The organism is Vibrio sp. OPT18, assembly GCF_015163615.1.
Taxonomy (GTDB): domain Bacteria; phylum Pseudomonadota; class Gammaproteobacteria; order Enterobacterales; family Vibrionaceae; genus Vibrio; species Vibrio coralliirubri.
Genome location: NZ_JADDYK010000021.1, coordinates 361901 through 412309, shown reverse-complemented (window position 1 = coordinate 412309; position 50409 = coordinate 361901). Strand labels below are relative to the sequence as shown.

The window sequence follows — 50409 nt, the reverse complement described above, 5'->3', positions numbered from 1 at the left end:
GCCCTGGTGGTGGAATTGGTAGACACAAGGGATTTAAAATCCCTCGACGTTCGCGTTGTGCCGGTTCAAGTCCGGCCCGGGGCACCATCTATTTGATTGTTACCTCACTTGGTATTAATCAAAAGAGTTGTTCTCTTAAAACACTATTGAAGGCGCCTTGGCAGAGTGGCTATGCAGCGGATTGCAAATCCGTGGACCTCGGTTCGACTCCGGGAGGCGCCTCCACTATTCAAAGTTGAAAGGCCAGCAGAAATGCTGGCCTTTTTGCTATCTGAAATTCTCTACCCTCATGCTATGTCCAAACTCCCACGTATGCTCTAATCCATAGCACCTCGAGGGAACAAGCCCTTATTTGATCACTTTCTTTGCAGTTTTTTTCCTTGTGTAAATCTATCATTTGCTAAACAACCAACAGTATCTGTTAACTCGTTGTGCCGTTTGTGAATGGAATTCGTGGGGAATGGAAGAGGGAGACTGTCTTTTGCGTCATTAAGTTCTTCATATTTATACATAGTTGCTCATGATCCTGTAACGCTTTCATGAGTTATTACACTTATTATGGCCATAAATGAAAATGATTGTCATTTAACTACGTTGCTGCTAACCTATTGTGAAAATTTACAACATCTTATCTACTGCACGAAAGTGTATATAAAACCCCGCTAAACCTTATTAAACCTGCGGTTATTCGTTTGCTTCGTATGATAAATCAGCAGATCTACCTCTTTTGTTCTACCCCTTTAGGGTAGTTCGATTTCGTAATTGATTTACATCATATTTTCATTTTCTTTCATAATTCATTATTCGCTCAGTTAAGAAATATATAACCTTCAGGAATTCTTATGAGCAAGATGAAGCTAGTCGTAATCGGTAACGGGATGGTCGGCCATCGCTATATCGAAGATTTAGTCGAGAAGACAGATGTTGCAAACATGGACATCACGGTGTTCTGTGAAGAACCACGTGTAGCCTATGACCGTGTACACCTTTCTTCTTACTTTTCACACCACACTGCAGACGAACTTTCTTTAGTTAAAGAAGGCTTCTACGAGAAACACGGCATCAATATGCTGATCGGCGAACGTGCTATTAACGTTAACCGTGAAAAGAAAATAGTTTACTCAAGCACTGGTCGTGAAATTCAATACGACAAACTTATCCTTGCTACCGGTTCTTTCCCATTCGTACCGCCAATTAAAGGCAACGAAGGTAAAGACTGTTTCGTTTACCGCACAATCGAAGATCTGAAAGCTATCGAAGCAACGGCTAAGAACTCAAAGTCTGGTGTGGTTGTTGGTGGCGGTCTACTTGGTCTTGAAGCGGCAGGCGCACTAAAAGCACTTGGCGTGACAACACACGTTGTTGAGTTTGCTCCTAAGCTAATGGCTGAGCAACTTGACCAAGCGGGTGGTAACCAACTTCGTCAAAAAATCGAACGTATGGGCGTAAACGTACATACAAGTAAGAACACGCTTGAGATTGCTCCTGAAGGCACTGCAGCTCGTAACGTAATGCGTTTTGCAGACGGTACAGAGCTAGAAACTGATTTCATCGTATTCTCTGCTGGTATTCGCCCACAAGACAAACTTGCTCGTCAAATGGGTCTAGGTATTGCACCTCGTGGCGGTATCGAGATTAACGATCACTGTCAAACGACTGATAAAGATATTTACGCTATCGGTGAATGTGCGTCTTGGAACCAAACGTTCTACGGCCTTGTTGCTCCTGGCTACAAAATGGCGACAGTTGCTGTTGACCATGTTGTTGGTAACGAAAGCACATTTGAAGGTGCGGACATGTCTGCGAAGCTTAAGCTTCTAGGCGTGAAAGTAGGTTCTATCGGTGATGCAAACGGCCGCACTCCTGGCTGTAAGAGCTACGTTTACCAAAACGAAGAGCAAGAAGTTTATAAGCGTATCATCGTTTCTGAAGACAATAAGAAGCTTATTGGCGCAGTGATGGTAGGTGATACGTCTGATTATGGTGATCTTCTTCAGTTAATGCTGAACGAAATCGACCTACCAGAACACCCAGATGCATTGATTCTTCCTGCTCACGCTGGTGCTGAAAAGCCAACACTTGGCGCTGATTCTCTTCCTGAGTCTGCTGTTATCTGTTCTTGTTTCGATGTAACGAAAGGCAAGATTGCTCAAGCGGTTGCTGAAGGTCACCACACCATTGGTGATATCAAAGCAGTAACAGGCGCAGGTACGGGTTGTGGTGGTTGTATTCCACTTGTGACTTCAGTATTAAACGCTGAACTTGCTAAAGCTGGTGTAGAAGTGAAGAACGACGTGTGTGAGCACTTTGCTTACTCTCGCCAAGAGCTTTTCCACCTGATTCGTATTGAAGAAATCAAAACGTTCGATGAGCTACTAGAGAAATACGGTAAAGGCTACGGCTGTGAAGTATGTAAGCCTCTAGCGGGTTCTATCCTTGCTTCTTGCTGGGGTGAGCACATCCTTAAGCCTGAGCTAGTGAAGCTGCACGATACCAACGATAACTTCCTAGGTAACATGCAAAAAGACGGTACTTACTCTGTTATCCCTCGTATGGCGGGTGGTGAAGTAACACCACAAGCGCTAAGCGTTCTTGCGGATGTTGCTGCTGAATACAACCTGTACACCAAGATCACGGGCGCACAACGTATTGGTCTGTTCGGTGCTCAAAAAGATGACTTACCAGCAATCTGGAAGAAGTTAATCGCTGCAGGCTACGAAACTGGTCAAGCTTACGCAAAAGCACTTCGTATGGCGAAAACATGTGTAGGTTCTACTTGGTGTCGTTACGGCGTTCAAGATTCAGTTGGCCTAGGCGTGATGATCGAGAACCGTTACAAAGGCATCCGTACTCCTCATAAGATGAAGTTTGGTGTGTCTGGTTGTACTCGTGAGTGTGCTGAAGCTCAAGGTAAAGACTTAGGTATTATCGCGACTGACGCAGGTTGGAACATGTATGTATGTGGTAACGGTGGTATGAAACCTCGTCACGCAGACTTACTGGCAAGCGACCTAGACCAAGAAACGCTAATCAAGTACATCGACCGTTTCATGATGTTCTACATCCGTACGGCTGCGCCACTACAACGTACTTCGGTATGGATGGACAACCTAGAAGGTGGTGTTGATTACCTACGTGAAGTGATTGTAGACAACAAGCTTGGTATCAATGACCAACTTGAAACTGACATTTCTGGCCTAGTTGATAACTTCGCTTGTGAATGGACAGATACAATCAACGACGAGGCTCAACTTAAGCGCTTCGCACACTTCATCAATGCTGATGACCGTGATGATAACGTTGTGTTTGTTGAAGATGGCCGTGAACAACACCGTCCAGCAACATTCACTGAGAAACACCCTGAAGCGAAGGGCGATATCCTTCACGTTGAACTGGTTTAATTGGGAGACGACATCATGGCATTTACCAAAGTTTGTAAGATCGAAGACATTATCCCAGGTACAGGTGTTTGTGCATTGGTTGGTGGTGAGCAAGTAGCTATCTTCCGCCCAACGAAGGCTGAAGAAGTATTCGCGATTAGCAACACAGACCCATACTTCCAATCTAACGTGTTATCACGCGGTTTGATTGTTGAGCACAACGAAGAGCTTTGGGTGGCAAGCCCACTTAAGAAGCAACGCTTTAACCTAGCAACAGGTGTGTGCATGGAAGACGAGAACTTCAACGTGAAAGCGTATAAAGCTCGTGTTGCCAAAGGCGCTGTAGAAATATCTGCTTAATCTTCGGATGAGTAAGATTTGATAGTTCAAGGGTTCTAGTTCTCGATATTGCCTTAACTCGGCAACTAGAGCCTTTTCCTATCCAATTTTAACTTTTAATTTAAACTTTTTAAGGACAACCTTATGTCTCCTGATTACAAACCAGCTGAATTCGTTCAAACGATGATTGATGTGGGTGAAGCGAAAACGAAAACAAGTACTCGCGACCTTCTGATTCGAAGCACTATGGCTGGTATCATCCTTTCTCTAGCGGTTGTTGTTGCTATTACAGCAATGGTACAAACCGGTATTGGCCTTGTTGGCGCACTTGTGTTCCCAGTTGGCTTCGTCATTCTAAGTGTAATGGGTTATGACCTAGTAACTGGCGTATTCGGCCTCGCACCTTTAGCGAAATTCGACAACCGCCCAGGTATCACTTGGGGTCGTATCCTACGTTGTTGGGGTATTGTTGGTCTTGGTAACCTTATCGGTTCTTTGATTGTTGCTTTCCTTGTTGCAGTATCACTAACAGGTAACTTCTCTCTAGAGCCAAACGCTGTTGCTCAAAAGTTCATTGCTGTTTCTACAGGTCGTAGCCTAGGTTTTGAAAACATGGGTATGGACGGATGGATCACGTGTTTCGTACGCGGTATCTTCTGTAACCTTATGGTATGTCTAGGTGTGATTGGCAACATGACTGCACGCACAGTATCTGGCCGTGTAGCAATGATGTGGTTCCCAATCTTCATCTTCTTCGCTCTAGTATTTGAGCACACAGTAGTAAACATGTTCCTATTCCCACTGGGTATGATTCTTGGCGCTGATTTCGGTATCGCGACATGGTTGAACTTCAACCTTATCCCAACAATCCTAGGTAACATCGTTGGTGGTCTACTAATGACGTGTGTTCCTCTATACTTAACTCACGCTAAAACGGCTCCTTCTCTAGGCGCTAAGTAATTAGATAGCTCTAGGTTAATGAGCAACTAATAATGTGTGTTAAGCCCCAAGCTGTTGATTTGGGGCTTTTTTGATCTTAACACTCTCTACTTTTGATAACGGTGCACCTAAGGCGAGCAATGTGTGCTTGATGATGGTGCAAATGTCAGGGTTTTCCAACGTAATAGATTGTTTTGTTATATAAACTTCTATCTTGATTAGAATTAATCGTGAAGTTTTATGGCAACAACTGATAGTCTAAGAAGTAGGGATATTGGTGATTCATACAACGATGAATCGTCATACAGAATTAAGCTTGAAATATAACAAGCTAACTTTCGGAGCAAAGCATGTCAGAAGTATCGCCATCGAATGTTAAAACAGGAAACACAGGATTTGTTTCATTAGTAGGTGCCGGTCCGGGCGACCCAGACTTACTTACGTTAAAAGCGGCACGAGTGATTCAACAAGCAGACGTTTTGGTTTATGACCGCTTGGTATCAAAGGATATCTTGGCGATGGCTAACCCAAAAGCGGAAATGCTGTATGTGGGTAAAAAGCTTGATCATCACTGTGTACCGCAAGACCAGATCAACCAATTGTTGGTCACTAAAGCGCAAGAGAACAAGCACGTAGTACGCCTAAAAGGTGGTGACTCGTTTATCTTTGGCCGTGGTGGTGAAGAGTGTGAAACGTTAGCTGAGAATGACGTGAGATTTGAAGTGATTCCGGGCATCACAGCAGCTGCAGGCGCAACGGCTTATGCGGGCATTCCGTTGACGCACCGTGATCATGCACAAAGCGTGCAGTTTATTACAGGTCACTTGAAGAAAGATGGCGAAGATATTGACTGGCAATCTCTTGCTCAGCACAACCATACGATCGTGTTTTACATGGGCTTGAAAGAGAGTCCGAACATTCAGAAGAACTTACTCGATAACGGTATGCGAGCTGACATGCCAGTTGCGATCATCGAAAATGGTACGCGCCAAGAACAGAAGGTGTTTAGAGGTGGTTTACGTGATTTGGCTGATCTTGCTAGCGTCGCAAAGAGCCCAGCGCTGATTGTTGTAGGCAGCGTGGCTCAGCTCCATGAAAAACTTGCTTGGTTTAACAAGCAAGCTTAATCGTTTGACCTTCTAGTTAGCTCTCTAAGCAACTACTGAGCTCAGCAAGAATCAAATACTGCAGCGGCTGCCTTGTCGCTGCATTTCTTGTTGGCGCATCGGCATTTCGTCAATAATATTGGTGATCTGTTTCCAATCTGTTTTGCCACTCCACCGGTGCTTCTCTTTTCCGTCTTTACCAATCAAAACCGCGGTGTGTGATCCTTTCGGGATCTCGTAAATACTGGTGACGGCCTCTAAGTTAAACTCTTCTTCTAGCCAAGTAGGGACTGTGTAACCACTCTCAGCAATAACCATAATGACGACATCTCGTTCGTCCAATTGACAGTTATTGAGCAACACTTCATTCAGAAACTCTTTAACGACTGAATCTTCCTTTGGAGCGAAATAAATAACACTGCGGTGCGGCAAAGGCTTTGAGTGAGAATAGGCGGGGTAGGCGAGTACAGAATTGATGGTTAAGCTCATGATTAATACCGTGCTGATGGTCAGCAGTTTAAGCAAACTAAACCAGATACCAGAGTTTGATGGTTGATTTAAAGTTTGCACCGTTTTGGTTGTGTCGATGCTTACGTTCGAATTGTGTGTTTGTCGGTGCAGCATTGCCAACCTCCCTTTAAAAGCTCTAAGGCTGAGTACGATTTGAATGCTACGTAAAGAAGAAGGTGAAGATCAGAACCACCTAAGAAACGTTCAAAACAAACCCACTTACAATAAGCATAGTTAGGATTACGTTAAAGACACTTAGCTTTACGCTAAAGATATTAGGTTTACGTTAACGATAGCTGGCAGGTTCATTTTTATTGAGTAAAGCGACTCGCATTTTACAATTGAATAGAATAGGGTATACGGAAAATCTAAAGGTATGAATTTATGGAAAACATAGCAATTTTGGTCGACGTTCAGAACGTTTACTACACGACGCGCGACAAATACCGTTCTAACTTCGACTATAACCAGTTTTGGTATGTTGCCACGGAAGGGCGTAACGTTGTTGCAGCTAATGCTTACGCAATCTCAAGCCAAGATCCAAAGCAGCGTCAATTTCACCATATCCTTCGTGGTGTGGGTTTTAATGTGAAATTAAAGCCGTTTATTCAGCGTCGAGATGGCAGTGCAAAAGGCGATTGGGATGTGGGTATTGCGTTAGACGCGATAGAACTTGCTGAGACGGTTGATACGATTGTTTTGGTATCAGGAGACGGTGATTTCGAAATTCTTGTAGAGCGAATCAAAGAGCGCTTTGGCAAGCCTGTTGAAGTGTATGGTGTTCCGGGGTTAACTGCTCAAAATCTTATCGATTCTGCCTCAAAATTTGTACCGATTGAAAAAGATTTTCTTCTATAGAGGAAATCGGGCACTTTATAATTGAAATCAATAATAACGATAATTAGAATGCAAACAGTTCTTATTTATCGGTGTGTGTAATGTCTCGCGTTTTAGTTGTTGATGATGATATTCAGTTGTGTGAATTACTGGGTGAAGTGTTAGAAAATGAGGGGTATCACGTTGATACTGTTCATTGCGGTGAATCCGCGCTTGAGTTTATTCAATCTCACCCTGTCGATTTGGTTCTACTCGATGTAATGCTTCCGAACCTAAGCGGCATTCAAGTAGCAAGACGTATTTGTCAGCGTTTTGCTACTCCCATTCTTATGCTAACCGCACTTAACGACGATGCCTCAATGCTCGATGGCTACCAAGCTGGGGCCGACCAGTACATCGCCAAACCTTTCAATGTCCCTGAACTCTTAACCCGCATTAAGGTGATCTTGCGCCGAGTGGGTTTTGAACGCCAAAGACAATCTTTAGCTTCTTCTAATCACGGCTTGTGCGAACAACTCTCTCGTTTGCCATTAACCGGTACTGAAAAAGACTTGCTTGATTATTTGGTCAAAAATGACGGTATTGTTGTGTCCAAATCTGATTTGCAAATCCATGTACTCAAGAAAGAACTGTGTCCCTTCGATCGTAATTTAGATATGCATATCAGCAACATACGTAGAAAGCTCGTTCAGGCGGGGTTGTCTAAACAACATATTAAAACCGTTCGCGGTAAAGGTTACAGTTACCTAGAGTCGGTTGGAGCATGAGTAAAAAACTGCTGCGTTGCCCAGATTTTATTGCTAAGCGTAAAGACGGGCTCACTTTTCAACTGTTCAGTTATCTGACCGTCATTTTAGTGAGTATTTTGATTCTGCAAGGTGTCGCTGAAAGAGCCTTGATGAAAGCGCTGCTTAAAGTGCCAGAATCGGTAAAAGCGGAGATGCTCGACCTTGCTTACCAAGCTAATGTGTTGATCGAAGAAGGGGACATGGATGAACTCGCGGACTGGGGTAATGCTCAGCAGTATTATCTGTTCGTCATCGATAAAGACAATCGTCCGATCACACATCGTCACATGCACCCACATTTTGAATTTAAGCTCAAATACTTAAGAACGTTAGATCACCAACTTAGTGATCGTGTGAGTAAGCCGATTTTCGGTCTACCACTGGATAACGGTAAAACACTGGTTATCCAACTACCGCACCAGTTTCACCCTGCAAAATCTTTTGCGCCATATTCTTATATGCTTAAAGCATTGATTGCATTGGTCGTTTTGTCTCTGTTCTCAATTATTATGGCCAAAAGTTTGCAGCAACCGTTGGATCGATTGAGGGAAGCGAGCCGCAGACTGGCTCAAGGTGACTTCACTGTTAGTGTGGTGTCGGAGTTAAATTCCACCACGCGAGAATTCAACGAGCTTGCACACGATTTTGATCATATGACCTTTGAAATTAAATCTCTGGCTGAAAAGCAACGTCGTTTGATTCGCGATGTGTCACACGAGTTAAGAACACCATTAGCAAGGCAAAACCTCGCACTACACCTGCTGCGCAGCAAGGTTGATGATAAAAGCATTGGTTTGCTAGAGCGAATGGAAAATGAAACAGAAGAGATGAACAAGCTGGTGGGTGAGATACTTGAATTTAGCCGCTTAGAAACCTCTCGCTATGACTCTAAGTTAAGTTTAATGCACCTTGAGCACTATTGTTCAATGTTGATCGCGCAGATGCAAAACGATTTAAAACCGAATCAAACTTTGATTGGTTCCTTAGAGACGCCGACATCAATGGTGAACGTTGATGAGCGGCTACTGCTTCGAGTGATTGGTAACTTGGTCGGGAATGCCATTAAATACGCGGGTGAGAACGCTCATGTCGTCGTGACTACATACGAACAGGTCACAGATAAACGTTACAGTGTCATATCTGTAGAAGATGACGGTGATGGCATTCCTGATAACAAGATTGCAGGTATATTCGACCCGTTTACACGAATAGAATCAGCCCGAGACAAACAGTCTGGCGGTTACGGTCTAGGCCTTGCGATTGTTAAAGAAGCGATGGGTGTGATGAATGGACATGTAACTGCTGAGAACAGAGAAGGTGGGGGACTGAGAGTAAACTTGATGTTCCCAATCGGTGATTAACTTTCTCTATTGATAATTACCTTAAATTGATAACTGTCCCAACTCAGTTGTACGGACTTAAGCGATACCTAATAAAAACGCCACTGCATCTGCAGTGGCGTTTTTCTTTATGCGCTTTGATATGAGCTAGGCGTAGCCATTAATTACGCCAGAACTCAAAGACAAGAGCATCAGATAAGCGAGATTATGCCTGTTGGCGAGCTAGCTTAACTTCTTCTTCCTTCTCACCTGCTGCAGGGTCGTTGAAGCGAGACTCATCAAGAGCGCCTTCAGACTTAGCAACGATGATAGATACGGCACTATCACCTGTGATGTTTACAGCGGTACGAATCATATCAAGAAGGCGGTCAACACCCATGATTAGAGCAATACCTTCAAGCGGTAGACCCACTTGGTTCAATACCATCGCTAGCATAACAAGACCAACACCAGGGACACCTGCAGTACCAACAGACGCCAGTGTCGCCGTTAGGATAACCATTAGGTAATCACCCATTGAAAGGTCGATGTTGTACGCTTGCGCGATAAACGCCGTCGCAACACCTTGCATGATTGCAGTGCCGTCCATGTTCACAGTTGCACCTAGTGGTACAGTAAAAGAAGCGACTTTGTTGTCTACGCCCATGCGGTTCTTAGCTGTTTCCATTGTTACTGGAATTGTTGCGTTCGAAGATGCCGTTGAGAATGCAAACATGATTGCATCTTCCATCTTACGTAGGAACGTAATCGGACTAAGACCTGTGAATCCTTTAAGCATCGCACTGTAAGTCACCAAGCCATGCAACAGCAAGGTACCTGCAAGTACTAAGAAGTATTCTGCTAGGTTCCAAATTGCACCTAAGCCAAGGCCAGAGAACAGTTTCGCCATTAAGAAGAATACGCCGTAAGGAGCAAGGTTCATTAGTAGCGCAACTAGCTTCATGATCACTTCGTTTAGATCGGAGAAAACTGCAGCGATACGCTCACCGGGTTTGCCCGCCGCACTGATTGCGATACCAAACAACACTGCAAATACGATAACTTGTAACGTTTTGCCCTCAGCCATCGCCTGAATAGGGTTGGTTGGGAACATATCGATGATTACTTGGCCCAGAGAAGGGGCATCCGCTGATTTGAAAGAGCTCGCAGCAGTAAGATCCGCACCAGCTCCAGGTTGGAACAGGTTACCGATAGTTAATGCTAGAGTGATGGCAACGGCAGTAGTACCGATATAAAGTGCAAGCGTTTTGCCACCCATACGGCCAAGAGTTGATAAGTCTTTAAGAGAACTTGTACCGCACACTAGTGAAACGAAGACTAGAGGTACAACAAGCATTTTTAAACTGGCGACAAAGATTTGCCCGCCTACTTCAAAGAGTCCGTTAACGATGTAGTTGTTAACAAATCCGCTGTCTGCAAAAAGGGATTGAATGGCGAATCCCGTTAATATACCTACGACCATACCGAGGATTACTCGACCAGTCAGAGACATAGGTTTCTTGGTATTCATTTAGAACACTCCTTATTATTTATAACTTTGATACCTTTTCAAAGTGAGCAGGAGATTAGCAGTCGGTTGTTCAAATCAAAAAACAAAAAATGAGTTTGGAATTATAGATGTGATCAAAATCACTGATAATTCCGTCAATTAAACAAAATTAAACAAAACAATTCACCACAAATTTACATTTATCGAGAGTTTTATACATGAGGCTGCCGTTTCAAAGGTAGTAAATAAGAAGAGATAATTTTCTTATCAATCTGGCCACCTTGATTAGGCCGAGCTAATAACGCTGTTTCAAAAGATTTGACGTCGATAACCACTTTTTAGCGTAAATGTTCTCTAACCATCTGTATTGAATTGGTTTTGTTTAACTTTATAAAAACGCCTCCCCGACACGCCTTTACAAAACTTTACGAATGCAAAGAATGTAAATTTAATGCAAATGGTAATAGTTATCACTTATATTCTCTCTCGGAATAATTCAGTGGTACCGGAAACGGTTCAGCGAGCACATCGAATAAATAACAAAGTGCTCGTCTAAAAGAATAAAAACGGAGTAAAGGACATGTTTTCAAAGAGCCCATTGGCTTTAGTGATCGGCGCAGTATTAGCTTCACCAGCAGTATTGGCAGAAACAGTAAAAACAGACGAGCATATGGTTGTTGAAGGTCGTGACTACGGTTACAAAGCCGACACGAACACAACAGCAATGCGCATGGAGGCGACTCAATTAGAGACTCCGGGACAAGTTTCAGTAATCGATGAGCAAATCATCGATGAACAGCGTGCAACAACGCTTGGTGACGTGCTTAAAAATGACGCGAGTGTAAGTGCTGGCGGTACAAGCCGTAACCGTGAACGTTTCTCTCTACGTGGTTTCTCGGTAGAAAGCTCTTCAGGCTTCCTTAAAAATGGCCAGCAACATTGGTCTCACTACCGCCAACCAATCGAACTGCTAGAGCGTGTTGAAGTACTTAAAGGGCCTTCTGGTCTTCTTTACGGTATTTCTGCACCAGGTGGTTTGATCAATATGGTAAGCAAGAAGCCAACTTATGATACGCAAGTAAGTGTTAGCCAAGATATTGGTTCTAATGACCATTCTCGTACAACGGTAGACGTAAGTGGCGCTTTGAACGACGCTGAAACTCTACGCGGTCGCGCGATTCTATCTAAAGAAAGCTACGGCTCTTGGAGAACTTATGGTGACGGAACTGAACCACAAACAGAACGTTTTGTTGGTGGTGTATTCGTCGATTACGATGTAACTGAAGACGTGACAGTTTCTGTTCATTACGACAAAACTAACGACGAAGGTAGCGTAGATTCTGGCGCTTTATACACGCTAGACGGCAACCGAGTAGGTAGCGACAAGCACATCTGGGATGCACAGTGGTCACAGATCGAGAATGATGTTGAGAATGTTGGTTTTGATATTGCTGCTAACCTGACTGACACATGGTCTTTAAAGACAGGTTTCAACTACCAAGATTTCGAACGTATCGATATGGAAAGCTACCCAAGCTTTAAAAATATGAACCCTGATGGTACGGGCACCGTGACTCAAGGCGGTAACTACCGTCATGATAAATGGCGTTTCAGAACGGCTTACGTTGATCTAACAACAACCGCTGATCTTGCGGGCACAGAGCATCAACTATTATTCGGTGCTAACTGGTTAGGCTACAGCTATTACCGTGGTATGGATCGCTTCAGCAGCGCTGAATACGCACCAGATGCAACAGTACCAGCGCCGTCAGTGGGTCCAACATCGCTAGGTAAGATGAGTACTTACGATACTTGGGGCTTCTACATCCAAGATTTGATTACTATTAATGATGAATGGCAAGTTCTTGCGGGCGCTCGTTTCGACCGTAAAGTAAGTGATGGCGTTGCAGAAGAAAACGTTGCACCTAAGCTTGGCCTGATTTACCACCCAGCATCAAACGGTAGTATCTACGCTTCTTACTCTGAAAGTTTCGAACCACAAGGCGTTGTTTCAAGCGGAAGCCGCAACTACACCAACGATGGTGAACTTCTTGACGCAGCAACGGGTGTTTCTTACGAAGTCGGTACTAAGTGGGAACTGATGGACGAACGTCTATTCGTTTCTGGTGCGGTATTCGATATTACCCAAGAAAACATCTCAATGGATGTAGAAGACACTTCATCAGGCGATTGGACGAAGACACAAGGTGGCGAACAAGTTCACCGTGGTGCTGAGCTAGCCGCACAAGGCTTTATTTCAGAGCGCTTCTCAATGTCTGGTTCTGCAATGTACTTAGATGCTGAAATCACGAACCATGAAACATATGAAGGTAACCGTCCAGTAGACGTACCTGAGTTTGCAGCAAGCGTTTGGTCTACTTATGCAGCGACAAACGAAGTGGATGTGAACCTAGGTCTTATCTACGAAGGTTCTCGTTACGGTGACAGTGCGAACACGTTCAAGAAAGACGGTTACGCTCGTGTAGATATGGGTGCTGCATACACGCTTAAGTACGACGATTCTCTTGATTTCGTAGCGCGTCTAACAGTAGAGAACGTATTTGATAAAGAATACCTAGCAGGCGGCGGTTCAACATCTTCAAACCACCAATTTGCTGAAGACGTAGTAATCGGCGAAGGCCGCAACTACATGGCGACTTTACAGGTAAAATACTAATTTGTTAGTAGGGTGCTATAGTTAGCCTAAATACTAAGGGGAAAGTTTCGGCTTTCCCCTTTCGTGATTCTGCTATTCAGTAAAAATATCCCTAGTAATGCGAGTGACTTTTAATGATAATGAGAGTGCTTATCAATAAAATTCATTTGACCTTCTTCTATAGTAAATGACTACAATTATGAATCTTTTAAAAACTAGCCTAGCGCTTGCCATCAGTTTGGTTGCAACGTCTTCTATGGCAAACAGCTTGGATCAAGCTCAATCAATTCAAAACAAGACCAATAACGCGTCGGCTTCGAGCCAAAAGGTTATTGATAAAAGCTCACAAGCGACTTTAATGCTGCAAGCTGAGATTGAGCGTCTGCAAGAAGAAGTGAAAAATCTAGAAATCTATCACGATCACCTTGCTGCATTGGTTGAAAGCCAGAATCAAGAAGCTCAGAGTATTGAAGGGCAGATCGACGAAATCAAATATACACGTCAAGGTGTCGTGCCTTTGATGTATCAGATGATTGATGGCCTTCAACAATTAGTTGAGCAAGATGTGCCAATCAGGAAAGAGCAGCGTCTAGAAAGAGTTGAAAAGCTGCAAGCAATGATGACTCGTGCTGATGTGAGTGATGCTGAGAAGTATCGTCGTATCCTAGAAGCTTACCAAATCGAGATGGACTACGGCATCAAGCTCGGTGCTTACCAAGGTCGTGTTGCATTGAGCAGCGACAGAACGATTGAAGCTGACGTGTTGCACTTAGGTCGTATCTCTTTGGTGGCTCGTAACCTAAATGGCAGCCAATACTGGTCTTGGAATCAAACACAAAATCAGTGGCAGGAGCTAGATTCTTCAATGAAATCTGAGCTAGATAAAGCTTACGACATTGCAAGCCAACAAGCGGCGCCAAGCCTAATTACTTTACCTGTTTCTCTAACTGTTGCGGAGGTTAAGTAATGAACTTAAAACCATTAGCAGCATTGCTTTGCATTACGTCTATTTCATTTTCTGCTTTCTCTGCATCAGACACGACGGCTCAGCTAGTTAATAAAGCAAAATCAGAGAGCCGAACTCAAGCTTCTCACAACGTAGTGCGTGAAGCTGATTTCAAAAAGACAGAACAAGAACTGAAAGCGATCAAAGCTCAGCTTGAAGCGAAACGTACCTCTATCCAAGGTGCGACAGATGTTCTGACTCAAACCTTCAGTGATAACGAAAACAAGCTTGCTCGCTTAGAAGAGAAGCTGCGTTTAGAAACCGGTAGCTTAGGCGAACTGTTCGGTGTCGTTCGTCAAAACGCAAAAGAACTCGGCGCAGAGTTTAGCTCAACCGTGAATAGTGTTGATCGTGCTGAACACACTGCAACTGTTGATCAAATCATTGATGCTAAATCACTGCCTTCAATGCCACAGCTGACCGGTTTGTGGATGAGCATGGTTGAGCAGATTCAAGCGAGTTCTGAGCTTAGCAAATCTCAAATTGCATTTATCAATGGTGAAGGCAACACACAAACTGTCGACGCTTATCGTTTAGGTTCAATCGGCCTAGTAACAGACCAAGGCTATGTTAGCTGGAACACTCAGCGTGAAGATGCGATTGCGTATCTGAAACAGCCATCGAATGGTCCAACTTTAGCATCGCTATCTACATTAGCGAATGGCGACGTGTCTAACGTGGTTGTCGATCCTTCTCGTGGGTTCATGCTAGAGCAACTAGCGCTAACACCAAGCCTAACTGATCGCCTTCAAGCGGGTGGTGTGGTTGGTAAAGTGATTCTTGGCTTGCTTGCAATTGGCTTAATCATCGCATTAGTTCGTGGTATTTCTTTGGCTATCGCTCGCCAGAAAATTCGCGCTCAACTTAAGAACCCAGAGCAAGCGGGTGATAACCCTCTAGGTCGTGTTCTTGCGGTTTACAACAAAGAGCAAAACCAAACCGTTGAAGCACTAGAACTACGACTTTTAGAAGCGGTAGTGGATGAACAAACTCACCTAGAGAAAGGTTTATCGATGCTAAAACTTCTAGCGGCACTTGCACCAATGTTAGGTCTTCTAGGTACTGTAACCGGCATGATCGAAACATTCCAAGTGATCACACAGTTTGGTAATGGCGACCCTAAAGTGATGGCGGGTGGTATTTCGATGGCACTGGTAACAACCGTACTTGGTCTTGTTGCAGCAATGCCTCTTCTATTAGCACACAACATTCTTAGCACTCAGGCTGAAAATATTCGCAATATTCTTGAGAAACAAGGTATTGGCCTTGTTGCTGAGCAGGCAGAAAAAACGGTTGAATCAAAAGCTGTGGTTTCACCAGTTGGGACTGCTGCGTAATGGATATTTTGTCGGGTTCTCTATTACCAGCGAGTTGGTTAACGAGTGACTGGCTGCTGTCTTTATCAAGCTTTATGGAGCAGGGCGGTTTCGTCCTGTGGTGGCTAGCGGCTGTCGTCCTAGTTTATTGGGTGCTTGTGGTTGAACGCGTGCTTTATCTTGCGTTCTACTTTCCAAAGCAGCGCCAAGCTTGGATTACTAAGTGGCATGAAAGAGAAGATCACTCTTCTTGGCATGCCAAAGCCATTCGTGAAGGTTGGTTGGGGCAAGCGAGTATCTTACTTAACCAAAACTTGAACTTTATTAAGCTGTTAGTCGCTATTTGTCCGATGTTGGGTTTGTTAGGTACCGTCACCGGTATGATCTCTGTTTTTGATGTCATGGCGACTCAAGGAAGCAGTGACCCTAAATTGATGGCTTCAGGTATCTCGTTGGCAACACTGCCAACCATGGCGGGTATGGTTGCTGCATTAGCGGGCATGTTTGTTCACGCTCGTTTAGCGAAAGTGTGTAACCGCTTAGAATTGAAATTAGAAAAATCTTTAAGGAGTCAACGATGAGACTCGGTCGACGTCATTCTAAAAACGAAGAGGCCCAAATAGACCTTACTTCGATGCTTGATATTGTATTTATCATGCTTATTTTCTTTATTGTGACCAGTTCATTTGTTCGTGAATCAGGGGTTGAAGTCAATCGCCCACAAGCGTCTAACGTAGTAAGCCAAAAGGATGCGGGCATCTTTGTTGCGATTACTTCTGCGAATGACATCTTCATCGATAAACGTGTTGTTGATGTTGAGCGTGTTCAAGCGACATTAGAACACTTGTTGCTAGAACAACCTGATGCTTCTTTGGTTATTCAAGCGGATGAACACGCTTACAACGGTACGGTTGTTAAAGTGATGGACGCCGCTAAAGGTGCGGGTGTTAAAAACATCGCGCTTGCTGCTGAAAAGCGATGATCTTGGAGGATCTTCATAAATGATTCGCCTATTTCTTGCTTTACCTCTAGCGGGTGCATTGGGCTTAGTTCTGTTTTCTTTTATGGCTTGGATGGTCGATAATGGCCACCAACGTTCACCAGACAACAGTGAGACGTTAAGTTTCAACATGGTCATGGTGGAACAAGAACAAGAAGTTCAAAGAAGACAACGTGCAGTCCCTGAAAAACCAGAAATGCCAGAGCCGCCACCAGAAGCGCAAACGTCTCAGTCACAAGCTGAAGTTACGCCTTTGAATTCGATGTCTTCACTGCCTTCTTTGGATTTGAATACATCGATTGACGGCCTAGCGATTAACGCTCCAACATTTTCTGATTTTGGGTCAAACCAACAGGCAATGCCTCTGTATCGAGTAGAACCTCGTTACCCAGCTAAAGCGCTGAAGCGTGGCGCTGAAGGCCATGTGATTATGTCTTTTACCATCGACGAAACGGGACGCCCAATTGACATTCAAGTCACTGACGCAAACCCACGTCGTATGTTTGAACGTGAAGCGATGAGAGCACTTAAAAAATGGAAATATCAACCGAAAGTCGTCGATGGAAAAGCGATAGCTCAGGTTGGTCAAACCGTGAAACTAGAGTTTAAGTTGGCAAAATGATGAAACAGATATGGATATTAGTGGGCTTGTTGTTAATGCCCCTTACAACACAAGCGCAAGAGCTGACCCAATATACTGCTATTCGTGTTCAAAAGGCGCATAAGCTTGCTCAAGATGAACAGGTTAAACAGGCGATTGACGTACTTGCAGGCTTGGAGCTTTCGAAAGGCTACGATAAAGCATACGTAGCTCGTATGCTGGGTGTGTTTTACTGGCAAGATGGCAAAACTGACGAGGCGATTAAGCAGCTAACTTATGCCGTCGATACGAATTTGTTAGTCGATGAACAAGCTTGGATAACGAAGCGTATGCTTGCTGATCTGTTATTAAATGATCAGCAGTTCAAAAACGCGCTTCCACATTACTATGAGTTAGTGAAAACAGCGCCAGAGGCAGAAAAGAAAGACGTGCTTTGGATGCGAATTGCACAAGCGGAATACCAAATCGAAAACTGGTCAAAAGTACTGGTTGCTATTGGTAATCGTGACAAGTTCAATGCAAAACCAGAACTGTCGCCTCTATCGCTAAAACTGGGGGCGCAACTACAGTTAATGCAGTGGAAGCAATCTATTCCAACACTGGAAAGCCTAATTGAACTTCAACCAGAAAAAGACAATTGGTGGCGTCAGCTTGTAGGCATTCAGTTAAAACTAGAGCGCAACCGTGATGCATTGAACACGCTAGCGCTAGCTGATCTACAAGGGGTTGATCTGAAGAACTCAGATCGCCGCTTGCTTGCACAGCTTTACGCGAAACGTGGTATTCCAGAGCGTGCAGCACAAGAAATTAGTAAGCTAGATGATGCGAACAGCGACGTTCAACTTCTCGCAGAGCAAGCAACTTACTGGCAGCTAGCTAAAGAGTGGGACAATGCGATTGAGGTGTGGACGTTAGCGTCTAAAAAAGACACTCAGTATCATTGGAATGTGGCTCAGCTATTGGTTCAGCAAGGTTACTACGACCGAGCTCTGGTTGTTTTAGACAAAGTGAAAGACAAAAACAAACAAGCCGATGTTGCGTTAGCGAAAGTGCGTTCATGGTACAAGTTAAAGAATCTTGATAACGCCCTTGCTCAAGCCAAGCGTGCGAACAACATTGAGCCATCTTCTGAGGCAAAAGGCTGGATTAAATACCTGACTCAGCTTAGAACGGTAAGTGATAAAGGAAACGTCTAACCGCTCATCGCAAACAGAAGACAAGAACAGCGCATAAGAAACAAGAAAAGCAAAAGGGTGTCATTTGATCGTTCAAATGACACCTTTTTTAATTTAGGCGACTTAAGCCCACCTTGGGACTTTAGCTCATCTAACGTTATTGTTCGATTGGACTGGATTGACTAAGGCTCGCACATCGTGCCACTAAGCGTTGCACTTTGAATTGCGCCACTGGTGTTAGCAACCCAGTTAATGGTGCAGTCACGATAAGGGTTCTTAAAGGCATGTAAAGTGTAACCATTATCTAGTGGTTTCTTCGTCTCAACCCAAGCATAGTTTCGAGATGCCCAAAAGCTGATAGGACGTGAGCGTTCGGTTAGATACTGCTCTTGTGCATCGGTTATGTCTGAACCGATGTATTCTTGGACGTGCTCTTCTGTACTGCTCATTTGGCTACTGCACGCTGTTACGAGCGTTGTAAAAGCCAAAACAATAATACGCATTTCAAAATCCCTTTAAGCCTAATTAGCTATCGTTAAATCGGTTATTCGTCTGTATTTAACAAACCGCATCAACCGAAGAGTCCGCCGTTTGTGTATGATCTTCAAAATGATCCAAAGATCAAATAGCTCTGAAGGTTAATAGTTACGAAGCTTAAATAGCTCCAACTTTCATTCCTTAAAGCTACAACTGCTACCTTAAACCAACCTCAATCAAGCATGTTGATATTGAGATTTTTTGAGGTTTGACCTTACTATCGATGACCTCAAATACAAGCTATCCATTCCCTTTAGTACAAGTTAGCAAGAATATGCATACAGTACGATTACTTCCCATGTAATGTTATGTAAATTTCCTTACGCCGCTCGGCAAACGTAAACAATGTAAATTGAATGCCAATACGAATGATTATCAACTAAATTGACGCCATAAAATTTATAGGTATTGGTTTGTATGTCGTTAAAAAGTAGGGCGGTTCAATCATGGGCTCGTCGACTTCATGTTTATATTTCAATGGCACTTCTGTTCGTTGTTCTTTTCTTCTCAGTGACAGGTATCACCCTGAATAGACCTGAGTTATTTGAGTCAAGCCAACCCAATATCCAAAACTCTACGTTAACGCTTCCTACGAGTTTGTTCACGATCCAAGACGGGCGATTAAAAGTCGACGAAAGTGCCTTCGAAACATTCCTGTTTGAAGAGGCCAATTTATCCGGTGTTCCTTCTGGTTTAGACATCTACGCCGAAATTGAAGACGGTGAGTTGCTGATCGGTGAAGTGTCCATGGACTTCAAAGGACCAGGTTACAACGCATCTGTGTTTGTTGACGTGACATCTGAAATGGTCGAGGTCGAAACCACGAATTACGGCGTGATTGCCCTGTTGAACGACCTACACAAAGGTCGTAACAGCGGTGAGGTCTGGAAATGGTTCATCGATATCACTGCACTACTGATGGTCTTCTTTGTACTTACCGGCGTGTGCTTACTGTTACCTAAGAAAAAAACACTCAATACCTCCATTAAATGGACGGTGTTTGGGTCTGCAATCTCACTTGCTATCTATTTTGTCGCCGTACCTTAACCCTTAATTAGTTTGATGAAGCGGTTTGATGAATCAGCTTGAAGAACGAATTAAAGGTTAAACGGATTTAAAAGGTTGTTAAACATGAAAAAAATAAACTGGAGCAAGGCGCTTCTTGCTTTATCACTTTTGCCAAGCCTAGGTATGGCACAAGCGATTTCTGATACGGCAAAACTTGATGTGAGCTTCGAGCTTCCAAAGATTGATACCTCTATGTATGCGCGTCCTTATGTGGCGGTGTGGGTCGAGAACAGCGAACGAAAATCAGTGAAAACCATTGAGCTTTGGGTCGGTAAAGATGAATGGCTGAAAGATCTACGCAGCTGGTGGAGAAAAGTTGGACGTTACGATCGTGAGCTCGTTGACGCTGTAACATCCGCTACGCGTCCAGCTGGCAAGTACCGTTTCGTTTGGGATGGTAAGAGTGATGATGGCCAAGCACTAGAGCAAGGCGAATACACGGTTCATATCGAAGTTGTTCGTGAACACGGCGGCCGTAACTATCTTCGTCAAAAAGTCTCACTCACAGATTCAAACGCTTCTTATGAGCTAAAGGCAACAGAAGAGACGGGTGAAATCACACTGAATTACGTCGCTAAATAGACAACGCAGTAGTGAACACCGATTGGTTTAAGAATCAGAACAGAATCGATAGTAGTCATCGTAGGCTCAGATTGAGCGACACGGCTAACAATTATAAATAATGGAATGAACATGATGAAACAGACAAAAATAAAGGCACTTGCTCTAGCGGGTGTTATCGCGTTCGGCCTAGCGGCTACGACAACAGCACAAGCCCACCCACGCTGGATTTTGCCATCACACTTTACCGTATCGAAAGAAGGCGGTGATTGGCTAACGTTCGACGTGACTGCGTCTCACGGTACGTTTGTTTTTGATAAGCCTGCAGGCAGCGAAAATGCACATGTCATCATGCCTGATGGCCGTAGCGAGCGTCCAAACTTTGTTGTTCGCGGTAAACGTCGTTCAATCTTCGATTTCTACTTCGAAGAAGAAGGTACACACAAAGTTGCGATTAACAACCAGCCATCTTACTACACACAGTACAAAGCGGGCCGTCGTGACACTGTGAAATGGATCAAAGCAAACAAAGCGGAACGTGACTCTGTACTTCCTGAAAAATCACGTGACGTGGTAACACAAATCAGCTTCACTCGTGCTGAAAGCTACATCACAGTAGGTAAGCCAACGGATTCAGTATTCAAAATTGAAGGGAAGCTTCTAGAAATGAAGCCTGTGACACACCCTTCAGACATCGTTGAAGGCGAACCAGTCACGTTCCAATTCTTCTACAACGGTGAAATTCAAAAAGACGTGAAAGCTGAGATCACTCGTGAAGGCACGCTTTACCGCAACCACCAAGAACAGATTGATGTAGTGAGCGACGAGAACGGCGAAATCACGTTCACTCCAGATGTAGCGGGTCGTTACGTAATGAAAGCGAACTACAAAGGTGAGTTGATTGACAACCCACTGGCAGACAAAGCAAGCGCGAACGTTCACCTAACGTTCGAAGCACTGCTTCAATAGTCTGTGATGTCGGGGCTAGATCCCTGATTAAGCAACCAAAAAACTTAAGGGCTCATTTGAGCCCTTTATCGCTCAGTTTACTACTGAGAATTTGCAATGTGGCTAGGGTACGAACCATGACAATAAAAACAAAACTAAAATCGATAATCACTCCATGCTTGGCTCTGGGACTTGGTTTCGCTGCATTACCTGCGCAAGCACACTTTCCATTGATGAGCTGCTGGTTTGAAGGCAAAACTGTGGCTTGCGAAGCGGGCTATTCAGACGGTAGTAAAGCGATTGATTACGCGGTTGAGATGTATGACTACGAAGACAACTTGATTGCAAAAGAGATGACGGATAAGCGCTCCATTGTTGAGTTTCCAAACCCTGACACTGAGTTCTACCTTGTGTTTGATTCAGGCCACGAGTTTCCTGTTGAAGTAGACGTTGTTGAGATCAGCGAAAAATGATGATTCAAGGCGTACGTGCTGACACGGGCGGCAGAGAAGGCAAATGGGTAGGACTGATCATTGTGTTCATTCTGAGCTTTGCCACGGTTGCTATCCCATTTCATCAAGCTGAATCGCATATCAAAGCGGTACTTGATCATCAAATCTTAGTGACCGATGTCGAGCAAGAAAACTTGGCGATGTTATCAGAGCTTCGCTTGGCTCATGAAGAGATTCGCGACCTGCGTATGGACTCAGACGGCGAATGGCCAAGTGTTGCGTCACTTAAAGATGAATGGGTCGCGCCATTTGTTGAAGACCAGAGTTGGAAGCGTAAAGGTTCTCATACTTGGGTACTGGACGAGCGTGGTTATTATTTTTCTACTCCAAGTGAACAAGCTACGCCAACCGACCATGGCTTCGTTGACTCCTTTATTTTGAACGCCAACAGCGTTTCTCCTGAAATCTGGATTTACCTGGGTGGCGTAGCAAGTCAACCGACTAGTTTTGATGAGAACACACTTGAATCTGCTGGCTGGAAAATGGTCGTCAATGAATCAGAAGTTGAGCAGCATGATGCTTCTTCTCATTAAACAATCCGGCTTATAAAAATGCTCACTAATAATAAGAGAATTACTATGCGAATTATGACTCTATTGATGTCGTTATTAGCGGTGTTAATGGCACCCAATGCATTGGCAAAAGAATACAAGATCGACAGCGATAAGCTGACGATTGGCATAACCCTTCAGCCTTACTACAGCTACGTAAAAGCCGTGGTGGGTGACAAAGTGAACATCCTTCCTTTGGTTGATGCTGGCTTTAATCCGCATAACTACTTGCCACAACCGAACGACTTGAAGCGATTGAGCCAGATGGACGCTATCGTGGTAAACGGTATTGGCCATGACGACTTCGCACTTAAAGTAATCTCAGCTGCGCAACGTGATGACTTAGTGGTGATCGAAGCGAACAAAGAAGTGCCTTTACTTCCCGCATTAGGCCAATCTGTGGGTCAAGGCGCGGTGAACCCGCACACGTTTGTTGGACTTTCGACAACAATTCAAAAGGTTTACACCATCGCGAGTGAAGTCTCTAAGCTCGACCCAGACAACGCGGCTTTTTATCGTAAGAATGCACGTAAATACGCAAAGCAATTTCGCTTTATGAAGCGCGATGCGATGTTGTCATTAGGTGAGTTAGATACTTCAGGTATGAAGGTGGCGACCACGCACAATGCGTATGGCTACATCCTTCAAGAATTTGGTGTGGATGTTGCGGCGGTGATTGAGCCTGCACACGGTGTTGAACCAAGTGCGAGCCAGTTGCAAGAAACGATCGAAAAGATCCGCGCATCGGGCATTGATGTTCTGTTCTACGAGCTAAACATGCCAAACCGTTTTGTTGACACGATTGAAGCGGAAACGGGTGTTCAGCTTTACCGTTTCTCTCACATGACGCATGGCGAATATGAAGACGACAAAGTCGAAGTTGAGATGAAGAAGAATCTCGAGACGTTGATCGAAGCAATGAAATTTGCGGCTGCGAACCAAGCTAAAAGCGGGAACGCATAATGCTAGGTCCATCGATTTCAATCAATCAACTCGGTCTGCAATACGACAACAACGTCATTCTTGACGATATCTCACTAGAACTTAAAGCGGGTGAGTGCCATGTAATCATGGGGCCAAACGGCGGTGGTAAAACTTCTTTGCTGCGCTCTGTTCTTGGCCTTACGCCTTTCTCTGGCCAAATTAATATCCACTGGCCAGAAAAGCAGAGTATTGGTTACGTACCTCAAAAAGCGACCTTCGAGTCTAGCTTGCCTTTGACGGTCATGGATTTCGTACTGCTTAACCAAACGCGAATCCCATTGTTTTGGCGTCGTAAATCTAAGCAATTGGATCTTGCACTCGCACAATTAGATCGCGTTGGTATGGCGACTCGTAGTGACCGCCGCATGGGACAGTTATCGGGTGGTGAGCAGCAACGCGTGCTGTTTGCCCAAGCGCTATTAGATAACCCAAGTCTACTGGTGTTGGATGAACCAACCACGGGTATGGACGAGCAGGGCGTTCGTTATCTTGAATCGCTGATTCGTGAATGTGTTAATGAAGGTCGTACGATTCTTGCGGTACACCACGATGTCACGGCAGTGCGTCGACTCGAAGCGAACGTACATGTTGTGAATCGATTCTTGGTTGATAGTGGCCCACACGAAAAAGTTTTACATCCGAGCAAAATTGAGAGCTTGTTTCAGCACTACAGCAGTGGCTCTGCCATGACCAAATCGAAGGAGGTTGCGTAATGGATTGGTTACGACAACTTGCCATTAGTGGCGTGGAAGCGGGTTGGTTATCAGACAGCTTCATGTATGCGTTCATGGTGAATGCTCTGGTTGCCGCGTTGTTACTGGGCCCGTTACTAGGTGGCCTCGGTACTTTGGTGATTGCTAAGCGTCTGGCTTTCTTCTCTGAAGCGGTAGGCCACGCGGCATTAACTGGTATCGCTATTGGTGTGTTGCTTGGCGAGCCACCAGAAAACCCAATTATTGGTCTGTTTAGCTTCTGTATGATCTTCGCGCTGCTTCTTCATTTTGTAAGAAATAGAACCAACGTGCCATACGATACCTTAGTTGGTGTTTTCCTTGCGCTAGCGTTAGCGGTGGGTGCAGCATTGCTGATGTACGTAGCGCGCAAGATCAACATCCACATGCTTGAGAACGTACTGTTTGGTTCGATTTTGACGGTAACAGACCAAGACTTAGCGATTCTCGCAGGCAGCTGCGCGATCATTATTTTGCTCTTGATACCGACGTTCAACCGTATTCTTCTAACCTGTATCAGTCCTGATATTGCCAAGGTTCGTGGTTATAACACCAGTTTCTACGACTACTTGTTTGTCATGATGATCACCTTAGTGACGATTGCAGCGGTGAAGATTGTGGGTGCGGTACTCGTTGGAGCGTTATTGCTGATACCCGGTGCTACCGCTCGTTTGCTGACAAAACGCATGGGCAGCTTTGTTTTGCTGTCGGCATTACTGGCAACGGTCGCGTGTTTAGTTGGAACCGTCTTACCTATGGAATTGAAACTACCAGTACCTTCGGGCGCTTCAATCATCATCGTTTCTGCAACATTTTTCCTAGCGGCAACGCTATACCGAATTGTAAGAAAGGCATAATCATGACCTCTTTAATGAATCGTATCTCAAGCTCAGTGAAGGCAACGACTCAAGTGGGCGCACTAACTAGCTTATTGTTGGCTGGCTCAATGGTGTCTATCAGTGCTAATGCCAAGGATATCCTCACCAGTACGCCTGTGACTTATGCTTTGGCGACAGAGCTAACCAAAGGTACAGACATTACCACCGAATATCTGCCACCAAAACGCTACGGCATTGATCGTCTGCCAAATTGGTTTGGTACAAAGGGTGCAAGCAAAGTGCTTCAATCCGGCGAGAAGGCGACCGTAGCATTAACGTTGTCATCCATTTGGCAAGCTGACCCTACATTTGTTTACGCAAGACAGGGCAATATCCGTTTGGTTGAAGTGGATGCGGCTCAAGCGATCACACCGCGTGCTCAAGGTGTTGCCGCGCTGACGTTATCAAATGGCGATGTGTCTAAATACGCATGGTTAAACCCAACCAACTTAACGCGCATGGCGGCGATTGTTGCTGATGACTTTAAGTTATTGTGGCCAGTGCAAGCTGAGACCATCGATAGCAACCTACAGCGTGTAATGCTTGATGTGCGTGAACTGATTAACAAACAACAAGCGGTGTTATTGGATAACGACGTAGATTCAGTCTTGTTGCTTTCAGAAAGCTTGGAAGATTTCGCTTCAGGTACTCAACTGTTTGTTGAAGAGCGTATGTTCAAAGCTGAACTGGAATGGACAGAACAAGACAAAGCCAAACTCAAAGCGACGTTTTCAGAAGACGATGCACTATGGTTAGTCACAGCAAAAAAGCCAACTAACTTAATTAAGTCTTTAGTACCTAACGAGCGTATCTTAGTGGTTGATTCCGTTGACCGTTGGGGACGAGCGGGGATTAATGCAAAAGCGCCGTTTGCACGCTGGGAAGTTCAGCCTTTCAAAGGTTAAGTGGCTAAAGCAAGTTAGCTAAAAACCAGCTCGCTCAAAAAATACGATCAAAAAAGCAGCCCAATTAGAGGCTGCTTTTTTTGTTCTTGCCTGTTGGCTCTGAAAAGAGTATCAGACAAGAGAACTGCGAGTTTACAACTTACTCTGCAGCTTTTGTCTCTTCGGCTTCAACAGTCGCTTCAACTGTGCCTTCAGCTTGCTCTTGAGCGGCTTTAGCCAGTTCTTCAGCTTCCATTTTTGCACGGTCAGCTTTAGAAATGTAGCGAGGCTTGTTGCTACTATGCAGTTTAGAATTCGCCTGTTTCTGCTTCTTTTTTAGAATTTGATTGATTTTTTTCTTACGGTTCATTGCTGCATAGCCTTGTATTTAGTTTAGGCGGTGGAGGATAATCATTTTAGCTCTAGAACTCAATATTTACATGGTATTCAGCAAGGAAAAGATCACTATGCAGGCCGTCGAGACCGAACGTTTACGATTAAGAATGATCGCGCCTCAAGATGCGGCGTTTATTCAACGATTATACAGCTCAGAAGATTTCCTGCGTTACATTGGTGATAAGGAAATCAACGACTCTGAAAAGTCTGTCGAGTACATCGAAAACAACATTCTTAAGATGCACAAAGAGAAGGGTGTCTGTTTGTTGATGGTTGAAATCAAGGATTCTTCAACGCCAATTGGTATCTGCGGACTAATAAAAAGAGACACCTTAGAGTCGCATGATATTGGCTACGGGTTTGTTCCAGAGGTGTATGGTCAAGGCTTTGCCCAAGAAGCAGCGGAGGCAATAATTGAACAAGCTAAGCAGAATGCTGATATCGATCATTTAGTCGCCATCACCACCTCTGATAACATTCGAAGCATCGCACTGCTAACTAAGTTAGGTTTTGTGTTTGAGCGAATCGAAGACGTATTAAGTGAAAGCGTTAATCTCAACCTATACGGTTTATCTCTGGACAATTAATCATGTTTCAACATAACAACATTCTACAAGGCGAACTCGCAACGGAGTACAAAACCGTGATTGCGATGGTGCACATCTACTGTAAAGATCACCACGGTGCAGTGCGTCAGAATGGCGCGTTATGTGAAGAGTGTGAGCAACTGTTACGCTATGCCGAAACGAGACTTGACCGTTGCCCTTATGGTGAAGCCAAACCGACCTGCAATAAGTGTCCGATCCATTGCTATAAGCCCGATCCTAAAGAGCAGATGCGTTTAGTGATGCGCTATGCTGGGCCAAGAATGTTACTCAAGCATCCGATTTTAGCGATCAGACATTTGATACATGAAAAGCGAAAAGTGCCTGAGAAGCCGCTGCCGAATGTGTCGAACCGCCATATCCGAATGAATAAGAAGTAACTTACGTTTTAAAGTGGTTGCTGAAGAAACGAAAAAGGTCTGATTTCTCAGACCTTTTTGATGTAGATACGCTTCTATCTCAGCTTGAATGTTGCCTATGCCGCTTGAGGCTCGTCGTAGGTCACTGTGAGGTTGTTGATCCAGCGTCGGCTTAGGTAGCGATGAGAACAAATTGCCAGTTTCACCACTTCTTCTACCAACATCAAACCATAGATGTATTTGAAATCCCATCCAGCGACAAACGCGCCGTAAACACATACTGGAATACCCACCATCCACATCGCGATGAAGTCCATACGCAGGCAGAAAGCATTATCGCCACCAGCGCGAATGATACCGTTGATGATCACCATGTTCAGCATACGAATCACCACAGCAAAACACATAATGGTCATTGCAGGTGAAGCGAGTGGGTAAAGTCCATCTGTAGAAAGATTCAGCCATGTTAGTACATGCTCTTTGCCCATAAACAGTAGCAATCCAACAACCGCGCCAAATCCAACGACGGCTTTAATGAAGGTCAGCCCCATACTCATTGCGTCATCAAACTCATCACGGCCTAATGAATGACCAAGCAACACTGAACACGCTACCGAGATACCAAAGAAAATCGAATAACACAACGATTCAAACGGTGCGAGCATAGAGAACACGGCAAGTTCCGTTGTGCCCATGTGGCCGAAGATCATTTGGTACGCCATAGTGCCCATTGCCCATAACACGGCATTCATCATTAGTGGCAAAGCAATACGACGGTAAGACAACCATAATGATGGACGATGTGGTGAGCTAGGCGTGGTTAACAACCAGTGTTTACGCATGCGCATGTAGCTATACATCAAGCCGACTTGAATTGCGCGAGCGAGTGTCGTCGCCAATGCTGCACCTGCTACGCCCATAGCAGGAATACCAAAGGCACCTTTGATTAGAACGAAATTAAGCGCAATGTTGAGTGCAATGGTCACCGCGCCCAATAGTAGTGGAGTTACGGTGTCACCTGAAGAGCGCATGCTTGCTTCTACTACGACAACAATGTGAGTCAGTAGTAGAACAGGGAAGCCATACCATAGGTAAGTCGCGCCAAGTTCAATCACGGTTTGATCGCTGGTTTGCAACATCATTAAAAACTGAGATCCAAGAGTGATGATTGCAGTAACAGGCAACAGAACTTTTAAGCCAAACACCATCGCGATAGATGATACTGTTCGCGCGCTTTTTCGGTCGTTCTTTCCCCAGTATTGAGCGACTAATGTTCCGTTTGCTGAGGCCAACCCTGCCATAATCATAATAGCAACGAAGTGCCATTTTGATGCAATTCCCACAGCCGCAGCTGCTTCCATACCATAATCACTGACCATTAATACGTCAGCAAGGGCAAGAATAGCGACAAGTGCACTTTGCAAAGCAACAGGTAAACCTAGTTTAACGATACGAGGTAAGATGCTCTCTGGCTTGTTATTCATAGATGAGTTAGGGTTGATGTTAGTTGTCATAAGCTCTCCGATTTATGGCAGAACTATAGTGATTTGAGCGAAGTAACAACATGTTTAAAAAACAACAAAACCTGTGCGAATCCGTCATTGATTCAATGAGACCAAAATCAACTTGGCATGATGATGTTTTTCTCGCTGAAGAGTGCAAAGAACGTTTTTTGACCGTCGAAGATATTCCAGAGATGAAAAGCTTTGGTGTCTATATGGGCGGTATGGCGAAGCTATATGATGGCTACTGGGTTGAGCGCGAATCCGTTAATGTTCATACGTTGATTTTCACTATGGAAGGTGGCGGCATTCTAACAACCGCAATATCGGTACAAGCGATTACGCCTTATACACTCGTGGTGCTTCCTGCTGAAACCCCATTTCGTTTTGAACTCGATCCTCAATATAATTATTGGAAAATGGCGTGGATGTTGACGCCTGACACTAAGCAGTGGCAACACATAGCAAGTTTAGGACAGGGGATTGTGCCTTTTGGAGAGTGTGAGCAGATCTGGTCATTAATGAACTTGGTTTACTTTGAGATAGGCGGCAGAGCCAGTTACCGTAAGTTACTCTTGAGTGAAATTATCCGAACCTTGACGGGGTTTGAGCCTAAGTCGACCAGTACCACTGCACGTGTTCAAGCGCTCTATAATGAGATTGAAAGTAGTCTGCACCAGCCATGGACAGTGGCAGGGATGGCCGAAAGAGTGTTCATCAGTGAAGAGCAACTCAATAGAGTCACCAAGACGCTATTCAACCTCTCACCACGCAGTAAATTGATTCAATTACGCATGGATAAAGCCACCAGTCTGCTGAAATATCAAGATTGGTCAGTCTCTATGATTGCTAATCGCTTAGGCTACAAAGATCCTTATAACTTTTCGCATCGTTTCAAAAAGCATTTCGGTTTGTCACCCAGTAAATATCGAAAGAGCCATCGACTTCCTGGTTAGCCTTACATGTTTCCTCGATCAATTACGCAAGATCAAACTTTTCAGTAATATTACTGTATTGAGCTATCTATCAATTTAGTATTTTTGCTCTATTCGATAGTATTGGAAATATCTCAGAAGACGACTGCTTATGCAACATGAGGAATTAATGCAACAAGTTATCAGCGAGACGGATGATTTAGATCTCCCGTCAAAGCTCATTTTAAACAACAAAGAGTTTCGTTCAGGCACTAAAATCGTACGTAAGCAGGGCTGTGGTTCGATTGTAGGAACGCTTTCAGGGCCTCACCGTAAAGTACTTTTTTATCTTTATCAGAACAAAGGCCAAGTAGTCAGTAAGCAAATTTTGAAGCGTGTAGGTTGGGCCGGTAAAGCGGTGACATGTGCTTCTGTATTGGTGGCTATTTACGAGATCAGAAGAGTTCTTGATTGTCGTTGTATTCAAACCGTTTCTAACGAAGGGTATGTTATGGCGGACTAAATAATCCTCTATTTATATCCTGTTAATATCTTAATAATAAAAATTTAATCTCTTTACCGTACGAATTCCATTGATTATCGTCAAATCTAAAACGTCCAGTTATAAGCGACGTTATATAAATACGACTGAATCTGACTTTGTCGCTGGCTATATAGTAAGGGAATGATACAAAAATGGACTCTTATCCTGTAATAGAAACGAACCACTCTGAAAACAACGTAATACTTGAATTAAACGGAAAAATTGTTGAACTCAACACCAAACTTATTCGCAATGTAGAGAATGGCTACGTACTGGCTACCATGCCATTGGCGTACCGAAAGATCATTTTATTTATGAATCGACATCGAGGTGAATTGTTCAGTGTTGGTCAATTAAAGAAGATTGGCTGGGAAAGTGAAAAAGTAACTAACTCTTCGGTGATTGTTGCGATATCTGAAATAAGATCATTATTCGGAGATGGACTAATCATTACCATTACTGGTGAAGGTTACGTATTTCAACCTTAACGTTCAGAGGTAATTGATTTTATTTTCTGATTGTTGATGTTTATTGTCGTTATTTCCTCCAGACGACATAAACAAAAAGGGCCCTTCGTTTAGATATAAAATCTTAACTCGGAGCCCTAATGACACGCATCTGGTGTCTGTCTATTTAAGCTTACTCGCCTGCAATCTGTAGGTGAGAGCGCTTTAGGCTAGCAATCAACATGTAGATCGTTGTAGCAAGTAGAGACGCAAACAGGTAAGTGAACAATCCTGCTTGTGAATCCATAAAGCTGTCTGCAACGATTGGTCCCGCAACAGAACCGATGCTGTAGCAAAGTAGCATGATTTGAGTCACTGACACCAAGTAGCTTGGGTCAAGGTTACGGCAACCCAAGTTAATCGCGATTGGGTATAGCGCAAATGTCGCCATGCCTAATACGAACAAGCTCATGCCTAGTACGTAGAAATCGTGATTGATAGTCAGCACACCAATGCTTGCAACCCCTAGCAGGCAGAACAGAGCCATTAATAATACTTGTCCTACGTGGTGAGATAACCAAGTCACCATCGGCTGTACAGCCATGCCGCCCATGATAACCAAAGCCATCAAACCACCAATGTCTTCGTGTGCAATGTTACGTTGAGCAAGTTCAACTGGCATCAAGCCGTAAATCGCACCTAGCGTTAATCCGGACACAATGCAGCCAATTAGCGCGCTGTGGCTTAATTTGCTGATCTGCTTTAAAGACAAAGATTGCGCATCGTGGATCTGTGGTGGAGTTGCTTGTCCGTACATCAAAACAATGATCGCACCAAACAGAAGGGTGAACATTGCGATGAAAGGTACGCCACCAGTAATACCTAAGTAACCGATACCAAGCTGACCAACTGCAGAACCGCCGTACAGTGAACACATGTAGATAGCGAGACGCTTTGCGCGTTGTGACTCGTCACCGCTCATTAGCCAAGACTCTACAATCACGAAGATACCTGCAACCGCCACACCAGCCACAAAGCGAGCTAATAGCCAAACTGCTTGATGTGGGATCAATGGCAATACAAGGATCGTTGCGATGAACACACTCAATGCGATGACAAACGCGTCTTTGTGACCAACACGCGCAATGGCACGTTCAATCAATAATGTACCAGTCAGTAGACCTGCATAGAATGCACTCGCCAACCAACTCGATAGATCTTTGTCTAAGCCATACTCAGACAGCATTAATGGTAATGAACTCATTAAGTAGCCTGAAGCTATCGCGTAAAAAGACAATGCAATAACAGGAACCGTTATGCGAGTTGTTGGTTGGATGTTGTCCAATGCAGGAGCCTCTGATAGTAAAAGAAACGATGAATTTTCCGCGACTATGGGGGAGAAACTGGATTGGGTAAAACGAATAAAAATGGTCGTTAAGATAAAAGAAATTTATCAACTAACGAAACTAAAATACCGATGCGAGATTTGGTCATTTCACGAGATTTTATGTGGTCAAAAAGCCGTTAACCCCTTGTTCATTGGCTATTTAATTAAGAGGGTGAAAACAAATTTATTTGTAGCGTTGAAATTAAATTTGAAGTGCAGTTTACGATAAGAGCGCTTCTTTTCGGTATTGGCGTGGCGAGTTACCACTCCACTTACGAAAGGCATGACGAAAGTTAGCGCTATCAGAAAAGCCAACGCGTTCAGATATCTCTTCAATACTCATTCGAGTTGAAGAAAGGTAGTGCCGGGAAAGGTGAAAGCGAACATGGTCAAGTATCTTCTGATAGCTCGTATCCGCTGCTTTCAGGTGACGACGCAAAGTTCGAGAAGACATGCCCAGTTCTGAAGAAATGGATTCTATCGAAGGGTAACATCCTGGCCTTTCAATCAGCATCTGGGAGACTTTCTCTTTGAGGCTGGTGGGTGCGCTGACTTTTGCCAACATGTCATCACACGATTTTAAGCACATCTGTAAAGTGATGGTATTGGCGGTAGGAAGAGACGAATACAAGGTGGTTGCGTCGAACTCCCATTCAAGACGGTCACTATTGAACTCAACCGGGCATCGGAAAATCTCTGTGTATAGATCGCCGTATTCAGGTTTTGGATAGGGGAAGCGGATCACCTGAGAAGGAAAGGGCTGTTGCAAAACTTCTTCACACAAACTGTGTATCGCCGCAAACCAATATTCACAGCAAAAGGGCAGCAAAGAATCGAGTTCGATAAGTTGCTCTGCGCGAAAGTAACCAATGTTGTCTTCTACAGACATGGTTTTCCTGAGGACAGGGCCAGCAAGTTGCAGATACTTGAATCCGATTAAAAAGGCATCGAGTAGTGTCTCGCTGCTAAACACCGCATAACCGAGCACGCCAAAGTCGCTGAACCTGGCTTGTTGGCCGACTTTAAGCCCCAATCCGTCTTCGTTAGAATTCGCTAACGCATTACTGAACACAGCAAGCTTTTGCGCCAAAGTGATGTGTGTATCAGGTGTGTTGAGTTGGAGGGCATCGATGTTACTGCCTTCAAGCAACTCTTCGATACTCAGAGCAGGCGACAGGTAACGATGCAGCAACTGAAGATCCAGAATGCCGAATGCTTGCATATCGGGTTCGTAAACTGCGGTGTATTCCATAAGCTGCCTCTTGTTGAATATCGATATCTTAACCGAACTTTTAACATTTACGCCTGTTGCTTGTTCTCACTTTCGCAAGCTTGTTCCAAATTTTGGTTTATGTGTGCAAGGTTTTATTGGGCTTGCGCAGGCTGTGTCCGAATATCACCGGTTTTTGTCTTTTTGAAACCTGTTCGAAATGTTATCAAAATGTTGTAATTTATTGGGCTGCACATTGGAGCGTCACCAACATTTTGCTCAATAACGACTCTTATCTACATGACACACCAATGTGCAGGCTCGTGATGACAAGAAAGACACTTATTACAACGATTAGAACGTCTACGGTGACCGTCACAAACAGGTCTTAGCCGCATAAGGAGATCATGGATGCACAATCTTGCTGTTAATTTGGAGCGTAGCGCTTCGCTTTTTCCAACTAAAGCCGCTCTGCGTATGGGATCGGATGAAATCAGCTTTTCTCAGTTAGAACAACTTTCTGGAAACGTGGCTGCTAACTTGAAAAGACTTGGGTTGCAGAAGGGAGATAAGGTCGCATTGTCATGCCCGAACGTGACTTACTTTCCGATAGCCTACTACGGGATTCTAAAAGCGGGCTGTGTAGTCGTGCCTTTGAACGTGCTATTTAAGGCCAGAGAGATCGCTTATCACCTTAATGACTCGGACGCGAAAGCCTATTTATGCTTTGAAGGCAGTGAAGAGCTTCCGATTGGTAGCTATGGTTTACAAGGTTTTGAGCAGGTAAATCACTGTGAACATTTTATCAAGATGCCTATTCCAATAAGTGCAGGCATTAGTCCGGAAAGAAATGAGCAGTATGAGTCAATAGCCGATTGGTTAGAACAACCTTTGGCTCCTTTTGAATCTGTGGCTTGCCATGGTGATGATACCGCTGTGATCCTTTATACCTCTGGCACGACGGGTCAACCTAAAGGGGCAGAGCTTTCCCACACCAACATGCAGACCAATGCGATGTCGTCACAGTATCTAATGAGATTGGAATACAGCGACACGACAATGGCCACACTTCCTCTGTTCCACAGTTTCGGCCAGACAGTGATGATGAACGCGAGTGTGTTAACGGGCTCCACCATGGTCTTGATTCCACGATTTGAACCATCACTGGTTATCGAACAGATCATTAACCATAAAGTCAGTGTCTTTGCTGGCGTTCCTACTATGTACATTGCGCTTCTTAGAGCCGGAGAAGAGTCATTAGAGCGCTCTGAACAGGTTAAACATAGCTTGAGGTTAGGTGTTTCTGGTGGTGCGTCTATGCCGCTTGAGGTCATACGACAGTTTGAGTCTCGTTTTGAATTACCAGTCTTAGAAGGTTATGGGCTCTCGGAAACGGCGCCAGTTGCGACATTTAACCATATTGATGGCGATCGTTTGTCGGGTAGTGTCGGTCAGCCTTTATGTGGCCACCTCATCAAGATTACTGATATACAAGGCAACTCTGTCGCTATGGGTGAACTGGGCGAAGTCTGCATTAAAAGCCCAAGCGTGATGAAAGGCTATTATCAAAGGCCAGAGGCGACAGCTGAATCCATTCGTGATGGTTGGTTCTTAACGGGAGATATTGGACGCGTTGATGAGCACGGCAATTTGTTCATTGTTGACCGTGTAAAAGACATGATTATTCGTGGTGGGTACAACGTTTATCCACGTGAAGTTGAAGAAGTGTTGATGTGTCACCCAGATGTCGAAATGGTCGCGGTGGTAGGCGAGCATCATGATCATTTAGGCGAGGAGATTCACGCCCATGTGGTGCTTCACGAACATACGCAATGTGATAGTGCTAGGTTGATAGCATGGTGTCGTGAGCAACTTGCCGACTACAAATATCCGCGTAAGGTATTCATTCGTAGAGCCTTACCTATGACAGCAACCGGAAAAATCTTGAAGCGTGAGTTACACCCACTAGAAATAGCGGAGATGGCAAATGGATAGTTATGATTTTATTGTTGTTGGCGGTGGTTCAGCTGGGTGTGTGATGGCTTCTCGGCTATCGGAAGATCCTAATGTGACGGTTTGCTTGTTAGAAGCGGGCGGTAAGGACACGAGCCCATTCATTCACACACCTGTTGGCGTTGTTGCGATGATGCCAACCAAACTCAACAATTGGGCATTCGAAACCGTTGAACAGCCAGGTTTGAATGGTCGTAAAGGCTATCAACCAAGAGGTAAGACACTTGGCGGTTCTAGCTCTATCAATGCCATGATGTACGCACGTGGACACCGTTCCGACTACGATACATGGGAAAGCTTGGGTAATGCAGGTTGGAACTATGATTCGTGTTTGCCTTACTTTAAGAAAGCGGAAAATAACGAAGTCCACCAAGATGAGTTTCATGGCCAAGGTGGTCCTCTTAATGTGGCAAATCTCAGGTCGCCAAGCCCGATGTTGGAACGCTACTTAACAGCCTGCGAATCGATAGGCGTGCCTCGCAATGAAGATATTAACGGTGCGGCGCAGTTTGGGGCGATGCCGACGCAGGTAACACAGTTGAATGGCGAACGATGCAGTGCTGCTAAGGCTTACTTAACGCCAAACCTTTCACGATCGAATCTCACGGTCGTGACTAAAGCCACCACACATAAAGTCTTGTTTGAAGGTAAGAAAGCGGTGGGTGTTGAATATGGATTTAACGGAAAGCGTTATCAAATTCACTCTAATAAAGAGGTGATTCTATCTGCCGGCGCGTTTGGTTCTCCCCAATTGCTGTTACTGTCTGGTGTCGGTGCTAAAGCTGAACTAGAGACACATGGCATCGAACAAGTTCATGAATTACTAGGAGTGGGCAAGAACCTTCAAGACCATATCGACTTAGTGCACTCGTACAAATGCAGTGAAAAGCGTGAAACCTTCGGCATCTCGCTGCAAATGGCTTCTGAAATGACCAAAGCCTTACCGTTATGGTACAAAGAGCGCCGCGGTAAGATGAGCAGCAATTTTGCAGAGGGGATTGGCTTTCTCTGCTCCGAAGATCATATCGCTGTACCGGATTTAGAGTTTGTATTTGTGGTCGCTGTTGTCGATGACCATGCAAGAAAAATCCATACTAGTCATGGCTTTACCTCTCATGTCACCTTATTGCGACCGAAGAGCCATGGCACCGTAACGCTGAATAGTAATGATCCCTATGATCCGCCTAAGATCGATCCTGCGTTTTTTAGTCATCCTGAAGACATGGAGATCATGATTAAAGGCTGGAAGAAGCAGTATCAAATGTTAGAAAGTTCTGCATTCGATGATATACGTGGCAATGCTTTCTACCCTGTGGACGCCAGTGATGACAAGGCTATCGAGCAAGATATTCGCAATCGTGCAGACACACAGTATCACCCGGTGGGTACCTGTAAAATGGGACCTAGTAGTGATTCTTTAGCTGTGGTGGATAAAGATCTCAAAGTGTATGGATTGGATAACTTAAGAGTCATTGATGCTTCTGTGATGCCAACACTGATTGGGGCGAACACCAATGCACCAACCATTATGATTGCCGAGAAAGTCGCAGATCAGATCAAACAGCAATACGGGGCAGGTAAGCAAGAAGCTGACATTCAAGCGAAAGGCGAAGCTGTGGTTTGATTCGAGAAATTAAGTGATAACCATAAATAAAACAGTAGGTTAGAAAGTCTTAGTTTCATAAGACTCTCTAACCTATTTTTGTGTGCTTACTTAGAATTAAGTAAAACTAAATCAATAGTTTAACCAATAGTTTAAATAATAGTGTTATTTGGTTAGAGCTTGATTCAGCCACTGATCAAATTGACCTTTTGGCAGTGCACCGTTAATCGTATCGACACGTTTACCGTCTTTAAACACCATCACGGTCGGAATGCTTCTGATTTGATACATTGCCGCGAGCTGCTGCTGAGCTTCAGTATCAATCTTAACGAATCGAACATCTCCAGAGCGTTCTTTTGCAACGTCGCTGAACACGGGCGCGAAGCCCACACATGGGTTACACCATGTTGCCCAGAAATCGACAACTATAGGTTGTGAACTGTTCAAGATAGATTGGAAATTAAGTGACGTTCCCTCGATAGGAGCGCCATCGAGCAGTGCTGTATTGCACTTACCACAAGTTGGGCTTTCTGAAATTCTTTCTGAAGGAACTCGGTTTACGCCATTACAAGAAGGGCAGCGTGTGTTGAATGTAGACATAACTTTCTCTTTTTATTGCAACTCCGTGGCTAACGCGATTTACGAATCACGCACAGAGCGCTTATACTGTTTAAAACAAGAATACGATACTTAAATAAAAACAAACAATAAACAGGTAAATGATGACAAAATTTTACGCCGAAATTACTGGCTGGGGAAAGTGTCTGCCACCAGCCGTGCTGTCCAATGATGATCTAAGCACTTTCATTGATACGTCTGACGAGTGGATTCGAACTCGAACTGGTATCGAAAACCGTCGTATCAGTCATGTAAATACCTCGGAGCTAGCGACTGTTGCTGCTCAACACGCAATGGCGTGTGCTGGCCTTACTGCCGAAGATATCGACCTCGTTATCATCGCAACGTGCAGCCCTGATTCTCTTATCCCAAATACCGCGTCTAAGGTCCAACAGAACTTAGGCATTAAAAGTGCAGCGGCTTTCGACCTTAACGCAGCGTGTACTGGCTTCATCTACGGCGTTGAAACAGCCACTCGACTGATTCAAGCGGGCAACTACCGCAATGCCATCGTAGTGGGTGCAGAACGTCTTTCATTCTTCATCGACTGGACCAAGCGTGACACAGCGGTTCTTTTCGGTGACGGTGCGGGCGCTGTGGTTCTATCACGCACTGAAGAACAAGTCGGCTTACAAGAAGCTCAAATTGGTTGTGATGCTGAAGGGCGTGACATTCTAGCTGTACCAAAATTCGGTACTTCTATGGATCGCTTTGCTGCTGATAACGGTTACTGGGACTTTGATTTCGTTGGTAAAGAGATCTTCAAGCGCGCAGTAAAAGGCATGGGCGCTGCAGCACATACAGTATTGAGTCGCACTGGCATCTCAACTGAAAACATCGATGTTGTGATTCCGCATCAAGCAAACATCCGAATCATTCAAACTTTGTGTGATATGGCGGGTATTGAGCGCGAGAAAGCATTTGTTAACATTCAAAATTACGGCAACACATCTGCTGCTACTGTGCCAATTGCACTGTGTGAATCGTTAGAGCAAGGCTTTGTTAAACCTAACTCAAACATCCTTGTGGCGGCATTTGGTGCTGGTTTAACTTGGGGTGCTGGCCATATTAAGTGGGGCAGCCGCGTTGAACCGCTAGGTCAATCGGATGCTAAGCTTCCAGAAGCGGATAAGTCTGCTTTAGAGCTTTTAGAAAGAGCCATTTTACACTGTAAAACGCGTCCTAATTCTGAGAGCGAGTAGCTGCATGACTCAAGTTCGTTTTATGACAGAAGCCGACCTCGATGGGTCGGCTTTGGTTCATCAATCTGCCTTTATTCGACAGAAAAACTCACGTGATTGGTTACAATGTAACTTAAGCGCTTCACCACGCTTTCTTAACTTTGTTGCTGAAAGCGAAGGTGAAGTTATTGGCTACATTATTTGGGTTCAGAAAAGCGGGTTTAGACCTGAAGCTGTTTTAGAACTGGAGCAACTTGCCGTGTTACCAAATGCGCAGGGGAAAGGATTGGGTAAAAAGCTGATTCTTGATTCCTTGCCGCAAGTGAAACAGAAGCTAGCAGAGCAAGGCTCGACACTAAAACATGTGCTAGTGACGACCAGAGCGGATAACTTTGCACAAAAGCTCTATCAGTCGACATTAGGCGCTGAAGTCGAAACTACGATTTCAAACCTGTACTCTGCTGATGAAGTGCTTATGATAGCTCGCAATGTAGGTGAGCGAATCTGATCGCTGAGTTCTTAGAACCAATTATAATCAGCGATATAAGTCGACCGCGATCGATAAACGTTTTATTAGGGGCTAAGTTAGTCCCTTTTGTTATTTCTTAGGAAGTGTTTTGAAGAAAGTTTTAGCAATTGGCTACGTTTGGCCAGAACCGAATTCATCGGCGGCTGGCAGCCACATGATGTCTCTTTTACGTTTATTTAAGAGACAAGGTTGGTCAGTCGAATTTGCAACACCCGCTCAAGAAACCGAGCACATGATTGATCTCTCTGAAGAGGGCATCACAAGCCAATCTATACAGTTAAATTGCGATAGCTTTGACGATTACATTGAAGAACTGCAGCCCGATGTCGTGATGTTTGACCGTTTTATGATGGAAGAACAGTTTGGTTGGCGCGTTGAGAAGGTATGTCCGAACGCGTTTAAGCTGTTGGATACTGAAGACTTGCAGTTCCTGCGTAACGCTCGCCACGAAGCCGTTAAGAAAGAGACGGAACTGACCAAAGCACACTTGTACAGTGATTTAGCTAAACGTGAAATTGCCGCGATTCTGCGCTGTGATCTTTCGTTGATCATCTCAAGTTACGAGATGGAACTCCTTCAATCTGAGTTCAATATCGATCCCAAACTGCTTCATCATCTGCCTTTCATGGTTGATCTTAATACGCTTCCTGAAAGCACGAAAAGCTTTGAAGAACGTAAGAATTTCATGACGATAGGTAACTTTAGACACGCACCGAATTGGGATGCTGTGCTTCAGTTACAGAAGATTTGGCCGAAGATTCGCAAACAGTTGCCTGAGGCTGAACTTCATATTTATGGGTCGTATCCGCCGCCAAAAGCGACCGCATTACACAACCCTAAAACCGGTTTCCATATCAAAGGTTGGGCGAAAGATGCTCAAGAAGTGATGGAGCAGGCACGTGTGTGTGTCGCGCCACTGCGTTTTGGTGCGGGCATTAAAGGTAAGTTGCTTGATGCAATGAAACTTCAAACTCCAAACGTGACCAGTGAAATTGGTAGTGAAGGCATGTTGCCGCAAGGTGAGTTGCAATGGCCGGGTGCGGTTGCAGACGATATCGACGAGTTTGTTGAACAAGCTGTTGCTCTTTATAAAGATGAAGAGAAGTGGCTCAAGGCTCAAAGTCAGTGTCATTCAATTCTTGAAGCGCACTACGAACAGAATCAACTGGGCGACAAATTGATCGAGCGACTGATAGCGCTAGATTCTGAGCTTGAGTCTCATCGACTGGATAACTTCTTTGGCTCTATGCTGAAGCACCACAGCATGGCGAGCACTAAGTACATGTCGCAGTGGATTGCTGAGAAGAACAAGATCAAATAGCTGTTTACAAAGACAGAATAAATCTTAAGCCCTTAGGTTAACGCCTAGGGGCTTTTTTCATGGGGGAAGCTTTTCGACTTTTCACTTTAGACTTTCCAACCGAAACATAGCGCATTACATTAGCATTGACTAATTTATATTTATTAGTAAACTCTAATTTAAATATTGGTGAATTAGATTTTAGTTTGTGGATAGGAGAGGTCGGTGATTAGTTTGATACCTTGGGATGCACTTTTTGGTGGCATGCTGCTAGGCGCGTCGGCAATTATTCTGATGTTGGGCATCGGGCGAGTTGCGGGAATCAGCGGAATCGTTAGCCGCTTATTACCGCCTAAAAAGAATAAAAGCTTAGAATCAGGATCTGAGTCCAGCTCGGACGCCCGTATTGAAGAAACCGAGAAACATTGGCGACTTGCCTTTGTTGTCGGAATGGTTGTCAGCGGTTGGTTGTTGATTCCAACTGGTTATCAACTTCCTCAGTTAGAAGAGATCAACTTCGCAGTGGTTATCATAGCCGGACTATTGGTGGGCTTCGGCACTAAGGTCGCAAATGGCTGTACGAGTGGCCATGGCATTGTGGGAATGGCTCGCTTGTCTAAACGTTCAATTGTCGCGACGTGTGTGTTTATGGGTGTGGCAATGGCTACGGTGTTGGTTAAGAATCTGATTGGTTTGGGGGCGTAATGAAAAACTCTTCATTTACTATCGTTATTGGCTTGCTCGCAGGTCTTCTTTTCGGCTCTGGCATGATCATTTCAGGCATGGTTGATCCGAACAAGGTACTTGGCTTTTTAGACATTACTGGCGACTGGGATATCAGCTTGGCATTCGTGATGGGTGGCGCGTTATTGGTGTTCGCTCCGTTTTATCATCTGGTCATTAAAAAGCGTGCTAAAGCTATCAATGGCGAGCCGTTAGATAGCCGTAACAACCCGCTAATCGACAGAAAGCTGATTCTAGGTTCAACTGCCTTTGGCTTAGGTTGGGGGATTTCAGGTTTTTGCCCGGGCCCTGCAGTAACCAGCCTTAGTGGCGGCAACCCCACGGTGTGGTTGTTCGTCTTAAGTATGCTGGTTGGAATGTGGCTCGCGGGACGAGCGAATAAAACCTGCTAGCAGTGCGCCTATCGTATATCAGATAGGCTTGATATGACCATTTGAGAGGCTGACACGCTTTAACCCAAAAGCCAGTCAGCCTCTTTTTTATATCTATCTGATAGTCGTTGAAACTGGGCAATGGTCGCTAAGTTTGTAATCAAGCACATCTTGCGTTTCAAATACCGCCTGTTTCGCAGAAGATGCATTTAGTGACTTGCTCACCACAATATGATCAATCACAGAACGGAATTGGTGCGTGCGATGGTTATTGCGGTTAGAGCGCACCTTACAATCTGCTCGAGTTTTTCTTGTTGCCAACTGAGCATCGGTATTTTGCGTCATATCTTTCCACATCCAATCTCTTGAGTAGGATAGGTTATGGTTGAAGTCGCCTAGTATCGCGTAATCCTGACCGTTTCTTTCTCTTTGCTGTATCCACTTATTTAGTTGCTGTGCTTGGTCTTTGAGCCTTGAACAATCTCGGTTCGACTTGTAAGTACCGCTGCACCCCGCCTTTAAATGCACAGACAACATGTGAATCGGCTTGCTTTCCGTTTCTACAACCATGTAACTGGCAAACCTAAGCTTGCTGTTAGCACTCGACTCCAGAGGAAAGTCAGCGTAGTCGGTGAGTGTGATTCCTTTACGAACCGCGAACCCTGTGTATTGGTTCACTTCTTTGAACTGATGGTTGCTGTTTTCTGGTAATGCTCGGTCAGACATTAATATCTTGTATTGATCGCCGGCGATGCGCTGAATAGCATTTACGTCGTCGACTTCTTGAAAGGCGACCACATCCGCATCCAAGGATTGAAAGTATTCTTCAAGTTTGTCGAAATCAGCTTGATCACGTTGGGCAGAAAACTTATTCACAGCCTCGTTGGTTGATAACCATTCGATATTCCAACTAGAGATGGTCAAAGGTTCAGCAAATGTCTGGCTACTGAGTAAGCAACCTAACATTATCCAGTTTTGAAGTCGTTTCATCCCAAATATCCCTAATTTTGTCGTCCAATATAGTTGAGCCGTTATCCTACAACACTTACCAAAAATTCAACTCTTTTTAGCAGTTTTTTTATTGTTACATTGTTTCTTTTCGACTTGAGAACTAGCGTAATAATATTGAATTGATCTTAGTCAGCGTGAGAGTTTTATTGATCCAAATCAATACTCGAAGTTGGTGGTTCTCGTTAAATACGCCACAATATCTAGTGTTAGTTAAACGATAAATCGCTCTATATAGTGTGTTTGTGGATAAGTCTGTGAATACCTCAAGAGTAAGGAGAAGTGGTGAAATCAATCGTAATCAAGCGTGATGGCTCAAGAGCTCCATTCAGTAGAGATCGCATCCAAGCTGCAGTGGAAGCAGCATCAGACAAAGCCGATAAGGAAATTGCTATTTATGCACTGAATGTGGCATTAGCAGTTGAGTTGAAGCTCGAAGACTACGATGAAGTTCATATCTCTGAAATTCAAACCATGGTCGAGAACGAGCTAATGCAGGGACCATACAAGTCTCTGGCTCGTGCCTACATTGAATATCGTCATGACCGTGACATCGCCCGTGAGAAGCAAAGCGCTTTAACTCGCGAGATCGAAGGTTTGATCGAAGAAAGCAATGTTGATCTGATCAATGAGAATGCCAACAAAGACGGAAAAGTTATCCCAACTCAGCGTGACTTGCTGGCGGGTATCGTGGCTAAACACTATGCAAAAACTCACATTTTGCCGCGTGACATCGTACAAGCTCACGAGTGTGGTGACATTCACTACCACGATCTAGATTACGCACCGTTCTTCCCAATGTTTAACTGTATGCTTATCGACTTGAAAGGCATGTTAACGCATGGCTTCAAGATGGGTAACGCGGAAATCGACACACCTAAGTCGATTTCTACGGCGACAGCGGTAACTGCGCAAATCATCGCGCAAGTGGCGAGCCACATTTACGGCGGTACAACGATTAACCGTATCGACGAGGTTCTAGAGCCTTACGTGATGGCGAGTTACGAAAAGCACTTATCGCTAGCGAAAGAGTGGGACATTCATAGCCCAGAAGCTTTTGCTATCTCTCGTACAGAGAAAGAGTGTTACGACGCGTTCCAGTCTTTGGAGTACGAAGTAAACACGCTACACACGGCTAATGGTCAAACACCATTCGTTACGTTTGGTTTTGGTCTAGGCGAAAGCTGGGGTTCGAAACTTATCCAGCAATCTATCTTGAAAAACCGCATTGCAGGTTTGGGTAAGAACCGTAAAACAGCGGTATTTCCTAAACTGGTGTTCGCAATCAAAGATGGTTTGAACCACCAGAAGCAAGATCCAAACTACGACATCAAGCAATTAGCGCTTGAGTGTGCGTCTAAGCGTATGTACCCAGACATTCTTAACTACGACAAAGTAGTAGAAGTGACAGGGTCATTTAAAACGCCTATGGGTTGCCGTAGCTTCTTGAATACTTATGAAGAAAACGGTGAGTTAATTCATGAAGGTCGTAACAACTTAGGTGTTGTGAGCCTAAACTTGCCACGTATTGCGATTAACGCAAAACAAGATATGACTAAGTTCTATGAGCTGCTTGATGAAAAACTGAAGCTGGCTCGTCGTGCGTTAGAAACTCGTATTTCTCGTCTAGAAAACGTGAAAGCGCGTGTTGCTCCAATCCTATACATGGAAGGTGCGTGTGGCGTTCGCTTGAAAGCAGATGACTCTATTGCAGACATCTTCAAGAATGGTCGTGCATCTGTTTCTCTTGGTTACATTGGTATCCACGAGGCAATGACTGCGCTTTACGGCACAGACGTTCACTTGTACGACGACGGCGAAATGCGTGCTAAAGGGCTTGAGTTGGTGGAATACATGAAGCGTGAAGTGGAATCTTGGACGAAAGAGACAGGTTACGCATTCAGCCTATATGGCACACCAAGTGAAAACCTATGTAGCCGTTTCTGCAGCATCGATACCAAAGAGTTTGGTGTGATTGATGGCGTAACAGACCGTGGTTACTACACAAACAGCTTCCACTTAGATGTGCAGAAGAAGGTGAACCCATACGACAAGATCGATTTCGAGATGCCTTATCCTGAAATCTCTAGCGGTGGTTTCATTTGTTACGGCGAATTCCCGAACATGCAGAAGAACATCGAAGCGCTTGAAAACGTATGGGATTACAGCTACGCACGTGTTCCTTACTACGGCACCAACACGCCGATAGATGAGTGCTACGAATGTGGTTACAACGGTGAGTTTGACTGTACTAGTAAGGGTTTTACGTGTCCTAAGTGTGGCAACCACGACTCAACCAAAGTATCGGTAACACGCCGTGTTTGTGGTTACCTTGGTAGCCCAGATGCACGACCATTTAACTTTGGTAAGCAAGAAGAAGTTAAACGCCGCGTGAAGCACCTTTAGTAAGCTCTAAGATTATTAGCTAGCTTACTTAGAAGATCTACGTTTCAAGAAATAAGATTGGTATCGGCGCCATGTCGGTACCAATTCTTTCGTTTCAGTTGTTACAGCATTTAGCTTCAAACTATTAAGCAATAACGAGTTTTCAATACTGCCTTATGAATTATCACCAATATCACCCAATCGACGTTGTAAATGGCCCAGGAACACGCTGCACCTTGTTTGTATCGGGTTGTGTACATCAGTGTCGCGGGTGTTATAACCAATCGACGCAAAGGTTGGACTCTGGGCATTTGTTCACTCAAGAGCTGCAAGACCACATTATCGCTGATCTCAATGATCCACGAATCAAGCGTCGTGGTTTGTCGCTTTCTGGTGGTGATCCGCTGCATCCTGCAAACGTGTCTGAAGTGCTTAAGCTTGTTCAGCGTGTAAAAGCAGAGTGTGAAGGCAAAGACATCTGGATGTGGACGGGTTACGAACTCGACGAACTCGATGATAAGCAGAAGCAAGTGCTTGAATACGTTGATACCTTAATTGACGGTCGCTTTGAACAAGATAAAGCGGATCCGATGTTAGATTGGCGTGGTAGTTCAAACCAAATCATTCATCGATTTACTGACTTATAGGTTTGCTGACTGATAAGCTTGTTCTCATTTAGTACTTTCGCAAACAGAAACCGAAAAAAGGGCATCATCGTTAGCGCAATGCTACAAATCAGCCCTTGGGTGTGAGTTCTTTTGAATTGTTCGCCTGCACGTCAATGTCAGTTTGGCGCTTACTTAAATAGGAATGTGCTCAGGCTCGTCGATTAGGTTGTTTATCCATTTCTTAGATTGAATCCTATGACTGGTCAGAACTATTTTGGCGAGCTCTTCCAGCAGTACAATCATCAAAACCCATTCTAGCGGCCAACCCAACACCAGCGCAGTAAAGTAGGCAAGGGGAATACCAATCGCCCATTGGCCAAACAGGTCGATGAAGATGCTGTAGTTGATGTCTCCACCGCTTTTCAGCACACCACCAATGCCTACCATATTGAAGACTCTTAGTATCATGCCGAGTGCCATAACTAAGGTGACGTTAACGGCCGTGTCTTTGAGCTCTAAGTGAGTAAGACCGATCATGTATACTATCGCGGGTTTAGCAAACCAGCATAACAAGGCTAATAGAGCGGCGAGCCCACAGCTGACCAATACATAACCCCAAGCGGTGTTCTCAACACGTCGATAGTTTTTCGCGCCGATCTCGTTGCCTAAAATGATTGAAGCCGCGACTGCAAACCCCATGAACGCCGAGATCAAGATGCTTTCTACTGGCGATAACAGTGAGATTATCGCAAGCTCGCCAACACCCATCTGACCAACAATAACGTTATAAATCAGTATTCCACCCGCCCAAGCCGTATCATGAACTAACATAGGAATAGCAATCTTAAAGTACTTCTTTCTGTGTTTAGGTAAGATTGCATCACGCCAACTGTCAATTGTAGGGAATAGATGCGCGTAATGTTTTCTCGCCATTACTAACAGCGCGACAGTTTGAAAGCATCGTGAAACCGTGGTGCCAATTGCAGCACCAACTACGCCCAGTTCAGGGAAGCCAAATAAGCCGAATATCAGCAATGCATTGAGAATCGCGTTCACGATGATCGCCCAAATACTGATTTTGGTTGGTAGCTTGGCTTCACCCACAGATCTAAGTGCACTTTCTAGCGGCACAACTATAGCGGTACCAATAAGGCTGGCTCCTGTTATCCAAAGGTAATCCGTTGCCAAGCGGACGTAATCAGGGTCTGAGGCCACCACAGACACGACTGATTCAGGAGCCAATGTATAAATCAACACAAAGGGGATGATGGCAAAGATAGACAATGCCCATGATTGCGCTAATGTGCGTCTAATTCCGTTGAAATCTCCCGCACCGAAATATTGCGAAGCTAGCACACTGACGGCACCGCTAATCCCGGATACCATGATCAAGTTGAAGAAAAATATGCGGTTACCTACACCAACCGCAGCGGTAGCTGAGTCACCCAGTTGGTTAACCATAAAAATGTCGACCACGCCGAGTAATGAAAACAACATAGTTTGCAGCGATACAGGCAAACCGATGTGTAACAGCTTTTGCCAAAAATCTTTGTCTAGATGACGATATGTCGAGCGCATCGCATTTCCCCTGTGGTTAATATGCGAGAAGTTTATCGGCATTTGTTTTGGCTGTATTGTTCAGGTTCATCACAAACTTTTGCCAAACTATCTATTTTCAAAAGCTGTCTATTTGTCAAAACTATCGAATGACTAATGTGGCGATTTAATTGCAGACAAACCTAATGAGCGACCAGTGAAATGAGTGAGAAACACGAACGGTACGAGATCTCAGATAAGACACATCAAGAGTTTGTCGATCAAAGCCATGTATTGGCATTCGAAGAATTGGGTATCGTTCAGTGTGGGACGGCGTCGTGCCGAGATTTCTTTTCGGTACATCGGAAGAATCCCCAGAAACACATGCTGTTATACACGGTTAGGGGCAAAGGGTGGTTAGAAAGTTGGGCGTGTCGCTATATTCTAGAGCCAGGATCATGCATTACGGTTCCTGCGGGCACAGAAAATGGCTTTGGGATTGAAGAAGAAACATGGCAAATCGCATGGATCTTTCTCTCGCCCGATAAACAATGGGACAGAGTGGTGAGTGATGAAGTGAGCTACACACTTTCGCCAGCAGCAGAGGTGGTGTCGTCGTGCATTCATACTCTATTGAGGAGCATTGCCTTACCCATTGATTTGGGAGGAGCGATCGCCAATCACAGTGTGGCTCAAATAGAGTACATGATTAATGCCCCAGTCCCGCAGCAGCAATCACGTAATTTGATTCGTTTAAGACGCGTGTTCGATAACGTACAAAAGCAGCTCCATAAAGAGTGGAACGTTCATGAGCTTGCGAGCTTGTTCCCGTGCTCAGAGCCGCATTTCCATCGTTTGTGCCAGCGCTATTATTCACACAGCCCAATGACTCATATCATGCGTATGAGAATGGAATACGCAGCTCGTTTGTTGAAATCGAGTGATTGGTCGATTCAACATATTGGCGAGATCGTGGGTTACCCGAATGCAGCTAACTTTAGTACTCGATTTAAGGCTTGGTCGGGAATGACACCAAGGCAATTCAAACAAGGTATTTAGCCGAAAATCAACAAGGTACTTCTTAAACAAGCTACTGATCTTTTGATAAAGCACTAAAATTGTTCGAAATTTGTGCTGCTTCATGACGTAAAATGACCAATCTCTGATTACTTATTCTAACTAGGCGCTTCTATTAAAAAATGTTTCTGATTTGTCTACGATAATGTTAACGTGAAACTCATTACTTGAATTTCAAAGGGTTGTGACTTTCATGTTTTCACATCTACCAAAACCAACTTTAGATCCAATTCTATCTCTTTCTGTTGCTTACCGCGGCGATACTCGTACTGATAAAGTCGACTTAGGCATTGGCGTTTACAAAAACGATCAAGGCGAAACTCCGATCATGAAAGCCGTTTCTATGGCTCAAGATATCGTTGTTGAAACGCAGAAAACCAAAGCTTACGTTGGCCTAGCAGGCTGTGAAGAGTTCAACCAGAGCATGGTTGATCTGCTGCTTAAAGGGACTTCTGCAATGGATCGCGTTGCTGCGATTCAAACACCAGGTGCAAGTGGTGCACTTCGTATGTTGGGTGACTTAATGAAAGTTTCTCAACCAGACACCACGGTTTGGATTTCAAACCCAAGCTACGTTAACCACAAACCGGTGATGGAAGCGGCAGGCTTAAAAGTTCGATACTACAATTACTTCAGTCCTGAAACGAAGCAAGTTGATACTGCAAGAATGTTGGATGATCTTTCAAAAGCGGGTCCATCAGACGTGGTACTACTGCACGGTTGCTGTCATAACCCAACGGGTGCGGATATCAACTTTGAAGCGTGGCAGGAAATCACTAAATTATCTCAGAAGAATGGTTTCTTGCCGTTCGTTGATATTGCCTACCAAGGCTTTGGTGATGGCCTAGAAGAAGACGCAAAAGGTCTTCAACACATGGCTAACAACGTCGAAGAGATGTTGATTACGACATCTTGCTCGAAGAACTTCGGTTTATACCGTGAAAGAACGGGCGCTGCGATCGTGATTGGCAAGAACAGCGAACACGTTGGTAATGCTAAAGGTAAGCTTCTTACTCTTGCTCGTTCAACTTACACAATGCCGCCAGATCATGGTGCTGCTTTGGTTAAAACAATTCTTCAGAATCAAGAGCTAACCTCGATTTGGAAGCAAGAATTGAGTGAAATGCAGCAACGTTTGTTAAATCTGCGCCAAAGTTTATGTGATGAATTGCGAAATACTTATAACACGTCACAATTTGACTTCATTGAAAGCCATAAAGGCATGTTTAGTGTACTAGGCTTTAAAGAAACTCAAATGAATCAATTACGTGAAGAATATGGAGTCTATGGTGTTGGTGACGGACGCATCAATATCGCAGGCCTTTCCGAATCTCATATTCCTTATGTAGCTAAAGCGATAGCCAACGTTTCAAAATAGAAGGTGACTGAATGTATAACTGGAAAGCGATTGTAGTTTTAATGCTAAGTGGTGGCCTGTTTGCTTGTTCGACGACGACTCAAGTTCCTGTCGAGCCAGAGCAAAAGCCTCAAGTAGAACAACCTGTTGTGGATGACTCTTCAAAGACTGACGCAACTGAAGGCGAGAAAGTAACGGAACCTACGGAAAAGCCTGAAGAAGTAAAACCGACTGAGCCAGAAGCGAAGCCAAAGCCTGAAGAAAAGCCAGCTCCAAAGCCGACTAAAACAAGCGATGGTAAACTGATTCTTGGTGAAGAAGAGTGGGTGTTTGTTCCTGGTTTGAAAGAAGCGTTTAAAGCGCGTGTAGATACAGGTGCAACAACATCTTCAATCAGTGCGGTTGATATTGTTGATTTTGAACGTGACGGAAAAGACTGGGTTAAGTTCAAAATCGAACATGACGGCATCACAACGCAAGAGATCAGCTTACCGGTAGAGCGTTGGGTTAAGATCAAGCAGTCGAGCGCGGAAGGTACACAACGACGTGCTGTGGTTGTCGCTTCAATTCAAATCGGTGA

General features: G+C 44.5%; 49 protein-coding genes, 2 tRNA genes and 1 pseudogene. 42 read left to right on the top strand and 10 right to left on the bottom strand.

Annotated elements, in window-relative coordinates:
- The 6 genes from IQQ51_RS04175 to cobA all read left to right on the top strand — a co-directional run bounded on the left by IQQ51_RS04175 (window position 1) and on the right by cobA (window position 5785).
- Window positions 1–87: transfer RNA gene (locus IQQ51_RS04175), tRNA-Leu, on the top strand.
- Between the two features lie 64 nt (window positions 88–151).
- Window positions 152–225 (top strand) — tRNA-Cys (locus IQQ51_RS04170).
- A 617-nt stretch (window positions 226–842) separates the two neighbouring features.
- Entirely contained in the window at window positions 843–3401 is a 2559-nt protein-coding gene (nirB, locus tag IQQ51_RS04165; protein WP_193840451.1) for a nitrite reductase large subunit NirB, read from the top strand.
- Window positions 3402–3416: 15 nt separating this feature from the next.
- Entirely contained in the window at window positions 3417–3740 is a 324-nt protein-coding gene (gene nirD / locus IQQ51_RS04160) for a nitrite reductase small subunit NirD (protein ID WP_193840450.1), read from the top strand.
- Window positions 3741–3863: 123 nt separating this feature from the next.
- Window positions 3864–4679 (top strand): formate/nitrite transporter family protein, encoded by an 816-nt coding sequence (locus IQQ51_RS04155; RefSeq protein WP_017062558.1) that lies wholly within the window; start codon window positions 3864–3866, stop codon window positions 4677–4679.
- Between the two features lie 329 nt (window positions 4680–5008).
- A complete protein-coding gene (cobA, locus tag IQQ51_RS04150; RefSeq protein ID WP_193840449.1) occupies window positions 5009–5785 on the top strand; it encodes a uroporphyrinogen-III C-methyltransferase in 777 nt (258 codons plus the stop codon).
- 51 nt (window positions 5786–5836) lie between these two features.
- On the opposite strand, the gene IQQ51_RS04145 is transcribed toward cobA, so the two are convergent.
- A complete protein-coding gene (locus IQQ51_RS04145; RefSeq protein WP_082242000.1) occupies window positions 5837–6388 on the bottom strand; it encodes a DUF4174 domain-containing protein in 552 nt (183 codons plus the stop codon).
- A gap of 270 nt (window positions 6389–6658) precedes the next feature.
- Here IQQ51_RS04145 and IQQ51_RS04140 point away from each other — a divergent pair, with 270 nt between their 5' ends.
- From IQQ51_RS04140 to IQQ51_RS04130, 3 genes are all read left to right on the top strand, one after another.
- Complete coding sequence (locus tag IQQ51_RS04140; RefSeq protein ID WP_004731130.1) at window positions 6659–7132, top strand: NYN domain-containing protein; 474 nt, start codon at window positions 6659–6661, stop codon at window positions 7130–7132.
- 80 nt (window positions 7133–7212) lie between these two features.
- The gene (locus IQQ51_RS04135; RefSeq protein WP_017062555.1) at window positions 7213–7878 is read left to right on the top strand and encodes a response regulator transcription factor; all 666 of its coding nucleotides are present in this window, start codon (window positions 7213–7215) and stop codon (window positions 7876–7878) included.
- Window positions 7875–9260 (top strand): sensor histidine kinase, encoded by a 1386-nt coding sequence (locus IQQ51_RS04130; protein ID WP_193840448.1) that lies wholly within the window; start codon window positions 7875–7877, stop codon window positions 9258–9260. Before IQQ51_RS04135 ends, IQQ51_RS04130 begins: the two co-directional genes overlap by 4 nt.
- Before the next feature lie 184 nt (window positions 9261–9444).
- Here the strand turns inward: IQQ51_RS04130 and IQQ51_RS04125 are convergent, their stop codons facing one another.
- Window positions 9445–10749 carry a dicarboxylate/amino acid:cation symporter gene (locus IQQ51_RS04125; RefSeq protein WP_048660112.1) on the bottom strand — a complete coding sequence of 435 codons (1305 nt, stop codon included), beginning with the start codon at window positions 10747–10749 and terminating at the stop codon, window positions 9445–9447.
- 559 nt (window positions 10750–11308) lie between these two features.
- Here IQQ51_RS04125 and IQQ51_RS04120 point away from each other — a divergent pair.
- The 7 genes from IQQ51_RS04120 (at window position 11309) to IQQ51_RS04090 (ending at window position 18503) form a co-directional block, all read left to right on the top strand.
- Window positions 11309–13405 carry a TonB-dependent siderophore receptor gene (locus tag IQQ51_RS04120; protein WP_193840447.1) on the top strand — a complete coding sequence of 699 codons (2097 nt, stop codon included), beginning with the start codon at window positions 11309–11311 and terminating at the stop codon, window positions 13403–13405.
- A gap of 178 nt (window positions 13406–13583) precedes the next feature.
- On the top strand, window positions 13584–14351 hold the full coding sequence (locus IQQ51_RS04115) for a DUF3450 domain-containing protein (RefSeq protein ID WP_050622345.1): 768 nt from the start codon (window positions 13584–13586) through the stop codon (window positions 14349–14351).
- Window positions 14351–15727: a MotA/TolQ/ExbB proton channel family protein gene (locus IQQ51_RS04110; RefSeq protein WP_172378977.1), complete on the top strand. Its 1377-nt coding sequence runs from the start codon at window positions 14351–14353 to the stop codon at window positions 15725–15727. Before IQQ51_RS04115 ends, IQQ51_RS04110 begins: the two co-directional genes overlap by 1 nt.
- Complete coding sequence (locus tag IQQ51_RS04105) at window positions 15727–16287, top strand: MotA/TolQ/ExbB proton channel family protein (RefSeq protein ID WP_004731144.1); 561 nt, start codon at window positions 15727–15729, stop codon at window positions 16285–16287. The genes IQQ51_RS04110 and IQQ51_RS04105 overlap by 1 nt, the downstream gene beginning before the upstream one ends.
- Entirely contained in the window at window positions 16284–16688 is a 405-nt protein-coding gene (locus tag IQQ51_RS04100) for an ExbD/TolR family protein (RefSeq protein ID WP_004731145.1), read from the top strand. The genes IQQ51_RS04105 and IQQ51_RS04100 overlap by 4 nt, the downstream gene beginning before the upstream one ends.
- Before the next feature lie 19 nt (window positions 16689–16707).
- On the top strand, window positions 16708–17328 hold the full coding sequence (locus IQQ51_RS04095; RefSeq protein ID WP_193840446.1) for an energy transducer TonB: 621 nt from the start codon (window positions 16708–16710) through the stop codon (window positions 17326–17328).
- Window positions 17325–18503, top strand: a complete 1179-nt coding sequence (locus IQQ51_RS04090; RefSeq protein ID WP_193840445.1) for a tetratricopeptide repeat protein — start codon at window positions 17325–17327, stop codon at window positions 18501–18503. The genes IQQ51_RS04095 and IQQ51_RS04090 overlap by 4 nt, the downstream gene beginning before the upstream one ends.
- 161 nt (window positions 18504–18664) lie before the next feature.
- Here the strand turns inward: IQQ51_RS04090 and IQQ51_RS04085 are convergent, their stop codons facing one another.
- Entirely contained in the window at window positions 18665–18985 is a 321-nt protein-coding gene (locus IQQ51_RS04085) for a hypothetical protein (protein WP_048608214.1), read from the bottom strand.
- A 451-nt stretch (window positions 18986–19436) separates the two neighbouring features.
- Here IQQ51_RS04085 and IQQ51_RS04080 point away from each other — a divergent pair, with 451 nt between their 5' ends.
- The 9 genes from IQQ51_RS04080 (at window position 19437) to IQQ51_RS04040 (ending at window position 26157) form a co-directional block, all read left to right on the top strand.
- Window positions 19437–20066 (top strand): PepSY-associated TM helix domain-containing protein, encoded by a 630-nt coding sequence (locus IQQ51_RS04080; protein WP_048608216.1) that lies wholly within the window; start codon window positions 19437–19439, stop codon window positions 20064–20066.
- Window positions 20067–20150: 84 nt separating this feature from the next.
- Entirely contained in the window at window positions 20151–20669 is a 519-nt protein-coding gene (locus tag IQQ51_RS04075) for a DUF2271 domain-containing protein (RefSeq protein WP_172378983.1), read from the top strand.
- Window positions 20670–20780: 111 nt separating this feature from the next.
- Complete coding sequence (locus IQQ51_RS04070; protein WP_193840444.1) at window positions 20781–21617, top strand: DUF4198 domain-containing protein; 837 nt, start codon at window positions 20781–20783, stop codon at window positions 21615–21617.
- 116 nt (window positions 21618–21733) lie between these two features.
- Window positions 21734–22069 (top strand): hypothetical protein, encoded by a 336-nt coding sequence (locus tag IQQ51_RS04065; protein ID WP_017079279.1) that lies wholly within the window; start codon window positions 21734–21736, stop codon window positions 22067–22069.
- Window positions 22066–22641: a DUF6162 family protein gene (locus tag IQQ51_RS04060; protein ID WP_193840443.1), complete on the top strand. Its 576-nt coding sequence runs from the start codon at window positions 22066–22068 to the stop codon at window positions 22639–22641. Before IQQ51_RS04065 ends, IQQ51_RS04060 begins: the two co-directional genes overlap by 4 nt.
- 45 nt (window positions 22642–22686) lie before the next feature.
- Window positions 22687–23622: a metal ABC transporter solute-binding protein, Zn/Mn family gene (locus IQQ51_RS04055; protein WP_193840442.1), complete on the top strand. Its 936-nt coding sequence runs from the start codon at window positions 22687–22689 to the stop codon at window positions 23620–23622.
- On the top strand, window positions 23622–24356 hold the full coding sequence (locus IQQ51_RS04050; RefSeq protein WP_193840441.1) for a metal ABC transporter ATP-binding protein: 735 nt from the start codon (window positions 23622–23624) through the stop codon (window positions 24354–24356). Before IQQ51_RS04055 ends, IQQ51_RS04050 begins: the two co-directional genes overlap by 1 nt.
- A complete protein-coding gene (locus IQQ51_RS04045) occupies window positions 24356–25231 on the top strand; it encodes a metal ABC transporter permease (RefSeq protein WP_048612637.1) in 876 nt (291 codons plus the stop codon). Before IQQ51_RS04050 ends, IQQ51_RS04045 begins: the two co-directional genes overlap by 1 nt.
- Before the next feature lie 2 nt (window positions 25232–25233).
- Window positions 25234–26157: an ABC transporter substrate-binding protein gene (locus tag IQQ51_RS04040; RefSeq protein ID WP_193840440.1), complete on the top strand. Its 924-nt coding sequence runs from the start codon at window positions 25234–25236 to the stop codon at window positions 26155–26157.
- A 139-nt stretch (window positions 26158–26296) separates the two neighbouring features.
- On the opposite strand, the gene IQQ51_RS04035 is transcribed toward IQQ51_RS04040, so the two are convergent.
- Window positions 26297–26506 (bottom strand): DUF2986 domain-containing protein, encoded by a 210-nt coding sequence (locus IQQ51_RS04035; protein WP_193840439.1) that lies wholly within the window; start codon window positions 26504–26506, stop codon window positions 26297–26299.
- Between the two features lie 97 nt (window positions 26507–26603).
- Here IQQ51_RS04035 and IQQ51_RS04030 point away from each other — a divergent pair, with 97 nt between their 5' ends.
- Both IQQ51_RS04030 and IQQ51_RS04025 read left to right on the top strand, forming a co-directional pair.
- Window positions 26604–27119 carry a GNAT family N-acetyltransferase gene (locus IQQ51_RS04030; protein WP_193840438.1) on the top strand — a complete coding sequence of 172 codons (516 nt, stop codon included), beginning with the start codon at window positions 26604–26606 and terminating at the stop codon, window positions 27117–27119.
- A gap of 2 nt (window positions 27120–27121) precedes the next feature.
- Entirely contained in the window at window positions 27122–27517 is a 396-nt protein-coding gene (locus IQQ51_RS04025) for a nitrous oxide-stimulated promoter family protein (RefSeq protein WP_050622357.1), read from the top strand.
- Window positions 27518–27612: 95 nt separating this feature from the next.
- On the opposite strand, the gene IQQ51_RS04020 is transcribed toward IQQ51_RS04025, so the two are convergent.
- The gene (locus tag IQQ51_RS04020; RefSeq protein ID WP_193840437.1) at window positions 27613–29010 is read right to left on the bottom strand and encodes an MATE family efflux transporter; all 1398 of its coding nucleotides are present in this window, start codon (window positions 29008–29010) and stop codon (window positions 27613–27615) included.
- Window positions 29011–29060: 50 nt separating this feature from the next.
- On the opposite strand from IQQ51_RS04020, the gene IQQ51_RS04015 reads away from it, so the two are divergent.
- From IQQ51_RS04015 to IQQ51_RS04005, 3 genes and pseudogenes are all read left to right on the top strand, one after another.
- A complete protein-coding gene (locus IQQ51_RS04015) occupies window positions 29061–29954 on the top strand; it encodes an AraC family transcriptional regulator (protein ID WP_193840436.1) in 894 nt (297 codons plus the stop codon).
- 84 nt (window positions 29955–30038) lie between these two features.
- Window positions 30039–30461: pseudogene (locus IQQ51_RS04010) on the top strand (winged helix-turn-helix domain-containing protein).
- Window positions 30462–30608: 147 nt separating this feature from the next.
- Complete coding sequence (locus IQQ51_RS04005) at window positions 30609–30944, top strand: winged helix-turn-helix domain-containing protein (RefSeq protein ID WP_048608244.1); 336 nt, start codon at window positions 30609–30611, stop codon at window positions 30942–30944.
- A 151-nt stretch (window positions 30945–31095) separates the two neighbouring features.
- Here the strand turns inward: IQQ51_RS04005 and IQQ51_RS04000 are convergent, their stop codons facing one another.
- Window positions 31096–32247 (bottom strand): MFS transporter, encoded by a 1152-nt coding sequence (locus tag IQQ51_RS04000; RefSeq protein ID WP_050712708.1) that lies wholly within the window; start codon window positions 32245–32247, stop codon window positions 31096–31098.
- A 262-nt stretch (window positions 32248–32509) separates the two neighbouring features.
- Entirely contained in the window at window positions 32510–33541 is a 1032-nt protein-coding gene (locus IQQ51_RS03995; protein ID WP_193840435.1) for an AraC family transcriptional regulator, read from the bottom strand.
- A 369-nt stretch (window positions 33542–33910) separates the two neighbouring features.
- On the opposite strand from IQQ51_RS03995, the gene IQQ51_RS03990 reads away from it, so the two are divergent.
- Together IQQ51_RS03990 and IQQ51_RS03985 are read left to right on the top strand one after the other, a co-directional pair.
- A complete protein-coding gene (locus tag IQQ51_RS03990; RefSeq protein ID WP_193840434.1) occupies window positions 33911–35494 on the top strand; it encodes a long-chain-fatty-acid--CoA ligase in 1584 nt (527 codons plus the stop codon).
- Window positions 35487–37136: a GMC family oxidoreductase gene (locus tag IQQ51_RS03985; RefSeq protein WP_193840433.1), complete on the top strand. Its 1650-nt coding sequence runs from the start codon at window positions 35487–35489 to the stop codon at window positions 37134–37136. Before IQQ51_RS03990 ends, IQQ51_RS03985 begins: the two co-directional genes overlap by 8 nt.
- A 144-nt stretch (window positions 37137–37280) precedes the next feature.
- On the opposite strand, the gene trxC is transcribed toward IQQ51_RS03985, so the two are convergent.
- On the bottom strand, window positions 37281–37715 hold the full coding sequence (gene trxC / locus IQQ51_RS03980; RefSeq protein WP_193840432.1) for a thioredoxin TrxC: 435 nt from the start codon (window positions 37713–37715) through the stop codon (window positions 37281–37283).
- A 122-nt stretch (window positions 37716–37837) separates the two neighbouring features.
- On the opposite strand from trxC, the gene IQQ51_RS03975 reads away from it, so the two are divergent.
- From IQQ51_RS03975 to IQQ51_RS03955, 5 genes are all read left to right on the top strand, one after another.
- Window positions 37838–38935 (top strand): ketoacyl-ACP synthase III, encoded by a 1098-nt coding sequence (locus IQQ51_RS03975; RefSeq protein WP_050647165.1) that lies wholly within the window; start codon window positions 37838–37840, stop codon window positions 38933–38935.
- A gap of 22 nt (window positions 38936–38957) precedes the next feature.
- Window positions 38958–39422, top strand: a complete 465-nt coding sequence (locus IQQ51_RS03970) for a GNAT family N-acetyltransferase (protein WP_193840476.1) — start codon at window positions 38958–38960, stop codon at window positions 39420–39422.
- Between the two features lie 109 nt (window positions 39423–39531).
- A complete protein-coding gene (locus IQQ51_RS03965) occupies window positions 39532–40764 on the top strand; it encodes a glycosyltransferase (RefSeq protein WP_193840431.1) in 1233 nt (410 codons plus the stop codon).
- Between the two features lie 207 nt (window positions 40765–40971).
- Window positions 40972–41448 (top strand): YeeE/YedE family protein, encoded by a 477-nt coding sequence (locus IQQ51_RS03960; protein WP_193840475.1) that lies wholly within the window; start codon window positions 40972–40974, stop codon window positions 41446–41448.
- Window positions 41448–41879 (top strand): YeeE/YedE family protein, encoded by a 432-nt coding sequence (locus IQQ51_RS03955; protein WP_193840430.1) that lies wholly within the window; start codon window positions 41448–41450, stop codon window positions 41877–41879. Before IQQ51_RS03960 ends, IQQ51_RS03955 begins: the two co-directional genes overlap by 1 nt.
- 93 nt (window positions 41880–41972) lie before the next feature.
- On the opposite strand, the gene IQQ51_RS03950 is transcribed toward IQQ51_RS03955, so the two are convergent.
- Entirely contained in the window at window positions 41973–42848 is an 876-nt protein-coding gene (locus tag IQQ51_RS03950) for an endonuclease/exonuclease/phosphatase family protein (protein ID WP_193840429.1), read from the bottom strand.
- 303 nt (window positions 42849–43151) lie between these two features.
- On the opposite strand from IQQ51_RS03950, the gene nrdD reads away from it, so the two are divergent.
- Window positions 43152–45272: an anaerobic ribonucleoside-triphosphate reductase gene (gene nrdD / locus IQQ51_RS03945; protein WP_193840428.1), complete on the top strand. Its 2121-nt coding sequence runs from the start codon at window positions 43152–43154 to the stop codon at window positions 45270–45272.
- A gap of 155 nt (window positions 45273–45427) precedes the next feature.
- Complete coding sequence (gene nrdG / locus IQQ51_RS03940; protein ID WP_050053060.1) at window positions 45428–45898, top strand: anaerobic ribonucleoside-triphosphate reductase-activating protein; 471 nt, start codon at window positions 45428–45430, stop codon at window positions 45896–45898.
- Window positions 45899–46051: 153 nt separating this feature from the next.
- On the opposite strand, the gene IQQ51_RS03935 is transcribed toward nrdG, so the two are convergent.
- Window positions 46052–47479, bottom strand: coding sequence for an MATE family efflux transporter (locus IQQ51_RS03935; protein ID WP_193840427.1), 1428 nt, complete (start codon window positions 47477–47479; stop codon window positions 46052–46054).
- A gap of 138 nt (window positions 47480–47617) precedes the next feature.
- Here IQQ51_RS03935 and IQQ51_RS03930 point away from each other — a divergent pair, with 138 nt between their 5' ends.
- The 3 genes from IQQ51_RS03930 to IQQ51_RS03920 form a co-directional block, all read left to right on the top strand.
- Window positions 47618–48454, top strand: a complete 837-nt coding sequence (locus IQQ51_RS03930) for an AraC family transcriptional regulator (RefSeq protein WP_193840426.1) — start codon at window positions 47618–47620, stop codon at window positions 48452–48454.
- A gap of 211 nt (window positions 48455–48665) precedes the next feature.
- A complete protein-coding gene (locus IQQ51_RS03925) occupies window positions 48666–49850 on the top strand; it encodes an amino acid aminotransferase (RefSeq protein WP_048612657.1) in 1185 nt (394 codons plus the stop codon).
- 11 nt (window positions 49851–49861) lie between these two features.
- The coding region (locus IQQ51_RS03920; protein WP_228012664.1) for a RimK/LysX family protein at window positions 49862–50409 on the top strand (548 nt) is incomplete at its 3' end.

Coding starts and splice junctions, on each gene's coding strand:
- nirB (WP_193840451.1), top strand. CDS start 843: ATGAGCAAGATGAAGCTAGTCGTAATCGGTAACGGGATGGTCGGCCAT.
- nirD (WP_193840450.1), top strand. CDS start 3,417: ATGGCATTTACCAAAGTTTGTAAGATCGAAGACATTATCCCAGGTACA.
- IQQ51_RS04155 (WP_017062558.1), top strand. CDS start 3,864: ATGTCTCCTGATTACAAACCAGCTGAATTCGTTCAAACGATGATTGAT.
- cobA (WP_193840449.1), top strand. CDS start 5,009: ATGTCAGAAGTATCGCCATCGAATGTTAAAACAGGAAACACAGGATTT.
- IQQ51_RS04145 (WP_082242000.1), bottom strand. CDS start 6,388: ATGCTGCACCGACAAACACACAATTCGAACGTAAGCATCGACACAACC.
- IQQ51_RS04140 (WP_004731130.1), top strand. CDS start 6,659: ATGGAAAACATAGCAATTTTGGTCGACGTTCAGAACGTTTACTACACG.
- IQQ51_RS04135 (WP_017062555.1), top strand. CDS start 7,213: ATGTCTCGCGTTTTAGTTGTTGATGATGATATTCAGTTGTGTGAATTA.
- IQQ51_RS04130 (WP_193840448.1), top strand. CDS start 7,875: ATGAGTAAAAAACTGCTGCGTTGCCCAGATTTTATTGCTAAGCGTAAA.
- IQQ51_RS04125 (WP_048660112.1), bottom strand. CDS start 10,749: ATGAATACCAAGAAACCTATGTCTCTGACTGGTCGAGTAATCCTCGGT.
- IQQ51_RS04120 (WP_193840447.1), top strand. CDS start 11,309: ATGTTTTCAAAGAGCCCATTGGCTTTAGTGATCGGCGCAGTATTAGCT.
- IQQ51_RS04115 (WP_050622345.1), top strand. CDS start 13,584: ATGAATCTTTTAAAAACTAGCCTAGCGCTTGCCATCAGTTTGGTTGCA.
- IQQ51_RS04110 (WP_172378977.1), top strand. CDS start 14,351: ATGAACTTAAAACCATTAGCAGCATTGCTTTGCATTACGTCTATTTCA.
- IQQ51_RS04105 (WP_004731144.1), top strand. CDS start 15,727: ATGGATATTTTGTCGGGTTCTCTATTACCAGCGAGTTGGTTAACGAGT.
- IQQ51_RS04100 (WP_004731145.1), top strand. CDS start 16,284: ATGAGACTCGGTCGACGTCATTCTAAAAACGAAGAGGCCCAAATAGAC.
- IQQ51_RS04095 (WP_193840446.1), top strand. CDS start 16,708: ATGATTCGCCTATTTCTTGCTTTACCTCTAGCGGGTGCATTGGGCTTA.
- IQQ51_RS04090 (WP_193840445.1), top strand. CDS start 17,325: ATGATGAAACAGATATGGATATTAGTGGGCTTGTTGTTAATGCCCCTT.
- IQQ51_RS04085 (WP_048608214.1), bottom strand. CDS start 18,985: ATGCGTATTATTGTTTTGGCTTTTACAACGCTCGTAACAGCGTGCAGT.
- IQQ51_RS04080 (WP_048608216.1), top strand. CDS start 19,437: ATGTCGTTAAAAAGTAGGGCGGTTCAATCATGGGCTCGTCGACTTCAT.
- IQQ51_RS04075 (WP_172378983.1), top strand. CDS start 20,151: ATGAAAAAAATAAACTGGAGCAAGGCGCTTCTTGCTTTATCACTTTTG.
- IQQ51_RS04070 (WP_193840444.1), top strand. CDS start 20,781: ATGATGAAACAGACAAAAATAAAGGCACTTGCTCTAGCGGGTGTTATC.
- IQQ51_RS04065 (WP_017079279.1), top strand. CDS start 21,734: ATGACAATAAAAACAAAACTAAAATCGATAATCACTCCATGCTTGGCT.
- IQQ51_RS04060 (WP_193840443.1), top strand. CDS start 22,066: ATGATGATTCAAGGCGTACGTGCTGACACGGGCGGCAGAGAAGGCAAA.
- IQQ51_RS04055 (WP_193840442.1), top strand. CDS start 22,687: ATGCGAATTATGACTCTATTGATGTCGTTATTAGCGGTGTTAATGGCA.
- IQQ51_RS04050 (WP_193840441.1), top strand. CDS start 23,622: ATGCTAGGTCCATCGATTTCAATCAATCAACTCGGTCTGCAATACGAC.
- IQQ51_RS04045 (WP_048612637.1), top strand. CDS start 24,356: ATGGATTGGTTACGACAACTTGCCATTAGTGGCGTGGAAGCGGGTTGG.
- IQQ51_RS04040 (WP_193840440.1), top strand. CDS start 25,234: ATGACCTCTTTAATGAATCGTATCTCAAGCTCAGTGAAGGCAACGACT.
- IQQ51_RS04035 (WP_193840439.1), bottom strand. CDS start 26,506: ATGAACCGTAAGAAAAAAATCAATCAAATTCTAAAAAAGAAGCAGAAA.
- IQQ51_RS04030 (WP_193840438.1), top strand. CDS start 26,604: ATGCAGGCCGTCGAGACCGAACGTTTACGATTAAGAATGATCGCGCCT.
- IQQ51_RS04025 (WP_050622357.1), top strand. CDS start 27,122: ATGTTTCAACATAACAACATTCTACAAGGCGAACTCGCAACGGAGTAC.
- IQQ51_RS04020 (WP_193840437.1), bottom strand. CDS start 29,010: ATGACAACTAACATCAACCCTAACTCATCTATGAATAACAAGCCAGAG.
- IQQ51_RS04015 (WP_193840436.1), top strand. CDS start 29,061: ATGTTTAAAAAACAACAAAACCTGTGCGAATCCGTCATTGATTCAATG.
- IQQ51_RS04005 (WP_048608244.1), top strand. CDS start 30,609: ATGGACTCTTATCCTGTAATAGAAACGAACCACTCTGAAAACAACGTA.
- IQQ51_RS03995 (WP_193840435.1), bottom strand. CDS start 33,541: ATGGAATACACCGCAGTTTACGAACCCGATATGCAAGCATTCGGCATT.
- IQQ51_RS03990 (WP_193840434.1), top strand. CDS start 33,911: ATGCACAATCTTGCTGTTAATTTGGAGCGTAGCGCTTCGCTTTTTCCA.
- IQQ51_RS03985 (WP_193840433.1), top strand. CDS start 35,487: ATGGATAGTTATGATTTTATTGTTGTTGGCGGTGGTTCAGCTGGGTGT.
- trxC (WP_193840432.1), bottom strand. CDS start 37,715: ATGTCTACATTCAACACACGCTGCCCTTCTTGTAATGGCGTAAACCGA.
- IQQ51_RS03975 (WP_050647165.1), top strand. CDS start 37,838: ATGACAAAATTTTACGCCGAAATTACTGGCTGGGGAAAGTGTCTGCCA.
- IQQ51_RS03970 (WP_193840476.1), top strand. CDS start 38,958: ATGACAGAAGCCGACCTCGATGGGTCGGCTTTGGTTCATCAATCTGCC.
- IQQ51_RS03955 (WP_193840430.1), top strand. CDS start 41,448: ATGAAAAACTCTTCATTTACTATCGTTATTGGCTTGCTCGCAGGTCTT.
- IQQ51_RS03950 (WP_193840429.1), bottom strand. CDS start 42,848: ATGAAACGACTTCAAAACTGGATAATGTTAGGTTGCTTACTCAGTAGC.
- nrdG (WP_050053060.1), top strand. CDS start 45,428: ATGAATTATCACCAATATCACCCAATCGACGTTGTAAATGGCCCAGGA.
- IQQ51_RS03935 (WP_193840427.1), bottom strand. CDS start 47,479: ATGCCGATAAACTTCTCGCATATTAACCACAGGGGAAATGCGATGCGC.
- IQQ51_RS03930 (WP_193840426.1), top strand. CDS start 47,618: ATGAGTGAGAAACACGAACGGTACGAGATCTCAGATAAGACACATCAA.
- IQQ51_RS03925 (WP_048612657.1), top strand. CDS start 48,666: ATGTTTTCACATCTACCAAAACCAACTTTAGATCCAATTCTATCTCTT.